Raw genomic sequence first — 57671 nt, forward strand, 5'->3', positions numbered from 1 at the left:
TGTCGATACCGGTCTGGGTGGCCGGCGCGCTCGTGGACGTCACCGAGGACGCGCCGTTCGGCGTCTCGCTCGGCTCGCTGATGGTCTTCGTCCCCGGCATCGCCGCGGCGATCCTGGCCCTGCGCGGGAAGGGCCGGTTGCGGCTCGGGCCCGCCCCCGGCTGGGGCTGGTCGGTCGCCGCCGTGGCCGTCGGCCCCGTCCTGGGGATGGCGGCGTACCTGGTCGGCCCGGCGGCGTGGACCGGTCTGGCGCAGCCGCTCGCCGCGTTGCCACTCCTGTTCGCGGTCTTCGTGGTGCTGGCCGTCTTCGAGGAACTGGGCTGGACCGCCTACGCAACCGGGCCCCTGCAGGAGAGGTGGGGCCCCACCGGCGCCGGCCTGATCCTGGGCGCGTTCTGGGCGGCCTGGCACCTGCCCGCCCTGCTCATGATGGGCAGGGGCGCCCTCTGGATCGCCGGATGGACGCTGGGCACCCTCGCCCAGCGGCTGATCATGGTGTGGCTGTTCAACCGGACGGGGCGCGGCATGGGGGCGGTGGTCCTCATGCACGCCGGGGTCAACCTGTCCGTCACGATGACGCCGGGCTCCGCGAGCACCGCCCACCAGATGATCTTCGGGCTTCTGCTCGCGGTCCCGGCCGTGCTGATCCTGCGCTACGACCTGCGGAGCAGGTAGGTGTCCATGATCCAGCCCTTGCGCTCGCGGGCCTCCGCGCGCAGCCGCCGGATCTCGTCGGCGACCTCGGGCACCGGCCCCTCGACCCGGATCTCGTCCGGCGTGCCCAGGTAGGCGCCCCAGTAGATGTGCCAGTCCGCGCCCAGTTCGCCGAAGGAGCAGTGCGCGTCGAGCATGACCAGGACGTCGTCGGCCGGCGGCCCCTCAGCCGCCAGTCGGCGGCCGGTGGTGATCTGGACCGGCCGTCCCACGCGGGTGAGGCTGGCACGATGGGTGGCGGTCAGCGCGGAGACGCTGGTGATGCCGGGCACCACCGCGTACTCGAAGGCCACCCGGCCCGCCGCGAGGATCTCCTCGACGATGGCCAGCGTGCTGTCGTACAGGCCGGGATCGCCCCACACCAGGAAGGCCCCGGTCTGCCCGTCGGGCAGTTCCTCGGCGATCAGCCGCTCGTAGACGGCGGCCCGGCGCGAGCGCCAGTCCTCGACCGCGCCGGTGTAGGCGGGCGTGGTGCGGTCCCGCTCCGGATCCTCCGCCTCCACGATCCGGTACGGCTGCCGCCCATGCTCCTCGATCATCCGCTGCCGGAGATCGACCAGGTCGTGCTTGGCCGCGCCCTTGTCCAGCACGAAGAAGACCTGCGCGGCGGCGATGGCCTTGACGCCCTGGAGCGTGAGGTGGTCGGGGTCACCGGCGCCGATGCCGATGATGAGGATGCGTTTCACCGGAGAGAGTCTGCCTTCGGAGGAGATGTCGGGCGCGATTACGATATCCCCCGGTCGACATCCTCGGTCGGCCAGAAGGAGACGTGTGAACCTGTTCGAGCAAGGTGACGGCTTTGCAGCGTTCTGGGAAGAACGTCACCTCTGTACGCTCACGACCGTCCGGCCCGACGGCACCCCGCACGTGGTGCCGGTCGGGGTCACGCTCGACCTCGCCGAAGGCGTGGCCCGGGTGATCACCTCGGGGACGTCGCAGAAGGCCAGGTACGCCGCCCAGGGCGCCCAGGTCGCCGTCTGCCAGGTGGACGGGCGTCGCTGGTCGACGCTCGAAGGCCGGGCCGTACTCAGGGATGAGCCCGAACGGATCGCCGACGCCGAACGGCGCTACACCGCCCGCTACAAGCCGCCGCGCGTCAATCCGGCCCGCGTGGTCATCGAGATCCACGTCACCCGCGTGCTGGGCAACGTGTGATCACCGTCGTCGGCATCGGCGCGGACGGCTGGGCCGGACTCGCGCCGGGGTCCAGGACCGCCGTCCAGCAAGCCGAAGTGATCATGGGCAGTGCCCGGCAGCTCGGCACGCTGCCGCCCTCGGAGGCCGAGCGCGTCACCTGGCCGTCGCCGCTGCTGCCCGCGCTCGAAGACCTCGTCGAAGCCCACCGCGACCGCGCCGTCTGCGTGCTGGCCAGCGGCGATCCGATGTTCTTCGGGATCGGTTCGACACTGGTCCGGCTGCTCGGCGCCGGACGTCTCACCGTGCTCCCCCACGTCTCCTCGCTGTCGCTGGCGTGCGCGCGGCTCGGCTGGCCGGTCGAGGACGTCGAGGTGATCAGCCTGGTCGGCCGGCCGGTGGCCGCGCTCAACGCCGCCTTCTCGCCGGGGCGGCGGCTGGCCGTGCTCGGGTCCGGGCGTACCTCACCCGCCGACGTCGCCGCCCTGCTCACCGCGCGCGGATACGGCCGCAGCACGCTCACGGTCCTGTCCGACCTCGGCTCCGAAACCGAGACCAGCCTGAACGGCACCGCCGCCACCTGGGCCGGCGAACCCGGCTCCGCCCTGAACGTCATCGCCGTCACCTGCCGCCCCGACCCCGGCCTGGAACCGCTGGCCCGCGTGCCCGGCCTGCCCGACACCGCCTTCGAACACGACGGGCAGCTCACCAAGCGCGAAATCCGCGCGGTCACCCTGTCGCGGCTGGCCCCGCTGCCGGGCGAGCACCTCTGGGACGTCGGCGCCGGGGCGGGCAGCATCGCGATCGAGTGGATGCGCTCCCACCCCACCTGTACGGCCAGCGCCGTCGAGAGCCACCCCGCCAGAGCCGCCGCCATCCGCCGGAACGCCGACACCCTGGGCGTGCCCGGCCTGGAGATCGTCGAGAGCCGCGCGCCCGAAGGACTGTCCGGGCTGCCCGAGCCGGACGCGGTCTTCGTCGGCGGCGGGCTCACGGTGCCCGGGGTGCTGGAGACGTGCTGGTCCGCGCTGCGCCCCGGCGGACGGCTGGTGGCGAACGCGGTCACGCTGGAGTCCGAGGCCCTCGCCGTCCGCTGGCAGGCGGAGCACGGCGGCGACCTGGTGCGGCTGTCGGTGCAACGGGCCGGACCGGTGGGCGGGTTCACCGCATGGCGCCCGATGATGCCGGTGACCGTGTGGTCGGTCGTGAAACCTGACGAAGTGGATGCGCCGTGACCGTGTGGCCGGTCGTGGAGCCCGTCTCGGACGGATGCGCCGTGACCGTGTCTGTGGTCGTCGAGCCCGAGGAGGATGTGTCGTGACCGTGTATTTCATCGGAGCCGGGCCGGGGGCGGCCGATCTGGTCACCGTTCGCGGGCTGCGGGTGCTGGAGCGGGCGCCGGTGTGCCTCTATGCCGGGTCGCTGGTGCCGCGGGAACTGCTGGAGGCATGCCCGGCCGAGGCCCGGCTGGTGGACACCGCGAACCTGACGCTCGACCAGATCGTCGCCGAGTTCGAGGCCGCGCACGCCGCCGGGCACGACGTGGCCAGGCTGCACTCGGGTGACCCGTCGGTGTTCAGCGCGGTGGCCGAGCAGATGCGGCGGCTGGACGGGATCGGCGTGCCGTACGAGGTGGTGCCGGGGGTGCCCGCGTTCGCCGCCGCCGCGGCCGCGCTGGGCAGGGAGCTGACCGTGCCCGGCGTCGGGCAGACCGTGGTGCTGACCCGGGTGTCCGGCCGGGCCACGCCGATGCCGCCGGGTGAGGACCTGGCCACGCTGGGGGCGAGCGGCGCGACGATGGTGCTGCACCTGGCCGTGCAGCGGATCGATCAGGTGGTCGAGGAACTGCTGCCGTCCTACGGCGCCGGGTGCCCGGTGGCCGTGGTGGCGCGGGCCAGCAGGGACGACGAGCTGATCCTGCGCGGAACCCTGTCCGACATCGCCGCCCGTGTGCACGAGGCCGGGGTGAAGCGCACCGCCGTGATCGTGGTGGGCCGGGTCCTGTCGGCCTCGGAGTTCCCCGACAGCCACCTGTACAGCGCCACCCGACCCCGCCCATGACCCCGCCCGCAGACCCGTCCGAACGCACGCCCGGGGGGCTGCCTCCGGTCTCGGTTGTGGGGTCGCGTGGGGGTGGGGTGCTGATCCTTGGTGGTACGGCCGAGGCCAGGGCGTTGGCCGCCGAGCTGGTGCCGTCCGGCATGCGGGTGGTGTCGTCGCTGGCCGGGCGGGTCACCAATCCGCGGCTGCCGGTGGGCGAGGTGCGCGAGGGCGGGTTCGGCGGTGCTGACGGGCTGGCCCGGTGGATCGCGGCCGAGGGGATCGAGAGGCTGGTGGACGCCACCCACCCGTTCGCCGAGCGGATGACCGCCTCGGCCGCCGGGGCCGCGGCCCTGGCCGGGGTGCCGTTGCTGGTGCTGCGCCGTCCCGGCTGGCGCGAGGGGCCGGGCGACCGGTGGCTCCGGGTGCCCTCCCTGGAGGCCGCGGCTGAGGAACTGGGACGGTCGTTCCCCGGCGGGCGGGTGTTCCTGACGACGGGGCGGCGGAGTCTGCCGGTGTTCGCCGGGCTGACCTCGATGTGGTTCCTGGCCAGGTCGGTGGATCCGCCCGAGCCGCCGGTGCCCGCGAACGCGCACGTGGTGCTGGACCGCGGGCCGTACACCGTGGAGGGTGAGCGCGCGCTCATCGGCGAGCACCGCCTCGATGTGCTGGTCACCAAGGACAGCGGCGGCGCCATGACGAGCGCGAAGCTGGTCGCGGCCCGGGAGGTCGGGCTCCCGGTGATCATGGTGGATCGGCCGCCGCTGCCCGTGGGGGTGCGGCTGGTGGCGAGTGTAGGCGAGGCGGTGGCCTGGGTTCAGGCCGGGTAGCGGCGCGGGGTGTAGACGGCGCCGCTCTCGCTCACCCGGGTGGTCGAGGAGCCGATGATCAGCAGGCAGCGCATGTCCACGTCGGCCGGATCGAGGTCGGCCAGCGTGGTGACGGTGATCGACTCGCGCGGGCCGCCGACGTCACGGCCGATCACCACGGGCGTGCCCGGCGCGCGGTGCTCAAGCAGCAGGTCCCGCGCGGCGCCCACCTGCCAGGTACGGCTGCGCGAGGCCGGGTTGTACAACGCCAGCACCAGATCGGCCCGCGCCGCCGCGCTCAGCCGCTCGGCCACCACCTCCCACGGCTTGAGCAGGTCAGACAGGGACAGTACGCAGTAGTCGTGCCCCAGCGGCGCCCCCGCCTTACTGGCCACGGCCTGCGCGGCGGTCAGCCCCGGCACCACCCGCACCGGCACGTCCGGGAAGTCGGACGCCGCCTCCAGCACCGCGCTGGCCATCGCGAACACCCCCGGGTCGCCCGAGGACACGACAGCCACCCGGGCGCCGTCGCGCGCCATCTCCAGCGCGTGCCTGGCCCGCTCGGCCTCGACCCGGTTGTCGGTACGGTGGCGGCGCTGGCGCGGGTTCGGCTGCACGCGGTCCACGTAGGGGCCGTAGCCGACCAGGTCTGTGGCGGCGGCCAGCGCCTCCTGCGCCTCCGGCGTGAGCCACGGCCGCCCGGCGGGCCCGAGCCCGACCACGACGACCTCGCCCGGCCCCGGCCCGGCGGGCTTCTCGGGCACGAACGTGTGCTCGGCCGGGCTCGGCAGCAGCGCCAGCGAGAAGTACGGCACGCCTTCGGGATCCACGTCCTTCAGCGGCGCGACCCGCTGGGCGTCCATAGTGGCCCGTTCCACGTACCAGGCGTCGTCCAGCCGCCCGGCCTCGGCCAGCGCGTCGCGTACCTTCTCGAACGTACGGCCCAGCTTCAGCACCGCCGCCGAGTCGGTGGCGCGCAGCTTCTCGGCCAGCACCTCGCCGGGCAGCGTGCCGGGCAGCACGGTCAGCGTCTCGTCCCGCTCCACCAGCGGACGGCCGAGCACCGCCGACGCCCCGCTGATCGAGGTGACGCCCGGCACCACCTCGGTCGGGTAGCGGTGGGCCAGGCGCTTGTGCATGTGCATGTAGGAGCCGTAGAAGAGCGGGTCGCCCTCGCTCAGCACCACGACCGTCCGCCCGGCGTCGAGATGGGCGGCCAGCCTGGCGGCGCACTCGACGTAGAAGTCGTCCAGCGCGCCCTGGTAGCCGCCCGGGTGGTCGGTGGTCTCCGTGGTCAGCGGGTAGAGCAGCAGCTCTTCGATCTGCCCTTCCTTCAGGTACGGCCGCGCGATCGAGCGGGCGATGCTGCGTCCGTGCCGGGCGGCGTGATAGGCGATGACGTCGGCCTCACCGATCAGCCTGGCCGCCTTGACCGTGATCAGCTCCGGATCCCCGGGCCCGAGCCCCACCCCGAAAAGCCGCCCAACACCCGCCACCCGCGCGCTGTCTCCCACCGGCTCGTTGTGTTCCATCACTCCACCTCGCTCGCGATGGCGTTGACCGCCGCCGCCGTCATCGCGCTGCCGCCGCGCCTGCCGCGCACCACGAGGTGCTCCAGCCCGCTCTCGGCCAGCGCCTGCTTGGACTCGGCAGCGCCGATGAACCCCACGGGAATCCCCAGCACCGCCGCCGGTCGGGGCCCGCCGTCGGCGACGATCTCCAGCAGCCGGAACAGCGCGGTGGGCGCGTTGCCGATGGCCACGACGGCGCCGTCCAGCCGGTCGAGCCAGTGCTCCAGCGCCGCCGCGCTGCGCGTGGTGCCCAGCTCTTCGGCCAGCTCGGCCAGGCCGGGCGCGCCGAGCGTGCAGATCACCTCGTTGTCTGCGGGCAGCCTGCTCCTGGTCACGCCGGAGGCGACCATCATGGCGTCGCACAGGATCGGCGCCCCCGCCATGAGCGCCGTACGCGCGTCCCCGACCACGTGCGGCGACCAGCCTAGGTCACCGACCAGGTCGGTCATCCCGCACGAGTGGATCATCCGCACCGCCACACGGGCCACGTCGGCCGGGAGCCCGGACAGGTCCGTCTCGGCGCGGATGGTGGCGAACGAACGCCGGTAGATCTCGGCGCCGTCGCGTATGTAGTCGCTCACTTCTGCCTTTCTTGGTATCCGTCGCCGGTCGCGACCATCTCGGTGACCCGGCCCTTGGGCAGGCCGCAGCGGCGCTCGCAGCCCGCCCAGTGCACGGGCAGTTCCGGGCTGCGTTCACGGGCGGCCACCCACTGGGCGGCGTCGTGCTGGACGTCGGCCAGGGACTTGGCGCAGCCGGGGCTGCCGGTGCACGCGCTCACCCCCGTCCATGGCGAGTCCGGGTCGGTGACCAGGCCGGATCCGGTCAGGTCGGGCGCTTCGGCGAGGTCGAGGAGCACGACGGTACGCCAGGGCGTTAGCCGTACCGGGACATCGAGGGCGGCGAGCAGGCGCGCCTGAGCCGCGGTGAGCCGCCCGAGCGGGACCACGGCCTCCACCGCCACCCGCCCGTCCGGCAACCCGATCACCCGGGCCCCCCGCACCGGAGACGCGCCCGCGGCAGCACCGGCGCGGTCGGCCCCGAGACCGGCAGCGGTGAGACCGGGAGCCTGGAGACCTGGAGCCTGGAGACCGGGAGCCTGGAGACCGGGAGCGGGAGCGGGGAGACCAGTGGCGGCGAGGTGGGTGGCTATGCGGGTGGGGCCGTTGGGGAGTTCGGCGATGCGCCAGGCGCCGCTGTCTCCGCGCTCGGCCAGGAAGGCCTCTGCCACGGCCACCAGGGTGTCGACTCCGGCGCCGGGCAGCGCGAAGGGCGTGCCTGCCAGCAGGATGCCGTCCTCGACCAGCGTGACGTCGGCGCCCAGCGAGGAGACGTCGCCGGTGCCGTCGTCCAGGGCGAACAGGAAGCGGCCCGGCAGCTCGGCCAGGGCGGGGCGGGCGCACAGGGCGCGGTCCAGGGCCTCCACGAGGGGATGGGTGGCGAAGCCGGTCAGCCGCCCGCCGAGCGGCGAGGCGACGATGTTGCGGACCCGCTCGTGTGTCGGCGACGGGAGCAGGCCCACGGCGGCCATCCGGTCGGCGAAGAGCGCAGGAGATTTCAGCGCGCGCACCTGGACGTTGGCGCGCGAGGTCAGCTCGATCCCGCTCGTGGCGAAGGCGGCCAGTTCATGTAGCTGAGCTGGGGTGATGGCACCGCCGGGCAGGCGGATCCGGGCGAGCGGGCCGTCGGCCGCGGCGTGCGTCTGTAGCGCTCCCGGACAGGCATCTGGGCGGAGACGTCCGGAAAAGTCGGCTATGGACACGATGAGGATGGTAACGCCAGTAGGCTCACCCTTAGGCGACGGCAATGGGAGGAAGCCGGTGAGAAACCGGCGCGGTCCCGCCACTGTGACCGGGAAGCGAACCCCACCACAGGCCACTGTCCAGCGATGGACGGGAAGGCCGGGGTGAGCATCGATCCGGGAGCCAGGAGACTCCTGCCGTCGCGACACCTGCGAACGGGGCGAGGACCCCGAGGGAGGACTGCGGCGTGCCTGGCGTTCTGCTGCTCTCTACATCCGACACCGACCTGCTGAGCGCGCGCGCCAGCGGCGCCGACTACCGCCTGGGCAACCCCGCCAGGTTGCTCACCGACGACCTGCCCGCGCTCGTGGACGGCGTCGACCTCGTCGTGGTCCGGCTGCTCGGCGGCCGCCGCGCGTGGGAGGAAGGCCTCGACGCGTTGCTCGCCGGCCCCCGCCCGGTCGTGGTGCTCGGCGGCGAGCAGGCCCCCGACGCGGAGCTGATGGAACTGTCCACGGTGAGCGCGGGCGTCGTCGCCGAAGCGCACGCCTACCTCGCGCACGGCGGCCCCGCCAACCTCGCCGAGCTGCACGGCTTCCTGTCCGACACGGCCCTCCTGACCGGGTACGGCTTCGCCCCGCCGGCCCCCATGCCCTCCTGGGGCCCGCTGGAGCGCGGCTCCAAGGCCACCGAGGGCCCGGTGATCGGCGTCCTGTACTACCGGGCCCACCATGTGGCGGGCAACACCGGGTTCGTGGAGTCCCTGTGCCAGGCGATCGAGGAGTCCGGCGGCCGGCCGCTGCCGGTGTACTGCTCCTCGCTCAGAACGGCAGAGCCCGCGCTCCTCGACGTCCTGCGCACCGCCGACGCCCTGGTCGTGACCGTCCTGGCGGCGGGCGGCTCCCGTCCGGCCACCGCGGGCGCGGGCGGCGACGACGAGGCGTGGGACGTCGGCGCGCTGGCCACCCTGGACGTCCCGATCTTGCAGGGGCTCTGCCTGACCAGCGGCAAGAAGGAGTGGGAGGACAACGACGACGGCCTGTCCCCGCTCGACGCCGCCTCGCAGGTGGCCATCCCCGAGTTCGACGGCCGGATCATCACGGTGCCGTTCTCGTTCAAGGAGATCGACGAGGACGGTCTGACCGTCTACGCGGCCGACCCGGAGCGGGCCCGCCGGGTGGCCGGGATCGCGGTACGCCACGGCCTGCTCAGGCACACGCCGCCGGCCGAGCGGCGGCTGGTGGTCATGCTGTCGGCGTACCCGACGAAGCACTCCAGGGTCGGCAACGCGGTCGGCCTGGACACCCCCGCGAGCACGGTCGGGCTGCTGGCCAGGCTGGCCGAGGCCGGCTACGACCTCGGCGACGGCTTCCCCGGGGTCGCCGAGCAGGACGGCGACGCGCTCATCCACGCGCTGATCGCCGCCGGCGGCCAGGACCAGGACTGGCTGACCGAGGAGCACCTGGCCGGAAACCCGGTGCGCATCCCCTCCGCCGACTACGAGCGCTGGTACCGCACGCTGCCCGCTGACCTGCGCGCCGGCATGGAGCGGCACTGGGGCGCGCCGCCCGGCGAGCTGTTCGTGCACGAGGGCGACATCGTGCTGGCGGCCCTGCGCGCGGGCAACGTGGTCGTCATGGTCCAGCCGCCGCGCGGCTTCGGCGAGAACCCGATCGCCATCTACCACGACCCCGACCTGCCGCCCAGCCACCACTACCTGGCCGCCTACCGCTGGCTTTCGGCGGAGTTCGGCGCGCACGCGATGGTGCACGTGGGCAAGCACGGCAACCTGGAGTGGCTGCCCGGCAAGTCGGCCGGCATGTCGGCGTCCTGCGGCACCGACGCCGCGATCGGCGACCTGCCGCTCATCTACCCGTTCCTGGTCAACGACCCGGGCGAGGGCACGCAGGCCAAGCGGCGGGCGCACGCGGTGCTGGTGGACCACATGGTGCCGCCGATGGCCAGGGCCGAGTCCTACGGCGACATCGCCCGCCTGGAACAACTCCTGGACGAGCACGCCTCCATCGCCGCCATGGACCCGGCCAAGCTGCCGGCGATCAGGGCGCAGATCTGGACGCTGATCCAGGCCGCCCGGCTCGACCACGACCTGGGCATGGCCGACCGGCCGCACGACACCGAGTTCGACGACTTCATCCTGCACGTGGACGGCTGGCTGTGCGAGGTGAAGGACGCGCAGATCCGCGACGGCCTGCACGTGCTCGGCCAGGCGCCCGAGGGGCCCGCCCGGGTGGGGCTGGTGCTGGCGATCCTGCAGGCCAGGCAGATGTGGGCGGGCAAGGAGGCGCTGCCGGGTCTGCGCCAGGCGCTCGGGCTGACCGAGGACGGCAGCGCGTCGCTGAAGGACGTGGACCGGGTCGAGGCCACCGCCCGCGCGCTGGTGGAGGCGATGGAGGAGCGCGGCTGGACGGAAGAGGCGGCCGCGGCCGTGGCGCCCACTCCCGAGGTGGAGCGCATTCTCCGTTTCGCCGCCACCGAGGTGGTGCCCAGGCTGGCGCGTACCACCGACGAGATCGACCATGTCCTGCACGCCCTGAACGGCGGTTACGTCCCTGCGGGCCCGAGCGGTTCGCCGCTGCGCGGGCTGGTCAACGTGCTGCCGACCGGCCGCAACTTCTACTCGGTCGACCCCAGGGCGGTCCCGAGCAGGCTGGCGTGGGAGACCGGCCAGGCCATGGCCGACTCGCTCCTGGAGCGCTACCGCACCGACACCGGCGACTGGCCGCGCTCGGTGGGCCTGTCGGTCTGGGGCACCAGCGCGATGCGGACCGCGGGCGACGACGTGGCCGAGGTCCTGGCGCTGCTGGGCATCCGCCCGGAATGGGATGAGGCCTCCCGCCGCGTGGCGGGCCTCGCGCCGATCCCGCTGGAGGAGCTCGGCCGCCCCCGCATCGACGTGACCGTCCGCATCAGCGGCTTCTTCCGCGACGCCTTCCCGCACGTCGTGGCGATGCTCGACGACGCGGTACGGCTCGCCGCCGGCCTGGACGAGGCCGACGAGGACAACTACGTCCGCGCCCACGTCAAGGAGGAGACGCACGGCGACGAGCGCCGGGCCACGATGCGCATCTTCGGCTCGGCCCCCGGCGCCTACGGGGCGGGCATCCTGCCGCTCATCGACAGCCGCAACTGGCGCGACGACGCCGACCTGGCCGAGGTGTACGCGGTGTGGGGCGGCTACGCCTACGGCCGTGACCTGGAGGGCGTGCCGGCGCGCGCCGACATGGAGAGCGCCTACCGCCGGATCGCCGTCGCCGCCAAGAACGTCGACACCCGCGAGCACGACATCGCCGACTCCGACGACTACTTCCAGTACCACGGCGGCATGGTCGCCACCGTCCGCGCGCTGACCGGCAAGGCCCCGGCCGCCTACGTCGGCGACAGCACCCGCCCGGACGCCGTCCGCACCCGCACGCTGTCGGAGGAGACCTCCCGGATCTTCCGCGCCCGCGTGGTCAACCCGAACTGGCTGGCCGCGATGCGCAGGCACGGCTACAAGGGCGCGTTCGAGCTGGCCGCGACCGTCGACTACCTGTTCGGCTACGACGCCACCACCGGCGTCATGGCCGACTGGATGTACGACAAGCTCGCGGCCGCGTACGTGCTGGACCCGGAGAACCAGGCGTTCATGGCCAAGTCCAATCCGTGGGCGCTGCACGGCATCGCCGAACGCCTGCTGGAGGCGGCCGAGCGGGACATGTGGGAGCACCCGGACCCGGAGATCCTGCGGGGGGTGCAGGAGGTCTACCTCAAGACCGAGGGCGACCTGGAGGACGACACCAGCCGCTGAGCCAGCACCGGGCTGCCCGCCCAGTGCAGGTGCAGGTAGGAGGCGGTGAGCAGGGCGTCGCCGTAGCCGTCGGCGCCGCCCTCCCACCGGTACAGCGCCCAGCCGCCCAGGTCGGCGGCGGTCCGGTGGAACTCGTGGGCCCTGAACCGCTCGCCCGGCCGGGTGAGCAGCGACCGGCTGACCGCCGTGGCCTCCCGGTAGCCCAGCGTCAGCTTGCCCGTCATCCGGGCCTTGCCGGGGACCCGGCCGCACATGCGCCGGCCGTCGAGCTCCTCGCACAGGTACAGCAGCCCGGCGCATTCGGCGGCGATCGGCCCGTCGAAGGCGGCGACCTGGGCGCGCAGCGGCTCGTTGGCGGCCAGCTCGGCGGCGTAGACCTCGGGGAAGCCGCCGCCGATGATCACCGCGCCGGTGCCGTGTGGGAGCCGCTCGTCGTGCAGGGGGTCGAAGACGGCGATCTCGGCTCCGGCCGCGCGCAGCAGCTCGACGTGCTCGGTGTAGCCGAACGTGAACGCCGCGCCGCCCGCGACCGCCACGACCGGACCTCCGGGTCCGGGGTTCACCTCGGCCGCCGGGTTCCAGGGGGTGCTTGGGAGGGCGGGGGCGGTGGCGGCGAGCCGTACCAGAGCGTCGAGGTCGCAGGAGCGGGACACCAGCTCGCCCAGGCGCGCCACCGCGGAGACCGCTTCCGCCTCGCGTTCGGCGGCCGGGATCAGGCCCAGGTGGCGGGAGGGGGTGGCCACGGCGTCGTCGCGGCGGATGGCGCCCAGGACCGGGACGCCGGCCGCGTCCAGGGCGGCGCGGCACAGCTCCTCGTGCCGGTCGGAGCCGACGCGGTTGAGCACCACGCCGCCGACGCGCACACGCGGGTCGAAGGTGGCGAAACCGTGCACCACCGCGGCCACGGAACGGCTCTGCCTGGCCGCGTCCACGACCAGCACGACCGGCGCGTCCAGCAGCCTGGCGACGTGCGCGGTGGAGGCGAAGTCCGTCTCGCCCTTGCCGTCGAACAGCCCCATCACGCCCTCGACCACCGCCACGTCGCACCCCGCGGCGCCGTGCAGGAACAGCGGCGCCACCCGCTCCTCCCCGGCGAGCCACGGGTCGAGGTTGCGCCCCGGGCGGCCGGTGGCCAGCGCGTGGTAGCCGGGGTCGATGTAGTCGGGGCCGACCTTGTGCGGCGACACCCGGAGCCCGCGCGCCCGCAGCGCCGCCATGAGCCCCGTGGCCACCGTCGTCTTCCCGCTGCCCGACGACGGCGCCGCGACGACCAGCCGCGGGATCACCACTCGATGCCTTTCTGCCCCTTCTGCCCGGCGTCCATGGGATGGCGCACCTTGCCCATCTCCGTGACCAGGTCCGACACCTCCAGCAGCCGCTCGGGCGCGTCCCTGCCGGTGATCACCACGTGCTGGTTGCCCGGCCGCCCCGCCAGCGTGGCGAGCACGTCGTCCAGGTCCAGCCAGCCCCACTTCAGCGGGTACGTGAACTCGTCCAGCACGTAGAAACGGTAGGTCTCGGCGGCCAGGTCGCGTTTGATCTGCTCCCAGCCCTCGCGGGCGTCGGCCGCGTGGTCCTCCTCGGTGCCGGGACGCTGGATCCACGACCAGCCCTCGCCCATCTTGTGCCAGGTCACCGAGCCGCCCTCGCCCGACTCGCCCAGCACCACCAGCGCCCGCTCCTCGCCGATGCGCCACTTCGCCGACTTCACGAACTGGAACACCCCGATCGGCCAGCCCTGGTTCCACGCCCGCAGCGCCATCCCGAACGCCGCCGTGGACTTGCCCTTCCCCGGACCCGTGTGCACCATCAGCAACGGCCGGGTACGCCGCTGGCGCGTGGTCAGCCCGTCATCCGGCACGACGTCCGGCTTGCCCTGCGGCATCTCAGCTCGCCTTCCTGTGCTCGCGGACCACCGTTCCCAGGTCGTCCAGCGTGACCACCTCGGCGGCCAGCCGGGCCGCCAGCCGTACGGCGAGGCCCAGCCGGACCGGACCGCTCTCGCAGTCGACGACCACGCACGCCACGCCCCTGAGCAGCCCGGCCGCCGCGTCCACGTCCCCGCCCGCGGTCGCCCGCCCGTCGGTCACCACCACGACCAGCGGACGCCGGTCCGGATCGCGCATCCGCTCCACCCGCAACACCTCGGCCGCCCTGGCCAGCCCCTCGGCCAGCGGCGTACGCCCACCGGTCGGCAACGACCGCAACCGCGCCGCCCCCGCCTCCACCGACGACGTCGGCGGCAACGCCACCTCCGCGCCCTTCCCCCTGAACGTCACCAGCCCCACCTTGTCCCTGCGCTGATAGGCGTCGAGCAGCAGGCTCAGCACCGCCGTCTTCACCGCGGTCATCCGCCTGCGCGCGGCCATCGAACCGCTGGCGTCCACCACGAACAGCACGAGGTTGCTCTCCCGGCCCTCCCGCACGACCTCGCGCAGATCGCCGCCGCGCAGCAGCAGCCCAGGGCCGGTCCTCCCCCGCTCCTTCTGGTACGGCGCCGCCGCCAGCAAGGTCGCCGGCAGGTGCAGATCCTTCACCTTGCCGTGCGGCACCCGCGCCCCGGTCGCCCTGCCACGCGGCGTACGCGCCCGCGACCTCCGCCCCGAAGCACCCGCCCCGAGCCCCGGCACCTTCAACACCGGCACCCGATAAGGCGCCCCCACCCCGGCCACCGCCGTGACACCGCCCGAGGAGTCGTCTCCGCCTTCCCCCTGGTCGCCCACCTCTCTTCGGTCCGGCTGAGAGTCCCCCTGGTCAGGCTGGGAGTTGTGCCCGGTCTCCCCCCGGCCCGGCGCCTCTCCTTGGTCAAGCTGGGAGTTGTGCCCGGGGTCCGGGGTGGGTCCCGCTTCCTCCTGGCCCGCGGTCTCCCCCTGGCCCGGGGCCTCGCCCTGGTCGGGCTGGGGGCCGGGGCCGTCCGGTGGGGTGTCAGGGGGGCCGCCGCCGTCGGGGTCGTCGTCGCCCCGGTGCCGGTCCAGGAGTTCTTCCAGCATGTCCTCGTCCAGCCCCGGCGCGTCGAACGGGTCCCGGCGCCGCCGGTGCGGCAGGGACAGCCGGGCAGCCACCCGCACGTCCTCCTCCGTGACCCGGTCCCGCCCCTGCCAGGCCGCGTGCGCCATGGCCGCGTTCGCCGTGACCAGGTCGGCGCGCAGCCCGTCCACCTCGAACCCCGCGCACACCGCCGCGATCTGCAGCAGCCTCGCGTCGGGCAGCACGACCCCGCCGGCCAGCAGCGCCCTGGCCCGCAGGATCCGCTCACCGAGCGCGGACTCCTGGACGGTCCAGCGCGCCACGAACTCCTCGGGTGAAGCGTCGTAGGCCATGCGCCGCCGTACCACCTCGGCCCGCTCGTCCGGGGCCCGCGACGCCTTCACCTCGACGGTCAGTCCGAACCGGTCGAGGAGCTGGGGGCGCAGTTCGCCTTCCTCGGGGTTCATGGTGCCGACCAGGAGGAAGCGGGCGGCGTGCCGTACCGACACACCTTCGCGCTCGACGTAGCAGGTGCCGAGCGCGGCGGCGTCGAGCAGGAGGTCCACGAGGTGGTCGTGCAGGAGGTTGACCTCGTCCACGTAGAGCACGCCGCGGTGGGCGCTCGCCAGCAGCCCCGGCTCGAAGGCCTTCACGCCTTCGGTCAGCGCGCGTTCGACGTCGAGGGAGCCGACGAGCCGGTCCTCGGAGGCGCCGACCGGGAGTTCGACCAGGGAGGCGGGCCGGCGGTGGCGGTGTTCGCCGGGGTCGTGCTGCCCGTCGGGGCAGTCCGGGTCCGGCGCGGCCGGGTCGCAGGCGAACCGGCAGCCGGCCACCACGTCCACCGACGGCAGCTGGGCGGCCAGCGCGCGGACGATCGTCGACTTCGCGGTGCCCTTCTCCCCGCGGACGAGCACGCCGCCCACCCGGGGCGAGACGGCGTTGAGCACCAGCGCCAGCTTCAGGTCGTCGAGCCCGACGACCGCGCTGAACGGGTAGGTGGCGATCAAGAGGTGACCTTCCGGTGTTCGAGGGCGTCCCGGTTGACGTGGGCGACCCGCCAGCCGCCGCGGGTGACGGCCAGCTCGGTGGTGGACAGTGGCGCGAGGTCGAAACGGGCGGCGTACAGCGGAGGCAGGCCGAGCGCGTGCCCGAGCGCGGCGCGGATGGCTCCCGAGTCGCAGATGACCAGGAACGGCCGTCCGCGCCGGCCGTCGAACCTGGCCCGCGTCTCGTCGAGCCACCCCGTGACGCGCGCCGTCATCCGGTCGAGGCTCTCGCCGCCGTGGGGCGCCGCGCCGGGGTCGGCCAGCCAGCTCGCGAGCGCGTCCGGCTCGTCCTGGGCGACCCGTGTGTACGGCAGGCCGCCCCACCGGCCGTGATCCGCCTCGGCCAGGGCGTCGACCACGATGGGCGCGAGCCCCATGGCCGAGGCGGTCTGCAGCGCGGCGACCGACGGCGCGACGAACGCCGCCCCCGCCTGCCCTGCCGTCAGCATCTCCCCCAGCTCGGGGTCATTGGACTCGTCGGGCCGGGTGCCGGGGCCGGCATAGGACGCCGTCCTGGCCAGGTCGGCGGTCCCGGCCAGAAGGGCGGCCTTCGCCAGGCTGGCGCGATCGGCCTGCTCCGGTGCGGGGAAGCAGGCCGTGCGCATGCCTGGTGTGCTGGCGTGCCGTACGAAAAGCACTCCGCTCAGCTCGGTGCGGCGGCTGGGACGGCGGCGGTGGTCCGGCGGGCGGCGCGCTCGCCCGCCCAGGCGAACAGCGCCCCGAGCGCCGCCCAGAACACGAGTTGTGTCCCCAGCGAGGCGAGCCGGAACTCCCACAGCAACGTGGCGGGGAAGCCAGCCGGCACCTCGTCGACCCGGGGCAGCAGCACAAGGGCGGCGACCACCGGCACGAGGAAGGTCACCACGGTGACGCTCCAGCGCGCCCACGGACCACCGGTGACCCGGCGTCCGCTCGCGACCGCGATGGCGACGGCGGCCAGGCCGACCAGCACCATGACCACGTAGAGCAGGGTCCGGCTGTCGATCGTGTGGGGGTCGCCGACGGCGGGCGGGTTGGCGGGATATTTCAGGAAAGGCAAGAGGACGATCGCCAGGTAGGCCGTGCCCGCGGCGGCGAACGCGAGGGCGGTGTCCGACCTGGGCCCGACCCGTCCGCGCAGTCCCGCCACGACCAGCCCGAAGATGCCGCCGACGGCAAGACCGTAGAGGCCCGTCGCGAGGAACAGCCCGGCCTTCTGCACCGGCCTGCTGACCTCGGCCTCCTCACCGTGATGATCGTCGGCGGGCTCGGCCGGGGCAGCGGCAGCGGCGGCCTCTTCCAAGGCGATCGCGCTGTCCACGTGGGGCTCCCCCGCCAGGAAGGCGAAGGCGCCCGCGAACAATCCGGCCAGCAGGCCCAGGAGCAGGCCTCTGACCACAAGGGTGCGCACCATCGTGCCCGGCCCCTAGTGGCAGGGCACGCCGAGCAGGTGGCGCCCGTCGTGCATCAGCTCGTGCAGGAAGGTACCGGTCTGCGAAACCGCGCCGTTGTCCATCAGGACCAGGTACGCGATCAACAGGAACAACGGCACGCTCAACAGCCAGGGCCGCAAACGGGGAAAGGGCACGGACGTGGAAGTGGTCCCACCACTCATCAAGGCCTCCTCAGGGATGACGCGTCCCAACAGGTGAGGTCACGGCCGTTAGGTGACCTGGCTCCCGGGATCTAAGTCCCGGATACAGTGGCGCGTCCGCACCGGCATCTCACCGGATTTCCCCTGACAACCGTGAAATCTACCGGAACGTATCCTTTCCTCCGGTTCTCGTCAACAGTCACGTGATCTTCGAGAGGCCGATGATCACGTTTTCGCCCTTGAGCGGATAGTGCACGAGCCGGCCGTCGCCCATGCCCGGGTAGATGACGCGCATCCCGCCATCGTCACCGGGCCGGATGCCGAGGCTTCCGAAGCGGCCCGTGGCCAGGACGAGCAGCACCTGACCACGGCCGGCCTTGTCGAAGTGCGCCGTCATGAACCGGTCGCCGGCGAGTCCGAACGGAGGGGCCTCGGGCAGGTCGCGCTCCTGGGTGCCGTCGCGCAGGCGCAGGAAGGCGGTCCAGTTCGCCCTGGCGCCGACGCAGATGAGCACGCCACACCGCACCCTGATCTCGCCCGCGCGCACGACCGCCTTTCTCGTCTCGCCCGTCTCCGCGTTGACGATCTCCTCGTAACCGGCCTCGCCGCTGGGCGTGTAATCGCCCGGCGTCCCCACCCAGGGCCAGCTCAGGATGTGATGACGCCCGGCCCCCGCACCGCTTCCATTTTCCCGCCCCCGAGGGGGACGGTGGAGACGCCGCCGCCGTCCATCAGGGAGACCGCCAGCCGGTCACCGGCCACCACCATCGTGTCTACCCGTCCCGGCACGGTGGCCAGGCGTTTCGTGCTCCCACCTTCGAGCGGGACCGACCACAGGCCGGAGCCGCCGGCCTCGACCGTGCTCCAGAAGACCCGGTCCGTGCCGACCGTCCAGCTGCTGATGGAGACACCCTTCGGCGGGCGGATCTTCGCGCCGCCGGGCAGCTTGCCGGGGATCTTCGTGACAGCCGCCGGCCACACCTTCTCCACCGGCTCGGCCCCGGTGAACCTGGTCGGGGTGTTCGGGGCCAGGGTGGGGGTGGGGCGGATCGCGGGGATCGGGTGCTGACGGGGTTCGCCGCGCAGCGCCACCGCGGCCCCTCCGGCGATCACCACGACCGCGACCGCCGCCACCAGCACGTTCGCGCGGATCCTGCGGCACCTGGACCGGTTCCATCACATCCCAGGACGCACGAGGGCCGGATTCTGTTGAATGTGAGGTGAAACGCTTTACCTACTAGTTCAGTTGCCATTGTCGGTGTCACGATCTACGTTGGGCCGAATGACAGACGAGCTGGACCGGATGTTCGCCGAGTTCCACGGGGAGATCGCCCGACTTCAGGGACTCCAGCAAGAGATCGAGCAGGTACGCGGCCGCGGTGAGGCCGCCGAGGGCCGAGTCGTCGCCGAGGCCACCATGACCGGCGCGCTGGCCGGGCTCACCATCGACCCCCGTGCCATGCGGCTCGGCTCCGACGAACTGGCCGCCGCCGTCCTCCAGGCCGCCGCTGCTGCCGCCCGTGACGCCGGCGACCAGGCCAGGGCGCTGACCGAGCCGTTCACCCCCGACCTGCCGCCATTCACCTCCGACGGGCCGCGGCTCACTCCCGACGGGCCGCGATTCGGCTCTGACGGGCCGCGATGAAGATCAACCCCACGCGCGCCTCCATCTACGGCTTCGGCGCGCTCGGCATCACCGCCTTCGTCTTCCAGATGCTCGCGGTCGACTATCCCGAAGGCGACCCCGACCGCGCCCGCCAGGCCCGCGACACCTGGCTACGGCTGGCCGAACGCGCGGAGAAGAGCTCCGGCAACACCTACCCCGCCGCCGAGTCGGTCTGGCGGCGCAACAGCGGCGAAGGCGTGGACGCCTTCAAGAGGACCGTCACCACCGGCCTCTACCCGATGCCGCCGGCTCTCGGCTACCCGGGCAAGCTGGCCGCCGCCTGCCGCGCGAACGCCCAGGCCTGCGACGACTTCGCGGAGATCGTCCAGACAGTAAGGGACGCCTACTGGACCATGGCGCTGGCCAACCTCGCCAGCTTCATCTTCATCACGACGTTCCCGTGGCAGGCGGGGGCGGCGTACCAGATCACGCAGTTCCTCATGCGCAGGGCGCAGGCCAAGCTGCTGTCGAAGCTCCTGGAGCACGCGGTCGCGCGGGTCGTGCTGGCCAAACTGACCGAGTACTCGATCGGCAGCGCCTTCTTCGCCATCGGCGACGTGAGCGTGGTCGCCGGGGTCAAGGCGGCGCGCGGCGAGGACCCGGGCTCGCTCGGCGACAACGCCCGGCAGGCGCTCAAGGAGTTCGCCGCCTCGGTGGCCTTCTACGGCGCGTTCGACGCGGCCATGCCCGCGGCCAGGGCGATGACCAAGAACCTCGACCTGCAGTACTTCGTCGGGCGCATGGCCGGCGGCTCCGTCGGCTACGGCCCCAGCTACGACGCCATGAACGGCCAGGGCGGCGAGGACCTGATCCCGACCTGGAAGGAAACGCTGGGCCGGATGCTTCTCTACTTCACGATGGCCCACAAACCCGCGGGGTGAGCAGGATGGAAATCGACCGTGCCAGGCTGCGCGCCGTCGCCGACGCTTACGACACCGAGCGCCACGACCTGGCCGAGCACATACGGCGGGCCGCCGCGGAACTGACCGCCATCGGCGCCTTCTGGGGCGGCACCCAGGAGGGCGTCACGTTCTTCAAGGGCGACGGCGGCGCCCGTGGCTACGAGGCCCACACCGACCAGATCGCCAAGGGCCTGGTCCACCTGGACAAGGCCCACGAGCAGCTCGCCGAGCGCCTGCGCCTCATGGGCGACCTCGTCCGGGTCGCCAACTGGGACAGCATCGCCGACCTCCTGTCCAAGCTCCCCGAGCCGGACGAGAACCCCAAGATCTGGGGCTCACCCACTGAGCCCAAGTAGGAACGCCGCCGGGACGGCCGCGACGGTGAGCGCCACCGCCCACCACCGCGGCGCCGGGCCCGCCTGCCTGAGCACGCTCACCCCGAGCGGCGCCATGGCCACGACCAGGCCGCCGACGGCGAGCAGGGAGGGCAGGTCCGTGCTGCCCTTGAGCACGCCGAGCGGCAGCCCGGTGGCCAGCGCGAGCGCGACGCAACGCGCCACGCCGGCCACGTCGGGGCCGAACGCCCTGGCGCGGTAAGCGCCGATCGCCAGCACGATCCAGCCCGCCATGATGACGACGTTGACCGCCTTGAAGACGTGGAACGCGCCGTAGGTGCCCGCCACGGCCTTCTGCGCGGCCTCAAGCCCGAGCGCGTCGACCATTTGGAACGCCAGGTGGCTGACCCCGGCGTGGAACACCCGGCCGAACAACCCGAGCACCACCAGCGTGACGCCCCACCGCGCCCAGCCCGGATGTGTGGCGGAGATCCGCCGGGCCAGCGCGACCGCGGCCGGCCACAGGAGCACGAGCCCGGCGGCGAACAGGCTGTAGGACAGGGTCATCGTGCCGGGCTGCCGGGCGTAGGCGGCCAGTTGGCCGGGGAAGAAGTCGTCCTGGCCGATCCGGGTCAGCATCCCGGCGAGCAGCAGGAGCGGGCCGAGCAGCAGCCCGGCCGCCTCGACCCAGGGGCCGGGGAGAGAGTGTGTCCGCGTCATGCCGATCATTCAATCGGCGCAGGTCAGCGGGCACATTGGCACAGAGACGAGTATTACGGGTACACCTAGCACTACCCCCTCGGCCGGTCGTTGGGGGGTAGATGGGGCACTGGTTCGCCCGGGAGATCGTCGACGCGGGGAAGCTCCGGCTGTTCTGCTTCTTCGTGATGTTCCTGCTCACGTTTCTGTTCATCAGGTTCAGCGTGCGGATGATCAGGAAGCGGGTGCGGTGGTGGCCGGGGAACGTCACCCCTGGTGGGATGCACATTCACCATGTGGTGTTCGGGCTGGTTTTCATGTGCCTGGGCGGGATCGGGGGGCTGGCCGTACAGGATGGGACCTCTCCTCCCGCGGCTCTGACCGCGGCCACTTTCGGCGTGGGTGCGGCTCTTGTGCTGGACGAGTTCGCGCTGGTGCTGCATCTGCAGGACGTCTACTGGACCGAGCAGGGGCGGCTGTCGGTGGACACGGTGTTCATGGCGCTGGCGTTGTGCGGGCTCGGACTGCTCGGGATCAGCCCGCTGGAGGTCGACGAACTGTTCACCGGCGAGGACCTGATCAACGGCGGGCTGGTCGTCGCGGCGAACATCCTGTTCGCGGTGCTCAGCCTGAGCAAGGGGAAGGTCTGGACCGGGTTGATCGGGGTTTACCTCACTCCGCTGGCACTCGTCGGTGCCATACGGCTGGCCCGGCCCGGCTCGCCTTGGGCGCGGTGGCGGTATCGGGAGGGGTCGCGGAAGCTGCGGCGGGCTGAGTGGCGTGAGCGCAGGATCCGGGAGCCGATCGAACGGCTCAAGCACACGGTTCAGGACGCCATCGCCGGACGCCCCACCCCTTAGTCCTTGTGGCCTTTTTGCCCCCGTACATTGGGCTTCACCCTTTATGACGGACCGTGAAAGATTGTGACCGATGAACGACGATGACCTGCTCGCGGCCCGGTTCGAGACGCATCGCGCACAACTGCGGGCCGTGGCCTACCGCATGCTGGGCTCGCTCAGCGAGGCCGAGGACGCCGTTCAGGAGGCTTGGTTCCGTCTCAGCAGGACCGATGTGAGCGACGTCGAGAACCTCGCCGGCTGGCTCACCACCGTCACCGGGCGTGTCTGCCTCGACATGCTGCGCTCGCGTGAGTCCCGGCGCGAGGAGCCCATCGGAGAGCGGTTGCCCGATCCGATCGTCAGCGTCGGCGACCATGTGGATCCGGAGTACGAGGCTTTGCTGGCCGATTCGGTCGGGCTGGCCTTGCTCGTGGTGCTGGACACGTTGGCGCCCGCCGAGCGGCTGGCGTTCGTGTTGCACGACATGTTCAGCGTGCCGTTCGAGGAGGTCGCGACGATCGTCGAACGCTCCCCCGCCACCACCCGCCAGCTCGCCAGCCGGGCCCGCCGCCGGGTCCAGGGCGCCCGTGTCACTCCCGACCCCGACCTGGCCCGGCAGCGCGAGGTCGTCGCCGCGTTCCTGTCCGCCGCCCGGGACGGCGACTTCGGGGCACTGGTCTCCGTGCTCGACCCGGACGTGGTGTTGCGCGTCGAGGGCGCCGACGTGCCGATCGGGACGCTGCGGGTGGTTCGCGGGGCCAGCGAGGTGGCGGGCCAGGCGATGGCGTTCCGGACGATGGCCGACCGCTACGTGCCGGTGCTGGTCAACGGAGCCGTGGGCATGATGTCCGCGGCGAACGGCAAGCCCAAGATCGTCGCCGCGGTCACCGTGTCCGGGGGAAAGATCGTGGCCATGGACATCCTCGCCAGCCCGGAGCGCCTGCGCCGGCTCGCCCGGTTCATGGCATCGCCCCGCACCGAAGACCCGACACCCAGCACATGCAGCGCCCCCTAGCCCGGCCACCCCGGCTCCTTGCCCGGCGGCCCTTTGCCCGGCGACCTCGACGCTTTGTCCGTCCGCCAGGACAGGCGTTGACCGGGGCTGTGGTCGCGACCAGGTCCGACGTTGACCCCGGCTGCCAGCCTCGCAGCCGGGGAGGACGTACGATCAGCGGGTGACCGAAAAGACCGAAACCGTACCTGGCTGGCTCGCTCCCGAAGAGCTGGAGTCGATTCGCGGACGCATGCCGATCCTCTACATCGACGCCGTCCCCGTGCGGGTCGACGAGACCGGTGTCGTGACTCATGTCGGCCTGTTGCTGCGCATCAGCTCCGACGGCGAGGTCAGCCGGGCGCTGGTCTCCGGCCGGGTCCGGCACCACGAGCGGGTCCGCGACGCGCTGATGCGGCACCTGGAGAAGGATCTCGGGCCGGTGGCGCTGCCGAACATCCCGATCTCGCCCCAGCCGTTCACGGTCGCTGAGTACTTCCCGACGCCGGGCGTCACGCCGTACCACGACCCGAGACAGCACGCGGTCTCGCTGGCCTACATCGTCCCGGTATCCGGTGACTGCCGGCCGCGGCAGGACGCGCTCGACCTGGTCTGGTTCACGCCCGAGGAGGCGTCGTCCCCGATGGTGCAGCAGGAGATGGCCGGCGGGCAGGGCGTCCTGCTCAAGCAGGCACTAGCACATGTGGGACGCTTGACCTGATTTGTAAGCGACGCGTCACTCTGTGCTTAACTCGGAGTCACGTTAGCCTGTCAAGCTCGGTCTTATGCGACGACTGGGCTTCATCATCGTGACCGCGTTGACGACCCTGACGACCCTGACGCCGGCGGTCTACGCCGCCGCCGCCGACAACCCCACCAACGTCGCCCACCGGGGCGCCTCGGCCGACGCCCCAGAAAACACCCTCGCCGCGTTCAAGCTCGCCGGCCGGCAAGGCGCCGACATGTTCGAGCTCGACGTCCGCGAGACCAAGGACCACCAGCTCGTACTCCTACACGACCCCACGCTGTCCAGGACCACCAACGTCGAAAGCGTCTTCCCCGACCGCGCCCCATGGCCGCTGAGCGCCTTCACCCTGGAGGAGATCCGCAGACTGGACGCGGGCTCATGGTTCGGCCCCGGTCACTCGGCCGAACGCATCCCGACCCTCGGCGAGACCCTGCACACCATGAAGGGCCGCGGCATGGGCCTGCTGCTGGAGATCAAGGACCCGGACCAGTACCCCGGCATCGAACGCCGCGTGGCCGCCGAGCTCCGCAAGAACTCCTGGTGGCTGCAGCCCGGCCGCCTGGTCGTGCAGTCCTTCGACTGGCGCTTCATGCGTACGTTCCACCACAGAATGCCGCGAATCCCGGTAGGCCTCCTGGGCACCCCCGCAGTCAGTCAACTCCGCACCCTGTCCGCCTACGCCACCCAGATCAACCCGCCCTACCAGTACGTCACCCGGGCGTACGTCAACCGCATCCACAGGCTGGGCATGAAGGTCTTCACCTGGACCGTCAACGACCGCAACGACTGGCGCCGCCTGGCCTCCCAAGGCGTCGACGGCATCATCACCGACCGGCCCGGCATGCCATGACTCATTCCTTGACCGGAATCCGCCGCACCCGCATGATCTCCGCGCCCTCTCTCCGCCACACCTCCGCCTCCTCGGTACGGCCCAGCCGCCGATAGACCTGCCCGAGCACGATGGCGATCCTGCCCCGGGTGAGCTCGTCATCGTGCGCCAGACCGGCGGCGGCCTCCAGCCCTTGGGCCGCCTCCTGGTTTCGCCCGGCAACGGCCAGCGCCCGCCCGCGTTGATAGGTCAGCAGAGCCTTGCCCCGCGTATCCCCAAGCGCTTCATAGGCCCGAGCCCCCTCCTCGAAACGCGCGGCCGCGGCGTCGGGGTTACCTCGCGCCAGTTCGAGCAACCCCCGGGTCTCCATCATCACCGCCCGCACCGCAGCCGCCTTCCCGGCAACAGCCCCCGCCGCAGCGCTCTCGCTCTCACGTTCCCCGCTCCCGCGCTCCCCGCTCCCGGCGCTCCTTGTGCTCTCGGCCCCAGCGCTCTCACGCCCCGCGCTCACGGCGTTCCCGGCGTTCCCGGCGTTCCCGGCGTTCCCGGCGTCGCCGATGCTCGCGGCGCTTTCTGTGCTTTCGGCCCCAGAGCTATCGGTTCCAACGCTCGTGGCCACAGGCGTCTTGGCCGGATCGGCGGTCTGTGCGCCTGTCTCTCTGTCGGGCCCGGCGGTCGTCGGTCCTCCCACCGCCCGCTCCACCCCGGCAGCAGCCCTGTCCAGTTCGGCCGCGGCAGCCGAGAAGTCCGACAGCTCGATCAACGCCCTGGCCGTCTGATCGCGCATCCGCGCCTCAGCCGCCCAGTCACCGAGCCGGTGCGCGGACAGGGTCCCGAGCCTGCTGGTCTCCAGCCAGTCGGCATAGTGCTTGCGGTTGGCATAGAGCGCCCACATGGCCTCGGCGCTCCGCCGTACCAGCTCATCCCACCCCGCGGTGGAGGCCTGCCGCAGCAACGCCAGCAGGTTCCCGCGCTCACTCTCCAGCCAGTCCAGCGCCTCACCGGGGCCGTCGAACACCCCCGACTCCCCGGGCCGATCCAGGACCAGGCAGTGAGCGGCGGTGACCATGCGCGAATACCAGGCCACCGCCCGCCGCAAAGCCTCGTCCCGCTCAGCCGCGGGCTCGCCTTCGGCAGCGTGCGCCGCATGCCCCCGTACCAGCTCATGCAGCCGATATCGCTCCGGCAGAGCCTCCACGACCAGGTAGGTCTCCAGGAGCGTCCCGATCAACGGCCGCACCTCACCACCCGCGAGCGCACCGGCCAGAGCAGCGGTGAAATCGCTCCCAGGCAGCAGCCCCAACAGCCGATAAAGGCGCGCCGCGTCCGGCGGCAGTCCGCGATACGCGGTCTCGAACACCGCTTCCACAACGGGTTCCCTTCCGCGGCGAACCGACCGGAGCGTTGCGGACCCCGATGGTCGCCACGGAAGAAGTCTCGCGTTCACCCACAGCAAGAGCAAGACCGCTTGAATAGACCATGAATTCCCACCCTGGATCGAGAGGTCAAAGCCATGATCCGCGTCGCCACCCTGAACGTCTGGGGCAGACAAGGCCCCTGGCCGTCCCGCCTGGCCCTGATCCGCCAAGAACTGGCCGACCTCAGCCCAGACGTAATTGGCCTCCAGGAAGTCTGGCGCCACGAGGGCCGCTGCCAGGCAGAGGAAATAGCCGGAGACCTAGGCTACGAAATCGCCTACGCCCCCGCCTCCACCGCCGACGACGGCCGCATCCAAGGCAACGCCATCCTGACCCGCCTCCCCATCCAGGAACAGCACCACATCCCCCTCCCCGTGGCCGGATACGAACCAAGAGCCCTCCTCTACGTCCAGGCCGGCCCCCTCCCCGTCTACGTAACCCACCTGAACTGGCAACCCGACCACAGCGCCATCCGCCAAGAGCAGGCCCACTTCATCACCGCCCACATGACCAGTTCCCCCGCGGTATTGCTGGGCGACTTCAACGCCACCCCGGATTCCCCGGAAATCAAATACCTGACCAAGGCATTCACCGACACCTGGACCGCGACAGGCGACGGCACACCAGGCGACACATTCTCCCGAGAAAACGCCTTCGTCAGCCAATACGCCGACGAGCCCACCAGACGCCTGGACTACATCTTCACCACCGCGAAGCCCGTCCGGACCTGGCTGACGTTCACCACCCCAAAGAACAACATCTGGCCCTCAGACCACTACGGCCTAGCCTGCGACCTGAACCTCCCATAACCAGACCTCCTACAAGAGTCAGCGCCGGGCAGGTTCATAGCACTTGACTTGCCGATGATGCCGGATCAGGCGACCAGGGCGCGGTTCGCCGCCTGATCTGGTTGTTCCGTTCGTACTGGGGGTGGCGTCTTATCAAGGCACGTGTCACCGAGTGGGGCGATAGCGTCATCAGAACGTGCGGAGCGAAGCGGAGCTCCTTTGTCCTGGGTGGGGTCCAACTGCCCAACCACCTAACCGGGCAACGGGTGGGCCCTTAGGCAGAACGCGCGGAGCTCCTTCTTAGATTTCGCAGTTGGTTTCGGTGTCGGGGTCGGGGCCGCCGTCGCAGTCGTCTGCGGCTCCGGGGCCGCCGTCGAGGTGGTCGGTTCCGTAGCTGCCGCGTAGTGTGTCGTTGCCTGCGCCTGCTTCCATGGTGTCGTTGCCTGTGCCGCCGTTCAATGTGTCGGTCAGGGGGCCGCCGTAGAGGGTGTCGTTGCCGCTGCCGCCTGTGATGGTGTTCGCGCCTGGGCCGCCGTATACGGTGTCGTGGCCTGCGTCGCCGTACAGGATGTCGTTGTCCCAGTCGCCGAACACTTCGTCGTCTCCGGAGCCTCCGGATACGGTGTCGTTGCCTTTTACTCCGCTTACGAAGTCGTTGCCTGTGCCGCCGTAGACGCTGTCGTTGCCGTCCCAGCCCATGATGGTGTCTTCGCCTGCGCCGCCGCTCAGTACGTTGGCTGCGGACGTGCCCTCTAGCCGGTCGTTGCCTGTGCCGCCTGTGACGTTCTCTATGGCGGGTAGGCCGTCGTTTTCTCCTGGTTCGCCGCATGGGCAGGCAGCTAGTTTTACGGTTACCGCGGCCACTCTGGACGCGTAGCTGACGGTGTCGGTGCCGGGGCCGCCGTCGATGGTGTGGCGGCCGGGGCCCGAATAGATGAGGTCATCTCCTGTGCCGCCGCTCACTAGCGAGCCGACGCTTCCGGGATAGCCGTAGGCCACGTCGTTGCCTGCGCCTAGTCCTACCAGGGCGTGGTTCGGGCCCGTCGGGTTGACTATGTCGTCCAGGTCGCCTACATCGATGATGAGCTGGCCGCTGAATGTTGCTGTCGCGGTGCACTCTACGAGGGTGAGGTCGGCTGGGTCGGGGTGGGCGCAGCCGTTCAGCGGAGTGATGGGGACGATGTCGTCCACGAGGTAGGTGTTGGCGTCGGGTGCGGTGAAGGTCACGTGGTTGACCTGGCCCGGTGCTGCCTTGTACTCCAGCTCGCCGGACATTACTCGGGCGAAGGTGTCCACGGCGGAAGCGCCGTAGACGGGGGAAGTGCCTAACGCCATCAGGAGGGTCGCTGTGGCGACCGTGGCTAACTTGCTGGGTGTTCTCATGGTCGGACTGTGCGCTCGTCCCATTGCTCCGGACTTGCAGGTCGCTGACAGTTAGGGCGGATGCCCGATACCGCCGGAAGCCCGGGAAATCTAGCGTTTTGACCTGCAAGAATTCCCGCTTCGAGGAGCGACATGAACACCGCGATAGCCGTCCAAGGGCTTCACAAGAGCTTCGGCAAGGCGCACGCGCTGGACGCGCTGGACCTGACCGTCCACACCGGTGAGGTGCACGGCTTTCTGGGCCCGAACGGTGCAGGAAAGTCGACGACGATCCGGATCCTGCTCGGCCTGATGCGGGCCGACTCCGGCTCCGTACGCCTGCTGGGCGGCGACCCCTGGAAGGACGCGGCCGAGCTGCACCGGCGGCTGGCGTACGTGCCGGGTGACGTGAACCTGTGGCCGTCGCTGACCGGCGGCGAGGTGATCGACCTGCTGGGCCGCATCCGCGGCGGCCAGGATCGGACGCGGCGCGCGGAGCTGCTGGAACGCTTCGAGCTCGACCCGCGCAAGAAGGCCAGGACGTACTCCAAGGGCAACCGGCAGAAGGTGGCCCTGGTAGCCGCGTTCGCCTCCGACGCCGAGCTGCTCATCCTGGACGAGCCCACCTCGGGCCTGGACCCGCTGATGGAGGCGGTGTTCCAGCAGTGCGTGGCCGAGCAGAAGGCGCTGGGGCGCACGGTGCTGCTGTCGTCGCACATCCTGTCGGAGGTGGAGGCGCTGTGTGACCGGGTGAGCATCATCCGCGCGGGCCACACGGTCGAGTCGGGCACTCTGTCCGAACTTCGCCACCTCACCATGACCCAGATTTCCGCCGAAATTTCGGGCCAAATCCCGGCGCTCCCCACCGCCCGCAACCTCACCACCAACGGCCGGAAGATCAGCTTCCAGGTCGACGACCAGGACCTCGACAAGACCATGCTGACCCTCGCCCAGTCCGGCATCGTCAGCCTGACCAGCACCCCACCCTCCCTCGAAGACCTCTTCATGCGCCACTACGCGGCCGAGAACAGCAGCCACTCCGCGGCTGAGAAGAACAGCCACTCCGCGGCTGGGAAGACAAGCCGCTACGCGGCCAAGAAGACCAGCCGCCACGCGGCCGAGAAGAGCAACTGATCATGCACGGCACCTGGACCCTCATCAAGCTCATCATCCGCCGCGAACGCCTCATCACCCCCGCCTGGATCCTCCTGCTGGCGGTCCTGGCCGCCGGCCAGGCCAACAGGTACGCCCAAGCCTTCTCCACCCCCCAGTCCATAGCCGACTTCGCCCGCGAAATGACCGCCAACAAGGCGCTGACCGCCTTCGCCGGCGAGGTCTACTCCCCCACGATCGCCGGCATGGCCATCTGGAAGAACGCCGACGCCATCTACACGATCCTCGCCCTGATCGCGATCCTCACCGTGGTCAGGCACACGAGGAGCGAGGAGGAGTCCGGCCGCGCGGAACTGCTGGGCGCGGGCGTGATAGGCCGCCTGGCCCCACTGACAGCGGCCCTCACCGTAACCGCCACCTCCATGCTGTTGGCCGGCATCGTCACCGCGTTCTCCATGATCAAGCTCGGCTTCGACGTCACCGGCTCGCTGGCCTTCGGCGCCGCCATCACCGGCATCGGCCTGGTCTTCACCGGCATAGGCGCACTGGCCGCCCAGCTCACCGAGGGCGCCAGGACCGCGATCGGTCTGGCCGCGATGGGTCTCGGCCTGTCGTACCTGCTGCGCTTCGTCGCCGACGGCGGCGCGGGCGCGGCGGTGAAGTGGGCCTCGCCGCAGGGCTGGTCGCATCTGGTCCAGCCGTACGCCGCCAACGACCTGGCCGCGCTCCTCCCCAGCCTGGCCCTGACGCTGGCCACCATCGCAGCCGCCTACCGCCTCAACGCCCGCCGCGACCTCGGCCACGGCGTCCTCGCCCAGCGCCCCGGCCCGGCGCAGGCGCGTCACCTGTCCTCCCCGCTGGCCCTGGCCTGGCGGCTGCACAAGGGGCTGCTGACCGGCTGGAGCATCGGCTACACCATCGCCGGCCTGGCGCTCGGCGCCCTGGCCCTGTCGATTCCCGAAGTCTCCCGCCAGGGCGCCTCGGTCCAGGAGTTCCTGCGCCGCTACACCGCCTCCCCTGAGGCCGGCATGACCGACGCGTACCTGTGGCTGATCAGCCTCTCGCTCGGCTACGTCGCCGCCCTCTACCCCCTGCTGGTTCTGCTACGGCTGCGCGCCGAGGAGACCACCGGCCGCGCCGAACTCCTGCTGGCCCACCCCGTCGGCCGCCTGCGCTGGGCCTGGAGCCACCTGGTCTTCGCGCTGGCCGGGCCGGTCGTCATCCTGGGCCTCGCGGGCCTGGCGATGGGCGTGGCCGCCGGCGACCCGCTGTCGGTGCTGCCCGGCACGCTGGTGCAGGTCCCGGCCGTCTGGGTGCTGGCCGGTGTGGGCATGCTGGCCTTCGGGGTGCTGCCCAGGGCGGCCGCCGCGATCAGCTGGGCCGCGTTCCTGTTCGTCAACCTCTTCGGCGAGGTGCTCGGCCCGATCATCGGGATCGACTACTGGATCGCCAAGTACTTCGTCCCCTTCCCCAACCTGCCGATGGTGTTGTCGGGCGAGGCCTTCAGCGCCGTCCCGCTGCTGGTCATGGCCGCGCTGACGGCCGTGCTCACCGCCGCCGGCCTGACCGCGCTCAACCGCAGGGCCCTGGTCTGAGCACGTCAGGACTCCAGGTAGGCCAGAACCGCCAGCACCCGGCGGTTCTGGTCATCGCTTGGTGGCAGCCCGAGCTTGGCGAAGATGCTGGACGTGTGCTTGCCGATCGCCTTCTCGGTGACGACCAGCCGGGCGGCGATGGCGTGGTTGGACAGCCCTTCGGCCATCAGCCCGAGCACCTCCCGCTCCCGCGGCGTCAGGGCGGCCAGCGGCTCGTCGCGCCCGCGCCGGGTGAGGAGCTGGGCGATGACCTCGGCGTCCATGGCGGTGCCGCCGGCGGCGACCGTACGCACGGAGTCGACGAACTGCTCGACATCCCCGACCCGGTCCTTCAGCAGGTAACCCACGCCACCGGATCGGTCGGACAGCAGCTCGTGGGCGTAGAGCTGCTCCACGTACTGCGACAGGATCAGCACCGGCAGCCCCGGCACCCGGCGGCGGGCCTCAAGGGCGATGCGCAGGCCTTCGTCGGTCTGGGTGGGCGGCAGCCGTACGTCGACGACGGCCACGTCGGGGCGGTGCTTGAGCAGGGCCGCGAGCAGCATCGGGCCGTTGTCGACCGCCTCGACCACCTCGAAGCCGTGCGTGGACAGCAGGCGGATCAGGCCGTCTCTGAGGAGTGCGAGATCTTCCGCGATGACAACGCGCACGGCAGCTCCATGGTCAGTTCGGTCGGCCCGCCAAGAGGGCTGGTCACGGTGAGGGTGCCGTCGAAGGCGGACAGGCGGCGTTCGATGCCGAGCAGGCCGGTCCCGGCGGAGGAGTCGGCGCCGCCCCGGCCGTCGTCGCCGACGGTGAGCCTGATCCGGTCGCCGGGATAGCGCAGCCGTACCCACGCGCGGGTGGCCTGGCTGTGGGCGGCCACGTTGGAGAGGGCCTCGGCGGCGGCGAAGTACAGCGCGGACTCCACCGGCGCCTCGGGACGGCCGGGCAGGTCGATGTCGAGCTCGACCGGCACCGGGCAGAGCATCGCGGCGGCCTGGATCGCGCCGGTGAGGCCGCGGTCGGCCAGCACCGGCGGGTGGATGCCGCGCACGAGGCCGCGCAGGTCGTCCAGCGCTTGGGCGGCCGAGTGCCAGGCCTCCTCGACGAGTTCGCGGGTCTGGGCCGGGTCGGTGCTCTTTCTGGCCAGGCCGAGGTTCATGCGCATGGCGATGAGCCTGGCCTGGGCGCCGTCGTGCAGGTCGCGTTCGATCCTGCGCAGTTCGGCGGCCTGCGCGTCGACGGCGGCGGCGCGGGAGGCGGTCAGCTCCCTGATGCGGCGCGCCTCCGGCGTCTCGCCGAGCAGCACCAGCGCCAGGTAGTCCTGGACGCGGACGGAGGTGTAGGCGGTCAGCACGCTGAGCAGCGTGATCGCCAGGATCGACAGGGTGAAGGCGACCGTCAGGTTCTTCGACGGGTACGGGGTGTAGACGCGCCAGATGACGCCGATCATCGAGAGCATGCTGCCGATCACCAGGAGGGTGCCGGGTCCGAGCACCCCGTGAGCCGCCAGCCAGGCGATGACGCGCAGGTCGCCGGGGTCCGGCTGGCGTACCCGGCCCAGGGTGCGGGCGGCGCGCAGGATCGGGCGCGGCGCGAACGGCAGCGCGAGCAGCAGCGCCAGTGCCGCCACCCCGGTGAGCACGTCGCGTGCGGCGCGCACCGCCCAGCCCCGTCCGATCCTCTTCACTCCTGCAGTCTGCCTTCTCGCCGGTTGTGCGTCGGTAGGCCTAGGCCTACCCCCGGAGGGGGAGTGCGCCCATGGCCTGGGCGTAGGCGGCGCGCGAGCCTGGAGCGGTGATCGAGATACACGGACTCACCATCAAGTACGGCGCCGCCGTCGCCGTGGACGACCTGACCTTCGCCGTGAAACCCGGCCAGGTGACCGGATTCCTGGGACCCAACGGCGCGGGAAAGTCATCCACCATGCGCGCGGTGGTCGGCCTGGAGGCTCCGCACGCGGGCGTCGCGCTGTTGGACGGCCGGCCGTACGGCATGATCGGCAGGCCGCTTGAGCAGGTCGGCGCGCTGCTGGACGCGTCCGCCGCGCACGGCGGGCGCACGGCGCGGGCGCACGTGGCGTGTGTGGCGCGCAGCAACGGCATCGGCGCCCGGCGGGTGGCGGAGGTGCTGGAGCTGGTGGGCCTGGCGGGGGTCGCGGGGCGGCGGGTGGGCGGCTTCTCGCTCGGCATGCGGCAGCGGCTCGGCATCGCGGTGGCGCTGCTGGGCGATCCGGGCGTGCTGATGTTCGACGAGCCGGTCAACGGGCTGGATCCGGAGGGGATCAGGTGGATCCGCGGGCTGCTGCGCACGCTGGCCGGCGAGGGCCGCACGGTGCTGGTGTCCAGCCATCTGATGGGCGAGATGGAGAAGACGGCCGCGCACGTGGTGCTCATCGGGCGGGGACGGCTGATCGAGGACGCCTCGATGGCCTCGCTGGTCGGGCGGTTCGGGTCGCTGGAGGACGCGTACATGGAGCTGACGGAGGCGAGCGTGGAGTTCGCGGCAGGGGGACGGGCATGATCGGGGACGCGATCGCGGCGGAGTGGATGAAGTTCCGCACGCTGCGCTCGAACCACTGGCTGCTGGCGGCCTCGCTGCTGTCGGTGCTGATCAGCATGGGTGTGGCGGCCATGGTGGTACGCGGCTTCGCCGGGCAGGACACGGCGGATCGTCTGCGGTTCACCGGCATCGGCGACGGGCTCGGACCGGGGTTGCAGGTGGCGCTCTTCGTCATGGGCGTGCTGGGCGCGCTGTCGATGACCGCGGAACACGCCACCGGGCAGATCCGGACGAGCCTGACCGCGGTGCCGAAGCGGCACGTGCTGTTGCTGGCCAAGGTTCCGGTGCTGCTCGGGGTGGGGCTGGTGGCCGGGCAGGTGCTGGCGTTCTCGATGCACTACGGCGCGATGGCGGTGCTGGGCGGGCATGCCGGGCACGTGCTGATGGACGGGCGCACGCTGGGCACGCCGCTGTCGGAGCCCGGCGCGCTGCGCTCGGTGCTGCTGTCGGGCGTGGCCATCGGGCTGGTGACGCTGGTCGGACTGGGCATCGGGGCCGTGGTGCGCTCGACTGCCGGGACGCTGGTGGTCCTGATCATGATCGTGCTCGTGCTGCCGACCGCCGCGGCCACGCTGCCGCAGCCGTGGCGGGCGCGGGCCGGCTCGGTCATGTTCGAGGGTCTCGTGGGCGACGGGCTGCTGCCGCCGGTCGCGGCGCTGGCGCTGCTGCTGGCCTACCCGGTCGCGGCGCTGAGCGCGGGCGCGGTCGCGATCGCGCTCCGGGGCCGCAGGACGCACCCGCTGATCGCCGGGCTCGCCGCCACCGGCGTCCTGCTGGCCACGGTCGTCGTGGCGCAGCCCGCGCAGGCGTCGGACTTCCCCTGGAAGGCCTGCAAGAAGGAGATGGAGTGCGCGGCCGTACAGGTGCCGGTGGACTGGGACAAACCTCAAGGGCGAAAGATCACCCTCCCCCTGGTACGGCTGCCCGCCACAGGATCCCACCGCCGGATCGGCACCGTGTTCGCGCTGCCCGGCGGCCCGGGTGGCTCCGGCATCGAGGACCTGGAGAAGAAGGGCGCGGCCTTCGCCCAGCTCCGCCAACGTTTCGACGTGGTCAGCTTCACCCCGCGCAACGGCCTCGACCTGGGCGTCCTGTCCAAGGACTGCCTGCTGGGCGGCCCCTGGATCCGGCTCCCGTCGAACGAGGCGGAGTTCGACCGCCAGGCCGAGGTCAACCGGGCGGCGGCCGACAAGTGCCGAGCCAAGGATCCCGAGCTTTTCGCCAACCTCGGCTCGGACTCCGTGGCCAGGGACGTCGAGGCGATCAGGGTCGCGCTGGGCGAGGAACGGCTCAGCTTCCTCGGCACCTCCTACGGCGGCGTGACCGCCACGAACTACGCCCGCCTGTTCCCCTCCAGGGTCCGCGCCATGGTCCTGGACGGCGCGGTCAACCTGCTGGACGAGCGGCGCCTGCGCTACCAGGTGATGGAAGGGCAGCTCGTCAAGTTCGCCGCGTGGTGCGCGGGCACCGCCGAGTGCGTGCTGAACGACCAGGACGTGGTCAAGGTCTGGCGGGAGGTGGCCTCGGCGAAGCGCATCCCGGTCAGGGGCCGGCAGGTCTCCTACGACGGCTTCGACGTCCAGATCGCCGCCGCGCCCCACTTCATCTCCCCCGGCGCCGACAACTTCCGCTGGAAGGAACTGGCCAAGGCGATCGTGCTGGCCAGGGCGGGCGACGCCTCCGGTTTCGCCGACTACGTCAAGGCGGGCACCGGCAGCCTGAAACCGCCGTCGCCGGTCGGCATGAACATGACCCACTGCCTCGACGGCGTCGGCTTCCGCGACTACGCCGACTTCACCGAAGCCAGGAGCCGCAACAAACGGCTGGCGCCCAACTACCCGCAGCAGGAGCTCTGGCACGGTCTCGCCTGTCCCGGCTGGCCTGAGCCACCGGCGAACCCGCCCAGGCCGCTGCCGTCCACCGGCCTGCCGCCCCTGCTCGGCGCGGCCAGCTGGACGGAACCCGACGTGGACGCACTGGTCAGGCAGGTGCCCGGCTCGGCGACGATCCGGTTCGAGGGCCACGGCCACGGCCTCTACCTCAGCGCGGAGCCGTGCACGATCGGGCACGTCAACAGGTACCTGACCTGGTTGAAGCTGCCTCCGCCCGGGGCCGTCTGCCGGTCATGACCAGCGGCGCAGGAGCGCCTCCGCCCCGGCGAACTCGGCGACGACCGCGGCGGCCGGGCGCTCCTCGCGCACCATGCCGGCCGACTGGCCGGCGTAGATGTAGGCGGTGTCGTAGTCGCCGGCGGCGCGGGCCGTGCTGAGCTCGGCCGCCGCCTGGTCGTCTTCGGCCAGTTCGCGCTCGCGGCCGTGCCAGGTGTCGAAGAAGTGGTTGCGGAGGGCGCGGCCGCCGTACTCCCAGGGCCAGGCGAGCCGCTGGGCCACGTCGAACACCCGCCCGTAGGCGGTGTCCTCCTCACCCGCTTCGAGAATCCGCCGCTTGGCCGGGGCCGCCCCCCGCGCCTCCGTACAGGCCAGGAACGCGGTGCCCACCCAGGCGCCCTCGGCGCCCGCGGCCAGCACGGCGGCCAGCCCACGCGCGCCCGCGATGCCTCCGGCGGCCAGCACGGGCACGCTCACCGCGTCCAGCACACTCTGCAGCAGCGGCAACGTCGCCACGGCGTCTCTGCCGTGCCCGCCGCCTTCGCCGCCGCGCGCCACCACGGCGCGCTCCGCCGCAACAGCTTCCCGCGTGGTCCCGGCCTGGGTCACCACGGCGATGCCCGCCGACCGCAATGGCTCCACATACGGCGTGTAGTCCCCGAAGCTCACCGACACCAGGCTCGGCCGGGCCGCGATCACCGCCTCCACCTGCGCCGGGTTCCCGGGAAGCGTCCACGCCATGAGCCCGATCCCGAACGGCAGGCCGCCCGCGAGCGCCGCCTGCTCCGCGATCCACTCCGGTGTGTCCGAAGGGCCCACCCCGAACATGCCCAGGGCCCCGGCGCCGGACACGGCAGCCGCCAGCAGTCCCCCGCCCGCACCGGCCATCGGCGCCCCGACCAGGGGCACCTCCAGGCCGAACCGCTCAGTCACCCAGGTACGCATGCACCCCAGGCTAGAGGGTGAGCAGGGCGGTGATCCTGGTGCGCTCGGCCTCGTCGGTGTGTTCGTGGTCCCTGCGGCGCGACCCCAGAACCGGGAGGTAGCGGCGGGCGGCGTCGGTGTCGACGTGCTCCAGGAAGGTGGCCAGCAGGTCGGGGCGCAGCTCTTCCAGCTCCGGGTCCAGGGGCGCCGAGGCCAGCACGATCCACGTCGAGGCCACGTCGGCGGCGGCCGCTCCCCTGGCCGCGTCGGCCCAGTCGATGACGGTGGGGCCGTCGGCGGTCAGCAGCACGTTGGCCGGGTGCAGGTCCAGGTGGAGCAGGCGGTTGCCGGGGCAGCCGTCGGCGGCCGGCAGCCAGCCGGGGGCGCGGATCGAGCCGAGTCTGGTGAGCAGGTCGGCGAGCAGGCGGCCGTGGGCGGGCAGGCGGTTCGGGTGAGCGCGGGCGTCGTCGGCCACGCTCACCCCGTCGAGGTGCTCCATGAGGATGTCGGGGCCGTCGGCGTCGTACACCTCGGGAGCGGGGAAGCCGTGCCGCCGCGCGTGCCGCATGATCGACGCCTCGCGCTCAAGGCTGCGGCCGTCGCGGGCGCGCCGGATGACCTTGCCGGAGCCGGAGGCCAGGATGTGGCAGTCACGGCCGGAAGCGATCAGGTTTCCCGCATGCATGCCATTAATCCTAAGCACGGATCGACAAAATCCGCACTGGCCAGAAATTGCGGTAACTAGTGGTCAGTGGCGGCGCTCACCTGCCCTGATGTCCTGTATTCACGGGGGACTTCCTGCCATAAGCCGCCTTAGGGATATGGAGCTATGGTGGCGACAACAGCCGATTAAATCGAATTCAACTGCTTATTGGGCTGCATTCAATAAGGCACCTGAGGAGGTGCGCGTTGCTGGAAGTAGTCGATCTTGTCAAGCGTTATGGCCCGGTCACGGCATTGGACGGTTTCACCCTGAGCGTCGCGTCCGGCGAGATCGTCGGACTGGTCGGGCACAACGGTGCGGGGAAGACGACCTTCGTGGAGATCGTCTCCAACCTGCTGCGCCAGGACAGCGGCCACGTGACCATCGACGGCAAACCGCCGGCCGACGTACGCGGCCAGGTCGGTGTGGCGCCCCAGCACATCGCGCTTTATCCCACCGTGACGGTCCGCGAACACCTGGTGTTGTTCGGCCGGCTCGGCGGGCTGCGGCGCGCCGCCTTGGACACCGCCATCGACGACCTCGCGGTACTGCTCCGCCTCACCGACCTGATGGACCGGCGCACCGGCCGGCTTTCCGGTGGCCAGCAGCGCCGTATCCAGGCCGCGACCGCGCTCATCCACCGCCCGCGGCTGATGCTGCTGGACGAGCCGACGGCGGGCGCCGACCTGGAGACCAGGCAGGCGATCCTCGACGTCGTCAAGCAGCGCGCCGGCGAGGGCGCGGCGGTCGTGTACACCACCCACTACCTCCCGGAGATCACCGAGCTCCAGGCCACGATCGCGGTCGCCCGCGACGGCCGGGTGATCGCCCGGGGCACCTACGACGAGCTGATCGAGGGCCTGCCCGGCGAGGTACGCCTCACGCTGGACAACGAGGAGGAGATCAGCGTCTCCACCACGGAGCCCACGGCCACGCTCATCGATCTGCTCAACCGGGCCGAGCGCCCGGTCAGCGCGGTCGACCTGCGCAACCCGTCCCTGGACGACCTCTACCACTCGCTGGCGGCCCGCGATGCTTCTTGACGCCGCTCCCCGAGCGGGGGGCATGTTCTACCGGATCGCCGCCATCGCGCGGCACAACTGGATCGTCCGCCTGCGCGACCCCGGCCAGATCATCAGCTACATCGCCATGCCCATGGTGCTCATGCTGGTGCTCAAGCCCCTGTACGTCAGGGCGCTGGACGCCGGCTCCACCCAGGTGGCCACCGGCCTGATGGTCATGTTCTCGGTCTTCGCGATCGGGCTGGCAGGCAACTCCATCCTGTCGGAGCGCACCTGGCGTACCTGGGACCGGCTGCGGGTCAGCCGGGCCCCGGCGATCGAGCTGCTCGTCGGCAAGACGTTCCCGATCTTCCTGGTCATGGTCCTGCAGCAGACCATCCTGGTGATCTACGGCGTGATCGCGATCGGCCTGCCGCTGCCCGCCGAACCCTGGTGGGTGGCGCTGGCCATCCTCATCTGGGCCTTCGCGCTGCTGGCGATCGGGGCCGCGCTGGCCACGCTGGTGCGCAGCCACGGCGAGCTCAGCGTGATCTCCGACGTGGGCGCGCTGACGCTCAGCTCGCTCGGCGGCGCACTGGTGCCGCTCAGCATCATGCCGGAATGGGCGCAGATCGCCGGTCACGCCTCGCCCGGGTACTGGGCGCTCACGATGCTGCAGGCGGCGGTGGCCGGCAACGAGTCGGCGATGCTGCTGCCCGCCTCCGTCCTGCTCGCGATCGGCCTCGTGGCCGGCGCCTTCGCCGCCCGGCGGCTGGCCCGTGGCTGGAGCCGCGGCAAGTTGATGTAAGGGCCGACGAGAAGCACAAGCCAATTCCGTGAAGAGGGGCATGTTGATGGACCAGCACCACTCACCGGGCGAATCCGATGTCGCGATCATCGGCATGGCCGGCCGGTTCCCAGGGGCCTCCGACGTGGGGACGTTCTGGCGCAACATCAGCTCGGGCGCCGAGTCGTTCACGACGTTCACCGACGAGGAACTGATCGAGTCCGGCGTCAGCCCCGCGACCTTCGAGCAGCCGAACTACGTGCGCATCCGGCCGATCCTGGAGGGGATCAAGGGGTTCGACGCCGCGTTCTTCGGCTACAACCCGCGCGAGGCGACGCTGGCCGACCCGCAGCAGCGCATCTTCCTGGAGTGCGTCTGGGAAGTGCTGGAGTCGGCCGGGTACGCCCCCACCGACGGCCGAGGCAGCGTCGGCGTCTTCGCCGGCATGAACATCAGCGGCTACCTCCTCACCCGGCTCGGCGCGTTCAACATGGGCATCGACACCTCCGCCCTGATGATCGGCAACGACAAGGACTCCCTGGCCACCAACGTCTCCTTCCGCCTGGACCTGAACGGCCCGAGCCTGTCGGTGCAGACGTTCTGCTCGACCTCTCTGGTGGCCGTCCACCTGGCCGGTGAGAGCCTGCGCCGCGGCGAGTGCGACATGGCCATCGCCGGCGGCGTCTCGGTGCGCATCCCCGACCGCATGGGCTACCTGTGGGAGGAGGGCGGCCAGGAGTCGCCCGACGGGCACGTGCGCACCTTCGACGCGCAGGGCCGGGGCAGCATGTTCGGCGACGGCGCGGCGGTGGTCGCGCTGAAGCGGCTGGACGACGCCGTGCGCGACCGCGACACCGTGCTCGCGGTGATCCGCGGCTCGGCGATCAACAACGACGGCGCGATCAAGTTCAGCTACCTGGCCCCGAGCATCGACGGCCAGCGCCGCTGCGTGTCCTCCGCCCTGAAGAGGGCGGGCGTGGACCCCAACGACATCTCCTACGTCGAGGCGCACGGCACCGCCACCGAGGTCGGCGACCCGATGGAGGCCGCCGCGCTCACCCGGGCCTTCGGCCAGACGAAGAAGAAGCAATACTGCGTGCTCGGCTCGATCAAGCCGAACGTCGGCCACCTCGACCGCGCCTCCGGCGTCACCGGGCTGATCAAGGTGATCCAGTCGCTGCGCCACGAGCTCATCCCGGGGACGCTGCACTACACCTCGCCCAACCCGGAGATCGACTTCGACAACAGCCCGTTCCGCGTGACGGCCGAGAACACCCCGTGGCCGCGCCAGGACGAGCGCAAGCGCATCGCCGGCATCAGCTCGCTGGGCATGGGCGGGACCAACGCGCACGTCATCCTCACCGAGGCGCCGGTGCCCGCGCCGCGCAAGCAGCGCGCCCGCCGCTGGCAGATCCTGCCGGTCTCGGCCAAGTCGGCCGCCGCCGCGGAGAACTCCTGCGCCAGGCTGGCGGAACGGCTGCGCGAGAACGACGTGGACCTCGGCGACGTGGCCTACACGCTGCAGCTGGGCCGCCGGGTCTTCAACCACCGCAAGATCGTCATCGCCGACTCGACCGGCGCGGCCGCGTCCCGGCTGGCCGACCCGGCCGGTTCGCTGGGCCGTAACGACGCGACGGTCGGCCGCAAGGCCGGGTTCCTCATCGCCGGGGTCGGCGAGCAGTACCCGGGCATGGTCGCCGAGCTGTACGCCGAGGAGCCCGCCTACCGCGCCGACGTCAACGAGTGCCTGACGGTGCTCGGCCTGACCGAGCCCGGCCAGCTGTCGGACATCTTCGTCACCCCCTCGGCCGAGACCGAGGACACCGCGGGCGACCTGGCCAGGCTGCTGGGCCGCGCCGCGCCGGCGCCCGCCTCCGCCACCGAGGCGCACCTGGTCCAGCCGGCCGTCTTCGTGGCCGAGTACGCGCTGGCCCGCCAGTTCATCCGCTGGGGCGTGCGGCCCGAGGTCATGGTCGGCTACAGCCTCGGCGAGTACGTGGCCGCGTGCCTGTCGGGCGTGCTGTCGCTGGAGGACGCGCTGAAGCTGGTCGCCTACCGGGCCAAGCTGATCACCTCGCAGCCCGAGGGCGCGATGCTCGCGATCGCCTCGGACGAGCGGCGGCTGAAGACGGTTCTCGGCCCGCTGTTCTCCGACGAGCTGGACGTGGCGGTCAGGACCGGCTCGCAGGTCGTGCTGGCCGGACCGGTCGAGGCGGTCGAGGCGGCCATGCAGAAGCTGCTGGAGGTCAAGATCGGCCACCGGCGCCTGGAGACCACCCACGCCTTCCACTCCCGGATGCTGGCGCCCGTCGCCGACGAGCTCACCACCTGGATCAGCGACAACATCACGCTCAACGCGCCGGAGATCCCCTACGTCAGCAACGTCACCGGCGAGCTCGCCACCGCCGAGGTCGTCACCGACCCCGGCTACTGGGCCCGCCACATGTGCGAGACGGTGGAGTTCGGCGCCGGTCTCGAGCACGTGCTGAGCATTCCCGAGCTGGCCCTCGCCGAGATCGGCCCCGGCCAGTCGCTGGGCGCGCTGACCCGCGGCCACGCCTCATGTGACCGCAACCAGTGGCCGCTGATCGTCACCACGCTGCCCGCAGCGGGCGACCGCCAGGACGCCAACGCCGCACTCGCCGCCGCGCTGGGCCGCCTGTGGCTGACCGGCGTGCCGGTCGACTGGGAGGTGCTCCACGACGACGAGGGCTGGCGGCCCGGCCGGGTGCCGCTGCCGACCTACCCGTTCGAGCGCCAGGACTACTGGCTCGACATCGACCTCAACTCGCCCATGATGGGCGGCGGCAGCGGCGCGGCCCTGTTCGACGAGAGTGACCCGACGAGCATCGCCAAGGCCTTCCCGCGCCTGCCCGACACGGAGTGGATCCACACGCCGGTGTGGAAGCAGACCGCGCACCGCCCCGCCCGCGCCGACGAGGCCACCCGCTGGCTCGTCTACACCGACGACGGCCTCGCCGACTCGCTCGCCGCGCAGTTGCGCGCCGAGGGCCGCGAGATCGTTCTGGTACGGCCCGGCGACCGCTTCACCAGCGACGGCGACGTGCTGACCGTCCGGCCGGGCTCCCCCGAGGACGCCGTGTCCGCGCTGCGCGAGCTCAACGGCCGCGACTGGCTGCCCGAGCGCATCGTGCACATGTGGAACGCCGAGCACGGCAGCGAGCCGATCGACACCTGCCTGCAGCGCGGCCTGCACAGCGTCGTGGCCTTCGCCCGCGCCGCCGGCGACCTGGGCCTGCCCGGCTGGTGGCTGGACATCGTCACCAGCGGCAGCCACCACGTGCTGCCCGGCGACCGCATGACGCCCGAGCGCGGCACGCTGCTCGGCCCGGCCCGGCTCATCCCGGTCGAGTACCCGAGGGTGAAGACCCGCCTCATCGACATCGACGAGGTCAGCGCCCGCGAGGTCGTGGCCGAGCTGCTCACCGAGCCGACCGACCAGGTCGTCGCGCTGCGCGGCGGCCGGCGCTGGATCCCCGACTACGAGTCGCTCGACGCCGCCTACATCGAGGCGGCCCCGCCCGCGGCGACCGTCCGCAAGGGCGGCGTCTACATGGTGACCGGCGGTCTCGGCGGCATCGGCCTGGCCATGGCCGAGCGCCTGGCCGAGGACTACCAGGCCCGCCTCGTCCTGCTCGGCCGCACCCCGGTGCCGCCGCAGGACCAGTGGAACCAGATCCTGGCCGCCGACAGCACCGCGAGCGAGGTGCGCCGGCGCATCGAGGGCCTGCGCCGCCTGCAGTCGGCGGGCATCGAGGTGCTCACCGTCGCCGCCGACGTCTCCAAGCTGGACGACGTACGGCGGGCCGTACGCGAGACCCTGGACCGGTTCGGCGAGCTGAACGGCGTGCTGCACGCGGCCGGTGTGCCCGCGGTGGGCCTGATGCAGTTCAAGACCGGCGCCGACATGGACCGCGTGCTGGCCCCGAAGGTGGCCGGGACGCTGGCCCTGGCCGAGGTGCTCAAGGACGTGCCGGTGGACTTCCTGGCGCTGTTCTCCTCCACGACCTCGGCGACCGGCGGCGGCGCCGGCCAGGTGGACTACTGCGCGGCCAACGCGTTCCTGGACTCCTTCGCCTTCAGCGACGCGCTGCCCGGCGTGGCGCTGGCCTCGATCGACTGGTGCGAGTGGGAGTGGAACGGCTGGACCGACGGCCTGGAGAACTACGACGAGGGCTCCAAGCAGTACTTCGAGTGGTACCGCGGCCAGTTCGGTCTGTCGTTCGACGACGGCTGGAAGACGCTGCAGCGGGTGCTGGCCAGCGGCCAGCGGCACGTGGTGGCCTCCACGCAGGAGTTCGCCCCGCTGGTGGCGATGAGCCGCCGCTCGTCCATCGAGAGCCACCAGGCGACGGTGAAGAAGATCCGCGACGCGTTCGGCAGGCACCCGCGGCCGGACCTGTCGACGGCCTACGTCGAGCCGCAGAGCGAGACCGAGACCAAGATCGTCGGGGTCTGGGAAGAAGCGCTCGGCCTGGAGCAGGTCGGCATCCATGACAACTTCTTCGAGCTCGGCGGCAACTCGCTGCTCGGCATGGAGATCATCGCCGACGTCAGGAAGGCCCTGGAGCTGTCGTACCTGCCGCCACACATCCTCTACCAGGCGCCCACGGTGGCCTCCCTGGCCGAGGCCGCGACCGCGCAGGACAGCGGCGACGACGACGAGCAGGACGACGCCAGGGACCAGCAGCGCTCCAGGATCGCGCAGCGCCGCAACATGCTCAGGAGTGGGAGGAACAACGTATGACGGAGACCACCGACTATGACTCAGCCATCGCGCTGATCGGGATGTCCGGGCGGTTCCCCGGGGCGAGCAACGTCGATGAGCTGTGGAGCAACCTGCTGGCCGGCGTCAAGGGCCTGCGGAAGATCACCGAGGAGGAGCTGACGGAGTCGGGCGCCGAGCCCGGCACGCTGGCCGACCCCCGCTACGTCCGCGTCGGCGGACCGGTGGACAACCTGGCGATGTTCGACGCCTCGGTCTTCGGGATCAACCCGCGTGAGGCGGAGTCCATGGACCCGCAGCACCGGCTCTTCCTGGAGTGCTCGTGGGAGGCGCTGGAGAGCGCCGGCTACTGCCCGACGGACGTCCCCGGACAGGTGGGCGTGTTCGGCGGCTGCGGCTTCCCCGACTACATCGTCAAGAACATCAACCACCTCATCTACCAGCCGGGCGGCGCGCTGCTCATGGCGGTCGGCAACGAGCGCGACTCCCTCGCCTCGCTGGTCGCCTACAAGCTGGGCCTGCGCGGCCCGGCGATCTCCGTCCAGACGTTCTGCTCGACCTCGCTGGTCTCCGTCCACCTGGCCTGCCAGAGCCTGCTGACCTACGAGTGCGACATCGCGCTGGCCGGCGGCGCCTTCACCCCGCTGCCCCAGCCCTCCGGCTACCTGTACGAGCAGGGCGGCATCATGTCGCCCGACGGGATCGTGCGCAGCTTCGACGCCGAGGCCGGCGGCACCGTGATGGGCAGCGGCGCCGGCGTGGTCGCGCTCAAGCGCATGTCGGAGGCGCTGGCCGACGGCGACGTCATCCACGCGGTGATCCTGGGCTCGGCCGCCAACAACGACGGCCGCATGCGGGCCGGCTACACCGCGCCGGGCGTGGAGGGCCAGGCCGAGGTGATCGAGTCCGCGCTGGGCGTGGCCGGGGTCAAGCCCGAGACGGTCGGCTACGTCGAGTGCCACGCGACCGGCACCATGCTGGGCGACTCGATCGAGCTGGCGGCCATGAACCGGGTCTTCCGCACCGGCCGTGACACGCCGTGCGTGCTGGGCTCGGTCAAGCCGAGCCTGGGCCACCTCGACCGGGCGTCGGGCGTGACCGGCCTGATGCGGGCCGCCATGAACCTCAAGAACGAGCTGCTGCCCGGCACACCCAACTACCAGACGCCCAACCCGGCGCTGGCCTCGGCGCAGGACCGCTTCACCGTCCTGACCGAGCACCAGCCGTGGCCGGAGGGCCCGCACCCGCGGCGGGCGGGCGTCAGCTCGTTCGGGCTGGGCGGCACGAACGCGCACGTGGTCCTGGAGCAGGCGCCGCCGCGCGAGGAGCGGCCGGCCCGTCCCGGCCCGCACCTGCTGGTCTACTCCGGCGGCGACGACCAGGCCCTCACCGACGTGACCACCCAGCTGCGCCGCTACCTGGAGGACGAGGACGGCGTGGACCTGGCCGACGTGGCCTACACGCTGCAGGTCTCGCGCGGCGGCTTCGCCAAGCGCCGGGCGGTCGTGGTCCGCGACCGCGACGACGCGATCGCGGCACTGTCCGACCCGTCGCGCTGGATCGACGGCAAGACGCAGCGCCGCCACGCCAAGGTCAAGCTGATCCGGCCCGCGGGCGAGGTCCCGGACAGCTGGTGGGCCGACCTGCGTGCCGCCGCCACCGAGCTGGCCACCGGGGAGGCGGCCGCCAAGCTGCGGGCCGTACCGGATGAGACCGCCGGCGAGGACGACCCGAGCGGCCGTGAGGCGGCGCTCACCGCGTTCGCCTACAGCCTGACCGCGCTCGGCATCCGCACCCTGCGCGACGGCAAGGACCAGGCCAACGGCGTCGAGGAGCTCGTGGTCGAGCCGGACGGCGACCTGACGGCCGCCGAGTGGGTGCTGGCCGCGCTGGCCAGGCTGTGGCAGGGCGGTGTGACCGTCGACTGGCCCGCGCTGCACAAGGGCGAGGGGCGGCGCGTGCTGCTGCCGACCTACCCGTTCCAGAAGCGCAGGTTCTGGGTCAAGCCGCTGCCCGGCAACGCGCAGGCGCCGGTCGCCGAGGGCAAGAACTTCGACCGCTCCCAGTGGACGTACCTGCCCACGTGGAAGCAGCGGCCGCTGTCCACCACCGACCTGGACGAGCGGCTCAGGCTGGCGGGACCGTGGCTGGTGTTCTCCGCCGACGCGCGCGGCGAGGCGCTCGTCGGGCGGCTGAACCAGGCCGGCGCCGAGGTGACCGCGGTACGGCCGGGCGAACGCTTCGAGCAGGACGACGCCGGCGACTTCACCATCCGGGTGGACAAGTCCGACGACGTGGCCGAGCTGATCTACTCGCTCGTGGCCGGCCCCCGCGCCATCGTGCACGGCTTCAGCCTGGCCAGCCCGGAGGCCTCCGGCGACCCGGTCGAGCACTTCACCACCGAGCAGAACCGCGGCTTCTACTCCGTGCTCGCGCTGGCCAGGGAACTGGTGGACAACACCGGCTCGGCCCCGCGCGCGGAGCTGGTGCTGCTGACCTCGCAGGCGGTGGGCGTGGCCGGCGCCGACCTGCGCCACCCCGAGCACTCCACGCTCGCGGCACTCGCCCCGAGCCTGGCCCAGGAGAACCCCCGGCTGCGCGCGCGGCACATCGACGCCGACGAGGTCGCCGAGGACGCCCTGCACCTGCTGGCCGCCCAGATCCTGGCCGCCTCCGTCGCCCCCTACGAAGGACCGATGGCGGTACGCGCCGGCGAGACCTTCGTCCGCGCCTACGACCAGCACCCCATCGCCGAGCCCGAGGGCGAGGCCCGGCCGATCCGCGACGGCGACACCGTGCTCATCACCGGCGGTCTCGGCGACGTGGGCCTGGTGCTCTCCCGCCACCTGGCCAGCACGTACGGCTGCCGCCTCGTGCTGACCGCCCGCTCCCCGCTGCCGCCGCGCGAGGAATGGGACGACTACCTGGCCGGGCACGACGGGGACCGTACCTCGCGGCACATCCGCAACATCCGCGACCTGGAGGCGCGGGGCGCCACCGTGCTCCCGCTGTCGGCGGACGTGGCGAACGAGGAGCAGATGGCGGCCGTCGTCAAGGCCGCGGTCAGCCGGTTCGGCACCATCGACGTCGTGGTCCACGGCGCCGGGGTGCAGGACGGGGCGTACTTCAACTTCGCCCACCTCATGGACCGTCAGCAGTGCGATGCCCACCTGGCCGCCAAGGTCACCGGGTTCCACGTGCTGCAGAAGGTCCTGGGCGATCGCTGCCCCGAGCGCCGGATCACGCTGTCGTCGATCGCCTCGGTGCTGGGCGGGATGACGCTGGCGCCGTACGCGGCGGCCAACGCCGCGCTGGACGCCTACGTCAGGCAGGCCAGGACCGCGGGCGAGGGCCGTTGGGTCACCGTCGACTGGGACACCTGGGCGATCGACCCCGACCGGGTCGAGGGCCACAGCGAGGCCGTGGTCGGCTACGCGATGGCGCCCGCCGAGGGCGTGGACGTCTTCGAGCGCACGCTGTCGGCCGCCGACCGCGCCGGACATTTCGTCATTTCGACGGGCTGGCTGGAGACCCGGATCGCGCAGTGGGTCACCGGCGACATCCACGACACCGACGGCGACTTCGACGAGCAGGAGCGCCACCCCCGGCCCGAGCTGAACAACGCCTACGTCGAGCCCGCCCCCGGCACCGAGACCACGCTGGCCGACATCTGGTCACGCGTCCTCGGCATCGAGCCGATCGGCGCGCTGGACAACTTCTTCGAGCTCGGCGGCCACTCGCTGCTGGCGATCGAGCTGACGACCCGCATCCGCCGGGCCGTGAGCGCCTCGATCCCGGTCACGGGACTGCTGGAGTGCCCGACGGTCCGCCAGCTCGCCGCTCTTCTCGACGCGAGGGACGAGGATGAAGCAGCCTGAGTACCTGCGAACGGTACAGGCCTTCGCCCGCCGCGAACTCCTGGGCAAGGACGCCTACCTCGACTCGCTGGCCGAGGCTCCGCTGCCGCTCTACGAGCGGTTCGCGGAGACCGGCCTGGCGAACTGGTGGCTGCCCGAGGAGAGCGGCGGGCTGGGCCTCGGCCTGGAAGAGAGCGTGCGGATCACCGCCGAGCTGGCCTACGCCGACGCGGGGGTGGCCTTCACGCTCTTCATCCCGGTCCTGACGACAAGCATGGTCTCCTGGTACGGCAGCGCCGAACTGAAGGAACGTCACCTGAAGCCGCTGGTCAACGGCGGCTACGCGGCGACCCTGGGCAGCGAGCACGCCGCCGGCAGCGAACTGGCCAGGATCACCACCACGGCCCGCCGCGAAGGCGACCAGATCGTGCTCGACGGCGAGAAGGCGTTCTCCACCAACACCGGCTTCGCGAACTTCCTCGTGGTGGTCGCGCGGGCCCAGGACGACCCGGCGGGCTACCTCGCCGTCCTGGTCCCGCGCGACACCCCCGGCGTCAAGGTCGACAAGCGCTGGGACGTCATCGGCCTGCGCTCGTCGGCCACCTACCAGGTCTCCCTGTCAGGCGTACGGGTGCCCGCGGCCAACGTGCTGCGCGGCAACGGCCTGCGCCTGCTGGAGATCGGCCTGAACGCCAGCCGCATCCTCATCGCCACCACGGCGCTGGGCATCGCCCGCCGCATCCGCGACGTCTGCATGGAGTACGGCAAGGCCAAGCAGGTCAAGGGCGCCCCGCTGGCCAACAACGCGGTCTTCGCCTCCAGGCTCGGCCAGTTCGAGATGCAGATCGAGGTCATGGCCAACCAGTGCCTGGCGGCGGCGCGGGCGTACGACGAGGTGGCGGCCAGGCCGGACGCCGGCGAGGAGTTCCTGCGCGTCGGCACGCTCAAGCAGGCGCTGACGACGAAGATGTTCTGCGGCCAGACCGGCTGGCAGATCGCCTCGGCGGCGTCGGAGATGTTCGGCGGGCTCGGCTACACGCACGAGTCGGTCATCGGCAAGCTGCTGCGCGACATGCGTTACGTCTCGATCGTGGAGGGCGGCGACGACGTCCTGCGCGAGCTGGTCTTCAGCCGGTACGTGGTTCCGGTGTCGAAGCGGTCGTGACGACGGCCGCGGCGTAGCCGGGCGCCACGTCCAGCCAGCGCACCGGCCACTCACCGTCAAGGGAGCGCGAGCCCACCAGGGCCGCGCTCCCTTCGCGTGCCGGGGTGACCCGGGTGTCGCGCAGCCCGGCCAGGCCGACGCCGGTGGCCTTGATGTAGGCCTCCTTGGCGGTCCACAGCCGGAAGAACTCGGGCGCGCCCGCCGCGCGGACGCGCTCGACTTCCTCCGGTTGGTACATGCGCGCGGCCAGCTCCAGGATGTCGGCGTCGGGGCTGATGCGCTCGACGTCGACCCCCACCCTTCGGCCCTCGGGAGCGACCGCGATCAGCGCCCACTCCCCCGAATGCGACAGATTGAAGTCCAAACCCCGGCCAGCGCTAGGACGGTCGCACCCGTCCGACAGACAGCCGCACCCATCCAGCGGACGGTCGGACCCGTCCGCGGCGAGGGCGAGACCAAGCCCGCCGCCGTGTCCTTCCGTTTGAGGTCCTTCCGTGTGGGGTCCTTCCGTGTGGAAGGCGATGCGGGGGCGGCCGCCGCCCTCCGTGCTGAAGGCGAGCCGGGCGGCGGGGATGCCGCACAGCTCGCCCAGGATCTGCTTGAGCGTCGAGCGCGCCACCACCCAGCGGCGGCGTTCCAGCGGGTCGGCGAAACGCAGCGCCCGCTCGCACTCGGCCTCGGAAAGGGCCGACCAGCCGGGCATGCCCGGCCGGTCGAGGTGCACCTTCCACACCTTCACACCCACGGCCGCAGCGCCTCCGCGAGGATGCGGTGCGTGAGCATGGCCTGCTCGAAGACGGCGAAGTGGCCGCCGTCGAAGGGCCGCAGCACGAACGCCGCCGCGGTCTGGTCCCGCCAGCCGATCACCTTCGACTCGGCGATGCGCGGGTCCCTGGTGCTCGGCAGCGCGGTGATCGGCAGGTCCAGAGGAGGCTCCTGCGCGTACGTGTAGGTCTCCTTGATCGTGAAGTCGGCCTGGATGGCCGGCAGGATCATCGCCATGGCGCCCTCGTCGCTGAGGAGCCACTCCGGCGTGCCGCCGAGCCCGCGGAGAAACGACACCAGCTGCGGCCTGGTCATCGTGCGCACCGGCTGGCCGTCCTCGTAGGTAACCTGCGGCGCGTCGCAGCCGGAGACGAACAGGTGCACCGGCTCCGGCCCGCCGCGCCGCCGGATCTCCCTGACCAGCTCGAACGCCACGAGCGCGCCGAGACTGTGCCCGTAGAGCGCATAGCGCCGCCCGGCGGCGTTCAGCTCCACGTCGGCCAGGACGACATCCGACAGGTCGGAGACCAGGGCCCCCATCCGCTCGTAGGCCGGCTCCTTGTGCCTGGCCTCCCGGCCGGGCGGCTGCACCGGCTGGACCGCCACCCCCGGCAGCTTGCGCTGCCAGAGGCGGAAGGCCGAGGCCGCGCCGCCCGCGTGGGGCAGGCAGTACAGCGGGAGCGCGCCGGGTTCGGCGCCGGTCTGCGTGCGGAAGGGCAGCCAACGGTTGAGCGCGTCCGTGCTCATCATGTCGTTGACGGTCATGGGGGGCGCCTCATTCCACGATCTCAAGCTGCACGTACGACGGCGGCGGCTGGACCACGCTCAGGTCGGCCTCCAGCACCACGTGCGCACCGTCCCTGCTCACCTCCCGGAACCCGGCGAACGCGTAGGTGACCTGCATCATGCGGTTGCGGCCGGTCTCCACGAAGTCGGCGCGGACCGCGGCCCCGGCCTCGGCGGCCAGGCGCATGATGTGGTTCAGCAGGACCATGCCGACGCCGCGGGACATCACCCGGCACGACATCAGCATCATGTTGAGCCGCCAGACCTCCTCCTGCTTCTCCACCAGGGCCAGCCCGATCTTGCCGTAGCTGCCGAACTTGTCGGTGAGCGAGGCGACCAGGACCAGGTGGTCGGGCGACTCGCGCAGCGTGTCGAGCTCCTCGTAGGAGTAGGTGCGGCCGGTGGAGTTGAGCTGGTTGGTGCGGACCGTGAGCTCCTCGGCCCGCTGCAGGTCGTCGCGGAGCGCGGGCGCGATCGTGAACGACATCTCCAGGCTGGCGAGGAACTCCTCGTTGGTGCCGACGAACTCGCTCTCCAGTTCGTCGCGGGCGATCTGGCCCTGGTACATCTCGCGGCGCAGCGCCGACTCGTCGGTGACGAAGCGCGGCTGGAACTCCGGCCGCTCCAGCGCGTCGTGCAGCTCCAGGATGTCCACGCAGGTCACCTGGGGCACCTCGTGGGCCACCTCGGCCAGCTCGAACGGCTGGTCGTCGACGAAGGCGAAGGCGTCCAGGCCCAGGTTGAGCGCTTTGGCGATGCGGCGGATGGAGTCCGACTTGGCGTTCCAGCCGATCTGCGGGAACAGGAACATCTTGTCCAGGCCGAGCACGCGCAGCTTCTCCAGCGCGGTGTCCCGGTCGTTCTTGCTGGCGACCGAGTGGAGCACGCCCTTGCGATCGAGTTCGAGTATCGCCTCCACCACGCTCTCGCGGACGTGCACCTCCTCGTCCTCCAGCAGGACCCCGTCCCACAGCGTGTGGTCGAGGTCCCAGACGATGCACTTGATCCGCCCCTGTACGGGTTTCTCGGGGAGGAGGGCGACGGTCTCTACGGTCATGGCTTCTCCCGATCTGCCTGACCAGCGATGGTCATGCGCTGGATCTCGTTGCTGCCTTCGATGATCTCCATCACCTTGGCGTCCCTGTAGAAGCGCGCCACCGGGTAGTCGGGGGTGAACCCGTTGGCGCCGTGGATCTGGACCGCCTCGGAGGCGTGCCTCGCCGCCGCGGTGGAGGCGAAGTACTTGGCGATCCAGGTGGCCATCAGCGTGGCCGAGTCGCCCTCGTCCTTCAGCCGGCCGGCCTCCGCCAGCAGCAGGCGGGCCGCCCGCGCGTCGGTGACCATGTCGGAGAGCTTCGCCTGGATGAGCGGGAGGTCGCGCAGCGGCTTGCCGCCGACCTCGCGCTTGGCGGCGTACGCCGCGCTCGCCTCCAGGCAGCCCTGGACGATGCCGACCGACCCGGCCGCCACGCTGTAGCGGCCCAGGTCGAGGGTGCCGGTGAGCACCATGCCCGCGGTGAAGCCGCTCGGGCCGAGCAACGCCTCGCGCTCGACCTCCACGTCCGCGAAGGTGATCTCGGCCAGCATGGACGCCCGGGTGCCCAGGATCTCCTCGATCGGGCGCACCCGGACGCCCGGGGTGTCCCTCGGCACCAGGAAGGCGCCGATGCTGGAGGCGGTGCGGGCGAAGACGAGGAACACGTCCGCCCGCTGGCCGCCGGTCGTCCACTTCTTGGTGCCGTTGATCACCCAGCCGCGGTCGGTCTGGGTGGCCGTGGTGGTGATGCCGGAGGTGTCGCTGCCGGCGCCCGGCTCCGACAGGCAGAAGGCGCCCAGCGCCGCTCCGCTCGCCAGGGCCGGGCCCCACTGCTCGCGCTGGGCCGGGGTGGCCCAGCGCTGCACGGTCCACGACAACATCGTGTGCACGGTGAGCAGGCTGCGGACCGAGGAGCAGCCCCGGCCCACCTCCTCGTGCACCTCGCCCAGCGTCACCATGTCCATGCCGGCGCCGCCGTACTGCTCGGGGAGGAAGGGGGCCCACAGGCCCGCTTCGCTCGCCTTGCGGATCAGGTCCTCGGGCACGCGGCCGTCGAGGTCCCAGGCGTCGGCGTGGGGGACGATGTGCGCGTCGACGAACTCGCGGGCCGAGCGCCGGTCGGTGACCCTGCTCGTGGTCACGCCGCCACTCTCGCCAGCCTGTCGACCAGCTCGGCCATCGAGTCGGCCGTGCGGAAGTTGTCGATGCGCAGCTCGTCGTTGGGGATGGTGACGCCGAAGGTCTTCTCGACGAACATCACCAGCTCCATCGCGAACAGCGAGTTGACGAAGCCGAGGGCGAAGATGTCCTGCGCGGCGTCGAGCTCGGCCTGCGGGAAGCGGCCACGGACGAAGTCGAGGATCTGGCCCTGAGCGGTGTTGGACATGGTGGTGAACCCTTCTCAGTTGTAGGTGTAGAAACCGCGGCCGGACTTGCGGCCGTGCAGCCCGGCGTCCGTCATCTGCTTGAGCAGGGGGCACGGCCGGTACTTGCTGTCCGCGTAGTGCTCGTAGAGCACCTCGACGGAGTAGAGGATGGTGTCGACGCCGATCAGGTCGGCGGTCTCCAGCGGGCCCATCGGGTGGCCGAAGCAGCTGCGGAAGACCTCGTCGACGGACTCGGCGGTGGCCACGCCCTCGTGGACCAGGTACGCCGCCTCGTTGACGGTGAGCATGAGCACCCGGTTGGAGACGAACCCGCAGGCGTCCTTGACGTCGATGGCCTTCTTGCCCATGGCCTTGAGCAGGTCGCGCGTACGCTCCACGGTCTCGGTCGAGGTGTGGAACCCGGGGATCAGCTCGCACGCGGGCTTGGCCGGGACCGGGTTCATGAAGTGCACCCCGACGACCTTGTCGGGACGCTGGGTGATCGAGGCCATCTTGGTGATCGGGATCGCCGAGGTGTTGACCACGAAGACCGTGTCGGGCCCGCAGACCTTGTCGAGCTCCTCGTGGACGGCCCGCTTGACCTCCCAGTTCTCGGTGACGTTCTCGATGACGACCTCGGCCTCGGCCGCGCCGCCGACGCCGACCGACGTGGTGATCCTGGACAGGATCTCGTCGGCGTCCAGCGCCGGTCCGCCCATGAGCCGGCTCATCCGCGCGTTGCGCGCGATGGTTTCGAGCGCCTCCTTGAGGATCTGCTCGTCCTTGTCGACCAGGACCACGTCGTGCCCGGTCTGCGCGAGGTTCTGGGCGACGCCGACGCCCATCACGCCTGCGCCGATTACGCCGATCAAAGCCATGACATTCCCTTCGTTACCGGCCACGCCTGCGGGCGGCCGAGGCTTCGAGTCCTGATCTGCGGAGCTGGGCGCGCACCTGGCTGCCGCCTTCGGTGCCGCCGTCGGTCTGCGCCTCTCCCGAGGCCATCGCCTCCACGGTCTGGGCCAGCGCGGCCACCGTGGGCGCCTCGTAGAGGATGTGCGGGGGCAGTTCGGCCAGCTCGAACGCGCGGCGGACCGCGGCCACGATGGTGACGCCGAGCAGCGAGTTGCCGCCGAGTTCGAAGAAGTTGTCCAGGACGCCGACCCGCTCCAGCTTGAGCAGGTCGCACCAGATGCCGGCGATCTTCTCCTCACCGGGGCCGGTGGGCTCCTGGTAGGAGGTGACCAGTTCGGGGCGTGGGTGCCGCTCGCCGCTCGACTCGGCGGCGGTGACCGCCTCCAGCGTGAACATCGAGCTGCCCTCGACCAGCGTCGGGAAGTCCTGGGTGGAGACCACGACGCGGGGCTCGCCGCTGGCCAGCACCCGCAGCAGCGAGCGCCAGCCGTCCTCGAACCCGATGCCGATGCGCACCCGGTTCTTGCGGAAGAAGTCCTGGAGCCCCTCGTCGTAGCCGGCCAGGCCGGCCTCCCAGGCGTTCCAGGTCCACTCGCCCCAGTCGACCGACACCACGCGGGTGCCGGCGGCGGCCAGCCCGTGGGCGCAGGCGTCGAGGTAGGCGTTGGCGGCGCAGTAGTCCACCTGGCCGGGCCCGCCGCCGGTGGCGGAGGTGATCGAGGAGAACAGGACCAGGAAGTCCAGCTCGGCCTCGTCCGGCTCGCCCAGGCGCAGCGCCTCGGCCAGCGCCCGCATGCCGGCGATCTTGGGCGCCATCACCTCGTCGAGCTCTTCCGGCCGCTTGAACTGCATGAGCCCCATGCCGGGCACGCCCGCCGCGTGCAGCACGCCGTGCAGCGCGCCGAACCGCTCGCGGGCCCGCTCGACCGCGCGAGCCACGTCGGCGGCGCTGGACACGTCGCCGACGACCACCTCGACCTCGCCGCCGGCCGCCTCGATCGCCAGCACCCGCTCGACGCGGTGCCGGATCGTCTCGCCGGCCTGCTCGGCGCCGCCCAGGATCGCGGCCCAGCGGGAGCGCTCCGGCAGGCCGTTCCTGGCCAGCAGCACCAGCTTGGCCCGCGACTCCTTGGCGAGCTGCTCGGCCAGGCCGAGCGCGATGCCGCCCAGGCCGCCGGTGATCAGGAAGACGCCGCCGTCGCGCAGCGGCTCGGCCTCCGGCAGCGGCATGCGGTCGTAGCCGGGAACCCAGCGCCTGCCGCGGCGCAGCGCCACCGTCCTGGCGGACTGCTCGCGCAGCAGCTCGGCCGCCAGGTCGGCGGGGCCGTCCTGCTCGGCGTCGATGAAGCGGGTGCGGACGTTCGGGTACTCCAGCGGGATCACCAGGCTCGGGCCTATCAGCTGCGCGCTGTCCGGGTTCGGGACGTCCTCGCCGAGCACCTGCTGGGTGCCGGTGACGGCCACGTCCAGCGACCAGCTGTCCACGCCCGACTCGCCCGCCGCCCTGGCCAGCGCGACCAGCGTGTGGGGGCCCTGCTCCGTCGCGTCCAGCCCCCAGAGGTGGACGACCCGGTCGAGGGGACGGCCCGCGCCGCGCAGGTCTCTGAGCAGGGCCGCGGTGTCGGCCACGTTGCCGGGCCTGATCGTGTAGCCGTCCGGGGAGGCGGTGTAGGCGTCGCCGGGCCGTACCAGCGAGATGGGCTTGTCCGTGGTACGGCGGAGCTCGGCCACCACGCGCTCGGCCAGCCCGTCGCGGGTGTAGACCAGCCAGGTGGCGGGCTCGACCCTCGGCGAGGCGGTGACCTGGCGCCAGACGGGCTGGTAGAGCCACTGGTCCTCGGGCAGCTTGCCCAGGCTGGTGATCGCGTCGAACAGCGAGCCCTCGGCGATCGCGTCCTCGACCGTCCGCTTCCTGCCCTTGTTCGCGGGCGGGTCGATCCAGTAGCGCAGCCGCTGGAACGGGTAGGTGGGCAGCGGTACGCGGCCCGGCAGCCCGGCGGGGTCGGCGCCTTCGACGCGGCCGTGGTAGGCGTCCCAGTCGAGGGTGGCGCCGCCGAGCCAGAGGCGGGCCAGGCAGCCGGCGAACACCTCGTCGTCGGGCCGGTTGTCACCGGCGGCGGGCAGGACGTGGGAGATGAGCGGCCAGCGCTGCGGCGGGCAGCCCGCGCCGCGCACCAGCGCGCCGAGCGACTGGCCAGGGCCGATCTCCACGATCGCCAGCTCCGGGTCGGCCAGCAGGCTCTCCAGCCCGGCGGCGAAGCGCACGGTCTCGCACATGTGCCTGGCCCAGTAGCCGGGGTCGCGCACCTCGGCGCTGGCCACCTCGCCGGTCAGGTTCGACACGTACGGCAGCGCCGGGGCGTTGAGCCGGACGTTCTTCTTCACCCAGTCGGTGAGCTCGGCCGCGATCGGCTCCAGCATCCTGGAGTGGAAGGCGTGCGTCGTCTGCAGGGGCCGGCACGGCACCTCGGCCGCCCGCAGCCGTTCGGCCAGGGCGTTCACCGCCTCGCCGGGCCCGGCGACGACCGTCACCTGCGGCCCGTTGACGGCGGCCACGTCCAGGCCGTCCAGCGGGAAGCGGCGGCGCAGGCCGTCCTCGGGCAGGGAGATCGCGAGCATGGCGCCGCCGGGCAGTCCGGCGATGAGCCTGGCCCGGTGGGTGACGAGCTTGAGCGCGTCCTCCAGGGACAGGACTCCGGCCAGGGTGGCGGCGACGTACTCGCCGAGGCTGTAGCCGAGCATGATCCGCGGCTGGAGGCCCCAGTCCATGAGCGTGCGGGCCAGCGCGTGCTCGACGGCGAACAGCGCGGGCTGGACCAGCTCGGTGCGCTCCAGCCGGGCGGCGCGCTCGTCGGTGTCGCCGCCTCGGCCCAGCAGCGCGGCCAGGCCGGGGGCGCCGCCGCGCGCGCCGGTCAGGACGTCGTCCAGGTCCAGGTCCCGCAGCTGCTCAAGGCAGGTGTCGAGGTGGGCCTTGAAGACCGGCTCGTGCGCGTAGAGCCCGCCGACCAGGCCCGGGTACTGCTCGCCGACGCCGCCCAGCAGGAAGGCGACCTGCCGTCCCTGCACGGTGTCGACCCGGTTCAGCACTCCGGTGCCGGTCAGTTCCTCAGCGGCTTCGCCGACCGTGGCGGCGACCAGGGCCCGGCGGTGCTCGAACGTCTTGCGTCCCACCTGAAGGGTGTACGCGACGTCGGCGAGCCGGGCCCCGGTCGCCTCTCGCAGGTGCTCGCCGAGGCGCTGGCACGCCTGGTCCGCCGCCGTGGCATTGCGCGCGGACAGCGGGAGCACCTGGTACCTGCGCGGGGACTCGGGGGCGGTGTCCCTGGCAGGCGCCTGTTCGACGACGAGGTGCACGTTCGTGCCGCCCATGCCGAGCGAGTTGAGGCCGGCGATGCGCGGGCGCCCGTCGCGGGTGCGCCACTCGGCCAGCTCGGTGTTGACGTAGAACGGGCTGTCGTCGAAGTCGATCTCCGGGTTGGGGCTGGTGTAGTGCAGGCTCGGCGGGATCATCCCGCTGTCCAGCGCGAGCGCCGTCTTGATCAGGCCGCTGGCGCCGGCGGCGCGGTCGAGGTGACCGACGTTGGTCTTCACCGAGCCGATGGGGCAGTACTTCTTGTCGCTGGTCTGGCCGAAGGCCCGGGTCAGCGCGGCCACCTCGATCGGGTCGCCGAGCTCGGTCGCGGTGCCGTGGGCCTCGATGTAGCTGATGTCGTCGCCGCTCACGCCCGCGTCGGCCATCGCGTCGGCGATGACCCTGGCCTGGCCGACCACGCTGGGCGCGGTGTAGCCGACCTTGAGCGCGCCGTCGTTGTTCATGGCAGCGCCGCGGATGACCGCCCAGACGTGGTCGCCGTCGCGGATCGCGTCCGGCAGCCTCTTGAGCAGTACGGCCGCCGCCCCGTCGCCGAACATGCTGCCCCGCGCCTGCGCGTCGAACGTGCGCACGTGCCCGTCGGGCGACTCCTGCCCGCCCGGCCCGAACTTGTGTCCCACCCGGTCCGGCACCCGGATCGAGACGCCGCCGGCCAGCGCCAGCTCGCACTCGCCGGCCCGCAGGCTCTGCACCGCCATGTGCGCGGCCACCAGCGAGGTGGAGCAGAACGTCTGCACCGCCACGCTCGGCCCGTACAGGTCGAACAGGTAGGACACGACCGTGGTCAGGGCGTCCTTGTCGTTGCCCATGATGACTTCGAAGTCGCTGAAGTCGTCGCTGTCGGCGCCGAGCAGGTGGTCGCTCATGCGCAGCAGGTAGGTGCTGATGTTGGCGCCGCCGAACAC

The 57671-nt window shown here is 71.7% G+C and carries 49 protein-coding genes and 2 riboswitches (2 of these 51 only partly in view); of the genes, 23 read left to right on the forward strand and 26 right to left on the reverse strand.

Annotated features, from left to right (window positions below; genetic code table 11):
- A protein-coding gene (locus tag HNR40_RS40285; protein ID WP_184971090.1) for a CPBP family intramembrane glutamic endopeptidase crosses the window boundary here: on the forward strand, positions 1-674 show its 3' portion. Its footprint begins 31 nt before the window's first position; only the last 674 of its 705 coding nucleotides appear in the window; its start codon lies beyond the left edge, outside the window; its stop codon occupies positions 672-674.
- On the opposite strand, the gene cobF is transcribed toward HNR40_RS40285, so the two are convergent.
- A complete protein-coding gene (gene cobF, locus HNR40_RS40290) occupies positions 653-1399 on the reverse strand; it encodes a precorrin-6A synthase (deacetylating) (protein ID WP_184971092.1) in 747 nt (248 codons plus the stop codon). The genes HNR40_RS40285 and cobF overlap by 22 nt on opposite strands.
- Positions 1400-1484: 85 nt before the next feature.
- Here cobF and HNR40_RS40295 point away from each other — a divergent pair, with 85 nt between their 5' ends.
- From HNR40_RS40295 to HNR40_RS40310, 4 genes are all read left to right on the forward strand, one after another.
- Entirely contained in the window at positions 1485-1868 is a 384-nt protein-coding gene (locus HNR40_RS40295; protein WP_312896689.1) for a PPOX class F420-dependent oxidoreductase, read from the forward strand.
- On the forward strand, positions 1865-3082 hold the full coding sequence (cbiE, locus tag HNR40_RS40300; protein ID WP_184971096.1) for a precorrin-6y C5,15-methyltransferase (decarboxylating) subunit CbiE: 1218 nt from the start codon (positions 1865-1867) through the stop codon (positions 3080-3082). The genes HNR40_RS40295 and cbiE overlap by 4 nt, the downstream gene beginning before the upstream one ends.
- A gap of 82 nt (positions 3083-3164) precedes the next feature.
- Positions 3165-3908, forward strand: coding sequence for a precorrin-4 C(11)-methyltransferase (gene cobM / locus HNR40_RS40305; protein ID WP_184971098.1), 744 nt, complete (start codon positions 3165-3167; stop codon positions 3906-3908).
- 77 nt (positions 3909-3985) lie between these two features.
- Complete coding sequence (locus tag HNR40_RS40310) at positions 3986-4717, forward strand: cobalt-precorrin-6A reductase (protein ID WP_312896690.1); 732 nt, start codon at positions 3986-3988, stop codon at positions 4715-4717.
- Here the strand turns inward: HNR40_RS40310 and HNR40_RS40315 are convergent.
- The 3 genes from HNR40_RS40315 to HNR40_RS40325 are packed head-to-tail and all read right to left on the reverse strand — an operon-like array spanning position 4705 to position 8029.
- Positions 4705-6228, reverse strand: a complete 1524-nt coding sequence (locus tag HNR40_RS40315) for a precorrin-2 C(20)-methyltransferase (protein WP_184971102.1) — start codon at positions 6226-6228, stop codon at positions 4705-4707. The genes HNR40_RS40310 and HNR40_RS40315 overlap by 13 nt on opposite strands.
- Positions 6228-6848, reverse strand: coding sequence for a precorrin-8X methylmutase (locus HNR40_RS40320; RefSeq protein ID WP_184971104.1), 621 nt, complete (start codon positions 6846-6848; stop codon positions 6228-6230). The genes HNR40_RS40315 and HNR40_RS40320 overlap by 1 nt, the downstream gene beginning before the upstream one ends.
- Entirely contained in the window at positions 6845-8029 is a 1185-nt protein-coding gene (locus HNR40_RS40325) for a ferredoxin-like domain-containing protein (RefSeq protein WP_184971106.1), read from the reverse strand. Before HNR40_RS40325 ends, HNR40_RS40320 begins: the two co-directional genes overlap by 4 nt.
- Positions 8030-8222: riboswitch (cobalamin riboswitch) on the forward strand.
- Positions 8223-8256: 34 nt separating this feature from the next.
- On the opposite strand from HNR40_RS40325, the gene cobN reads away from it, so the two are divergent.
- A complete protein-coding gene (gene cobN, locus HNR40_RS40330) occupies positions 8257-11817 on the forward strand; it encodes a cobaltochelatase subunit CobN (RefSeq protein WP_184971108.1) in 3561 nt (1186 codons plus the stop codon).
- Here the strand turns inward: cobN and HNR40_RS40335 are convergent.
- From HNR40_RS40335 to HNR40_RS40370, 8 genes are all read right to left on the reverse strand, one after another.
- Complete coding sequence (locus tag HNR40_RS40335) at positions 11772-13103, reverse strand: cobyrinic acid a,c-diamide synthase CobB (RefSeq protein ID WP_312896691.1); 1332 nt, start codon at positions 13101-13103, stop codon at positions 11772-11774. The genes cobN and HNR40_RS40335 overlap by 46 nt on opposite strands.
- A complete protein-coding gene (gene cobO / locus HNR40_RS40340) occupies positions 13100-13702 on the reverse strand; it encodes a cob(I)yrinic acid a,c-diamide adenosyltransferase (protein WP_184971110.1) in 603 nt (200 codons plus the stop codon). Before cobO ends, HNR40_RS40335 begins: the two co-directional genes overlap by 4 nt.
- A 1-nt stretch (position 13703) precedes the next feature.
- On the reverse strand, positions 13704-15791 hold the full coding sequence (locus HNR40_RS40345; protein ID WP_184971112.1) for a magnesium chelatase subunit D family protein: 2088 nt from the start codon (positions 15789-15791) through the stop codon (positions 13704-13706).
- Positions 15788-16435, reverse strand: a complete 648-nt coding sequence (locus HNR40_RS40350) for a histidine phosphatase family protein (protein ID WP_184971114.1) — start codon at positions 16433-16435, stop codon at positions 15788-15790. Before HNR40_RS40350 ends, HNR40_RS40345 begins: the two co-directional genes overlap by 4 nt.
- A 38-nt stretch (positions 16436-16473) precedes the next feature.
- Positions 16474-17223 (reverse strand): CbtA family protein, encoded by a 750-nt coding sequence (locus HNR40_RS40355; RefSeq protein WP_184971116.1) that lies wholly within the window; start codon positions 17221-17223, stop codon positions 16474-16476.
- Between the two features lie 12 nt (positions 17224-17235).
- The gene (locus tag HNR40_RS56750; protein WP_312896692.1) at positions 17236-17361 is read right to left on the reverse strand and encodes a CbtB domain-containing protein; all 126 of its coding nucleotides are present in this window, start codon (positions 17359-17361) and stop codon (positions 17236-17238) included.
- Between the two features lie 64 nt (positions 17362-17425).
- Positions 17426-17573, reverse strand: a riboswitch (adenosylcobalamin (AdoCbl) riboswitch).
- Positions 17574-17602: 29 nt separating this feature from the next.
- Complete coding sequence (locus tag HNR40_RS40365) at positions 17603-18040, reverse strand: hypothetical protein (protein WP_184971120.1); 438 nt, start codon at positions 18038-18040, stop codon at positions 17603-17605.
- 11 nt (positions 18041-18051) lie between these two features.
- The gene (locus HNR40_RS40370; protein ID WP_184971122.1) at positions 18052-18543 is read right to left on the reverse strand and encodes a TolB-like translocation protein; all 492 of its coding nucleotides are present in this window, start codon (positions 18541-18543) and stop codon (positions 18052-18054) included.
- A gap of 142 nt (positions 18544-18685) precedes the next feature.
- On the opposite strand from HNR40_RS40370, the gene HNR40_RS40375 reads away from it, so the two are divergent.
- The 3 genes from HNR40_RS40375 to HNR40_RS40385 are packed head-to-tail and all read left to right on the forward strand — an operon-like array spanning position 18686 to position 20327.
- Positions 18686-19048, forward strand: a complete 363-nt coding sequence (locus tag HNR40_RS40375) for a YbaB/EbfC family nucleoid-associated protein (protein ID WP_184971124.1) — start codon at positions 18686-18688, stop codon at positions 19046-19048.
- Positions 19045-19950, forward strand: a complete 906-nt coding sequence (locus HNR40_RS40380) for a WXG100-like domain-containing protein (RefSeq protein ID WP_184971126.1) — start codon at positions 19045-19047, stop codon at positions 19948-19950. Before HNR40_RS40375 ends, HNR40_RS40380 begins: the two co-directional genes overlap by 4 nt.
- 5 nt (positions 19951-19955) lie before the next feature.
- A complete protein-coding gene (locus HNR40_RS40385; protein ID WP_184971128.1) occupies positions 19956-20327 on the forward strand; it encodes a hypothetical protein in 372 nt (123 codons plus the stop codon).
- Here the strand turns inward: HNR40_RS40385 and HNR40_RS40390 are convergent.
- Positions 20307-21026 carry a hypothetical protein gene (locus tag HNR40_RS40390; RefSeq protein WP_246510076.1) on the reverse strand — a complete coding sequence of 240 codons (720 nt, stop codon included), beginning with the start codon at positions 21024-21026 and terminating at the stop codon, positions 20307-20309. The two genes, HNR40_RS40385 and HNR40_RS40390, sit on opposite strands and share 21 nt — an antisense overlap.
- A 101-nt stretch (positions 21027-21127) precedes the next feature.
- Between HNR40_RS40390 and HNR40_RS40395 the strand changes: the two genes are divergently transcribed.
- The 4 genes from HNR40_RS40395 to HNR40_RS40410 all read left to right on the forward strand — a co-directional run bounded on the left by HNR40_RS40395 (position 21128) and on the right by HNR40_RS40410 (position 24433).
- Positions 21128-21865 carry a hypothetical protein gene (locus HNR40_RS40395; protein ID WP_184971132.1) on the forward strand — a complete coding sequence of 246 codons (738 nt, stop codon included), beginning with the start codon at positions 21128-21130 and terminating at the stop codon, positions 21863-21865.
- Positions 21866-21935: 70 nt separating this feature from the next.
- Entirely contained in the window at positions 21936-22859 is a 924-nt protein-coding gene (locus tag HNR40_RS40400) for a sigma-70 family RNA polymerase sigma factor (RefSeq protein ID WP_184971134.1), read from the forward strand.
- Positions 22860-23019: 160 nt separating this feature from the next.
- Complete coding sequence (locus tag HNR40_RS40405; protein ID WP_184971135.1) at positions 23020-23556, forward strand: NUDIX hydrolase family protein; 537 nt, start codon at positions 23020-23022, stop codon at positions 23554-23556.
- Positions 23557-23620: 64 nt separating this feature from the next.
- Entirely contained in the window at positions 23621-24433 is an 813-nt protein-coding gene (locus HNR40_RS40410; protein ID WP_184971138.1) for a glycerophosphodiester phosphodiesterase, read from the forward strand.
- Position 24434: 1 nt separating this feature from the next.
- Here HNR40_RS40410 and HNR40_RS40415 read toward each other — a convergent pair whose 3' ends face one another.
- On the reverse strand, positions 24435-25781 hold the full coding sequence (locus tag HNR40_RS40415; protein ID WP_184971140.1) for a hypothetical protein: 1347 nt from the start codon (positions 25779-25781) through the stop codon (positions 24435-24437).
- A gap of 144 nt (positions 25782-25925) precedes the next feature.
- Here HNR40_RS40415 and HNR40_RS40420 point away from each other — a divergent pair, with 144 nt between their 5' ends.
- On the forward strand, positions 25926-26639 hold the full coding sequence (locus HNR40_RS40420) for an endonuclease/exonuclease/phosphatase family protein (RefSeq protein ID WP_184971142.1): 714 nt from the start codon (positions 25926-25928) through the stop codon (positions 26637-26639).
- Between the two features lie 279 nt (positions 26640-26918).
- Here the strand turns inward: HNR40_RS40420 and HNR40_RS40425 are convergent, their stop codons facing one another.
- On the reverse strand, positions 26919-28001 hold the full coding sequence (locus HNR40_RS40425) for a calcium-binding protein (RefSeq protein WP_184971144.1): 1083 nt from the start codon (positions 27999-28001) through the stop codon (positions 26919-26921).
- 132 nt (positions 28002-28133) lie between these two features.
- Between HNR40_RS40425 and HNR40_RS40430 the strand changes: the two genes are divergently transcribed.
- Together HNR40_RS40430 and HNR40_RS40435 are read left to right on the forward strand one after the other, a co-directional pair.
- The gene (locus tag HNR40_RS40430) at positions 28134-29114 is read left to right on the forward strand and encodes an ABC transporter ATP-binding protein (protein ID WP_184971146.1); all 981 of its coding nucleotides are present in this window, start codon (positions 28134-28136) and stop codon (positions 29112-29114) included.
- A 2-nt stretch (positions 29115-29116) separates the two neighbouring features.
- A complete protein-coding gene (locus HNR40_RS40435; RefSeq protein WP_184971148.1) occupies positions 29117-30688 on the forward strand; it encodes an ABC transporter permease in 1572 nt (523 codons plus the stop codon).
- 5 nt (positions 30689-30693) lie between these two features.
- Here HNR40_RS40435 and HNR40_RS40440 read toward each other — a convergent pair whose 3' ends face one another.
- Both HNR40_RS40440 and HNR40_RS57585 read right to left on the reverse strand, forming a co-directional pair.
- A complete protein-coding gene (locus tag HNR40_RS40440) occupies positions 30694-31338 on the reverse strand; it encodes a response regulator (protein ID WP_184971150.1) in 645 nt (214 codons plus the stop codon).
- Positions 31290-32360 carry a sensor histidine kinase gene (locus tag HNR40_RS57585; RefSeq protein WP_312896693.1) on the reverse strand — a complete coding sequence of 357 codons (1071 nt, stop codon included), beginning with the start codon at positions 32358-32360 and terminating at the stop codon, positions 31290-31292. Before HNR40_RS57585 ends, HNR40_RS40440 begins: the two co-directional genes overlap by 49 nt.
- 107 nt (positions 32361-32467) lie before the next feature.
- Between HNR40_RS57585 and HNR40_RS40450 the strand changes: the two genes are divergently transcribed.
- Both HNR40_RS40450 and HNR40_RS40455 read left to right on the forward strand, forming a co-directional pair.
- A complete protein-coding gene (locus HNR40_RS40450) occupies positions 32468-33193 on the forward strand; it encodes an ABC transporter ATP-binding protein (RefSeq protein WP_184971152.1) in 726 nt (241 codons plus the stop codon).
- Positions 33190-35361 (forward strand): alpha/beta hydrolase, encoded by a 2172-nt coding sequence (locus tag HNR40_RS40455; protein ID WP_184971154.1) that lies wholly within the window; start codon positions 33190-33192, stop codon positions 35359-35361. The genes HNR40_RS40450 and HNR40_RS40455 overlap by 4 nt, the downstream gene beginning before the upstream one ends.
- Here HNR40_RS40455 and HNR40_RS40460 read toward each other — a convergent pair.
- Together HNR40_RS40460 and HNR40_RS40465 are read right to left on the reverse strand one after the other, a co-directional pair.
- A complete protein-coding gene (locus tag HNR40_RS40460) occupies positions 35356-36285 on the reverse strand; it encodes an NAD(P)H-dependent flavin oxidoreductase (RefSeq protein WP_184971156.1) in 930 nt (309 codons plus the stop codon). The two genes, HNR40_RS40455 and HNR40_RS40460, sit on opposite strands and share 6 nt — an antisense overlap.
- A 10-nt stretch (positions 36286-36295) precedes the next feature.
- Positions 36296-36949, reverse strand: coding sequence for a phosphotransferase (locus tag HNR40_RS40465; RefSeq protein WP_184971159.1), 654 nt, complete (start codon positions 36947-36949; stop codon positions 36296-36298).
- 224 nt (positions 36950-37173) lie between these two features.
- On the opposite strand from HNR40_RS40465, the gene HNR40_RS40470 reads away from it, so the two are divergent.
- From HNR40_RS40470 to HNR40_RS40490, 5 genes are read left to right on the forward strand one after another with little or no spacing between them, the layout of a single operon-like run.
- The gene (locus tag HNR40_RS40470; RefSeq protein WP_184971161.1) at positions 37174-38010 is read left to right on the forward strand and encodes an ABC transporter ATP-binding protein; all 837 of its coding nucleotides are present in this window, start codon (positions 37174-37176) and stop codon (positions 38008-38010) included.
- Positions 38011-38032: 22 nt separating this feature from the next.
- Positions 38033-38776, forward strand: coding sequence for an ABC transporter permease (locus tag HNR40_RS40475; RefSeq protein WP_246510077.1), 744 nt, complete (start codon positions 38033-38035; stop codon positions 38774-38776).
- A 40-nt stretch (positions 38777-38816) separates the two neighbouring features.
- A complete protein-coding gene (locus tag HNR40_RS40480) occupies positions 38817-43523 on the forward strand; it encodes a type I polyketide synthase (RefSeq protein ID WP_184971165.1) in 4707 nt (1568 codons plus the stop codon).
- Entirely contained in the window at positions 43520-47380 is a 3861-nt protein-coding gene (locus tag HNR40_RS40485; RefSeq protein WP_184971167.1) for a type I polyketide synthase, read from the forward strand. The genes HNR40_RS40480 and HNR40_RS40485 overlap by 4 nt, the downstream gene beginning before the upstream one ends.
- Complete coding sequence (locus tag HNR40_RS40490; RefSeq protein WP_184971169.1) at positions 47367-48524, forward strand: acyl-CoA dehydrogenase family protein; 1158 nt, start codon at positions 47367-47369, stop codon at positions 48522-48524. Before HNR40_RS40485 ends, HNR40_RS40490 begins: the two co-directional genes overlap by 14 nt.
- Here the strand turns inward: HNR40_RS40490 and HNR40_RS40495 are convergent.
- The 7 genes in view from HNR40_RS40495 to HNR40_RS40525 are tightly spaced (at most 15 nt apart) and all read right to left on the reverse strand, a layout consistent with a single transcriptional unit that may run on beyond the window.
- Positions 48487-49257, reverse strand: a complete 771-nt coding sequence (locus tag HNR40_RS40495) for a 4'-phosphopantetheinyl transferase family protein (RefSeq protein ID WP_184971171.1) — start codon at positions 49255-49257, stop codon at positions 48487-48489. The genes HNR40_RS40490 and HNR40_RS40495 overlap by 38 nt on opposite strands.
- A 2-nt stretch (positions 49258-49259) precedes the next feature.
- Positions 49260-50054 (reverse strand): thioesterase II family protein, encoded by a 795-nt coding sequence (locus tag HNR40_RS40500; protein WP_246510079.1) that lies wholly within the window; start codon positions 50052-50054, stop codon positions 49260-49262.
- A 10-nt stretch (positions 50055-50064) separates the two neighbouring features.
- On the reverse strand, positions 50065-51132 hold the full coding sequence (locus HNR40_RS40505; RefSeq protein ID WP_184971173.1) for an HAD-IIIC family phosphatase: 1068 nt from the start codon (positions 51130-51132) through the stop codon (positions 50065-50067).
- Complete coding sequence (locus tag HNR40_RS57590; RefSeq protein ID WP_184971175.1) at positions 51129-52253, reverse strand: acyl-CoA dehydrogenase family protein; 1125 nt, start codon at positions 52251-52253, stop codon at positions 51129-51131. The genes HNR40_RS40505 and HNR40_RS57590 overlap by 4 nt, the downstream gene beginning before the upstream one ends.
- Positions 52250-52498, reverse strand: coding sequence for an acyl carrier protein (locus HNR40_RS40515; protein WP_184971176.1), 249 nt, complete (start codon positions 52496-52498; stop codon positions 52250-52252). Before HNR40_RS40515 ends, HNR40_RS57590 begins: the two co-directional genes overlap by 4 nt.
- Positions 52499-52513: 15 nt before the next feature.
- Positions 52514-53356: a 3-hydroxyacyl-CoA dehydrogenase family protein gene (locus HNR40_RS40520; protein ID WP_184971177.1), complete on the reverse strand. Its 843-nt coding sequence runs from the start codon at positions 53354-53356 to the stop codon at positions 52514-52516.
- A 13-nt stretch (positions 53357-53369) separates the two neighbouring features.
- Positions 53370-57671: the 3' portion of a type I polyketide synthase gene (locus tag HNR40_RS40525; protein ID WP_184971178.1), read on the reverse strand. It continues 4803 nt past the right edge of the window; the window shows 4302 of its 9105 coding nt (coding positions 4804-9105); its start codon lies beyond the right edge, outside the window; it ends in the stop codon at positions 53370-53372.

The organism is Nonomuraea endophytica, assembly GCF_014203235.1.
Classification (GTDB): Bacteria; Actinomycetota; Actinomycetes; order Streptosporangiales; family Streptosporangiaceae; genus Nonomuraea; species Nonomuraea endophytica.

Bases quoted from the DNA above. Each gene is read 5' to 3' on its own strand.
- HNR40_RS40315 (WP_184971102.1), bottom strand. From the start codon at position 6,228: ATGGAACACAACGAGCCGGTGGGAGACAGCGCGCGGGTGGCGGGTGTT.
- cobO (WP_184971110.1), bottom strand. From the start codon at position 13,702: ATGCCGCAGGGCAAGCCGGACGTCGTGCCGGATGACGGGCTGACCACG.
- HNR40_RS40350 (WP_184971114.1), bottom strand. From the start codon at position 16,435: ATGCGCACGGCCTGCTTCCCCGCACCGGAGCAGGCCGATCGCGCCAGC.
- HNR40_RS40355 (WP_184971116.1), bottom strand. From the start codon at position 17,223: ATGGTGCGCACCCTTGTGGTCAGAGGCCTGCTCCTGGGCCTGCTGGCC.
- HNR40_RS40375 (WP_184971124.1), top strand. From the start codon at position 18,686: ATGACAGACGAGCTGGACCGGATGTTCGCCGAGTTCCACGGGGAGATC.
- HNR40_RS40380 (WP_184971126.1), top strand. From the start codon at position 19,045: ATGAAGATCAACCCCACGCGCGCCTCCATCTACGGCTTCGGCGCGCTC.
- HNR40_RS40385 (WP_184971128.1), top strand. From the start codon at position 19,956: ATGGAAATCGACCGTGCCAGGCTGCGCGCCGTCGCCGACGCTTACGAC.
- HNR40_RS40390 (WP_246510076.1), bottom strand. From the start codon at position 21,026: ATGACGCGGACACACTCTCTCCCCGGCCCCTGGGTCGAGGCGGCCGGG.
- HNR40_RS40395 (WP_184971132.1), top strand. From the start codon at position 21,128: ATGGGGCACTGGTTCGCCCGGGAGATCGTCGACGCGGGGAAGCTCCGG.
- HNR40_RS40400 (WP_184971134.1), top strand. From the start codon at position 21,936: ATGAACGACGATGACCTGCTCGCGGCCCGGTTCGAGACGCATCGCGCA.
- HNR40_RS40410 (WP_184971138.1), top strand. From the start codon at position 23,621: ATGCGACGACTGGGCTTCATCATCGTGACCGCGTTGACGACCCTGACG.
- HNR40_RS40420 (WP_184971142.1), top strand. From the start codon at position 25,926: ATGATCCGCGTCGCCACCCTGAACGTCTGGGGCAGACAAGGCCCCTGG.
- HNR40_RS40425 (WP_184971144.1), bottom strand. From the start codon at position 28,001: ATGAGAACACCCAGCAAGTTAGCCACGGTCGCCACAGCGACCCTCCTG.
- HNR40_RS40430 (WP_184971146.1), top strand. From the start codon at position 28,134: ATGAACACCGCGATAGCCGTCCAAGGGCTTCACAAGAGCTTCGGCAAG.
- HNR40_RS40435 (WP_184971148.1), top strand. From the start codon at position 29,117: ATGCACGGCACCTGGACCCTCATCAAGCTCATCATCCGCCGCGAACGC.
- HNR40_RS40455 (WP_184971154.1), top strand. From the start codon at position 33,190: ATGATCGGGGACGCGATCGCGGCGGAGTGGATGAAGTTCCGCACGCTG.
- HNR40_RS40460 (WP_184971156.1), bottom strand. From the start codon at position 36,285: ATGCGTACCTGGGTGACTGAGCGGTTCGGCCTGGAGGTGCCCCTGGTC.
- HNR40_RS40465 (WP_184971159.1), bottom strand. From the start codon at position 36,949: ATGCATGCGGGAAACCTGATCGCTTCCGGCCGTGACTGCCACATCCTG.
- HNR40_RS40475 (WP_246510077.1), top strand. From the start codon at position 38,033: ATGTTCTACCGGATCGCCGCCATCGCGCGGCACAACTGGATCGTCCGC.
- HNR40_RS40480 (WP_184971165.1), top strand. From the start codon at position 38,817: ATGTTGATGGACCAGCACCACTCACCGGGCGAATCCGATGTCGCGATC.
- HNR40_RS40485 (WP_184971167.1), top strand. From the start codon at position 43,520: ATGACGGAGACCACCGACTATGACTCAGCCATCGCGCTGATCGGGATG.
- HNR40_RS40490 (WP_184971169.1), top strand. From the start codon at position 47,367: ATGAAGCAGCCTGAGTACCTGCGAACGGTACAGGCCTTCGCCCGCCGC.
- HNR40_RS40500 (WP_246510079.1), bottom strand. From the start codon at position 50,054: ATGACCGTCAACGACATGATGAGCACGGACGCGCTCAACCGTTGGCTG.
- HNR40_RS40505 (WP_184971173.1), bottom strand. From the start codon at position 51,132: ATGACCGTAGAGACCGTCGCCCTCCTCCCCGAGAAACCCGTACAGGGG.
- HNR40_RS40515 (WP_184971176.1), bottom strand. From the start codon at position 52,498: ATGTCCAACACCGCTCAGGGCCAGATCCTCGACTTCGTCCGTGGCCGC.
- HNR40_RS40520 (WP_184971177.1), bottom strand. From the start codon at position 53,356: ATGGCTTTGATCGGCGTAATCGGCGCAGGCGTGATGGGCGTCGGCGTC.